Below are 57,671 nucleotides of genomic sequence, written 5' to 3'. Positions count from 1 at the left end.
ATCAATTCCTCATCGTCGTCCGGGCGCTCCATGGGGAGTCCTTCGGCGGAAAGAAGTTTCAATTCACCGCTTGCCTTACGATTCCAAATCGAAAGTTGACGTTCAAACGGGCGGTAGGCCGATTCAATGCGGAGTGCAAAGCCGGACTTTGCGAAAGTCTTTTTTAATTTGTTGTAATCGCCGAGAACCTGTTTGTCTACGATGTAGCCGTCGACCTCTACAAAATCGGCGGAATCAACCGGACGAAGGCCGTAACAAATCTTGGAGTCCATCAGACATGCCCTCCCATCTTTTCTATCAAGTCTAACCACTGCTTGGTCGTGGCCTTCTTTTTGCGCACGACTTTCTTTTTACCAAGAACCCTCGAGACAGCATCGCTTAACGGCGAAGGGTTGGCATGAGTCCAGGCAATTGCAAGAGCGTCAGAAGCATCGAGCGGAAGATCGCCGCCTTGAATGCCAAGACGCGCAAAAATCATGTTGGCCACCTGTTCCTTGGATGCACCGCCATCGCCTGTAACGGCTTGCTTGACCACACGTGGACTATATTCGCTATAAGTCATGCCACGCTTGCGGCAGGCTACAAGAACGGCCCCGCGAATGTGTCCAAGCACCAGAGCGCTCTTCGCATTCTTAGCAAAAAAGATTCCTTCCATCCCGAAAGACTCTGGCTTGTACTTGTCCAACAATTCTTCGAGCCCGGACACGATATGCAACAGGCGGTCTTCAAGCGCATGGCTTGCCGGAGCATGCAAAGTTCCGTATTCCAGAACCTTTACTTTCTGCCCGCTAGACTCGATAAATGCATATCCGGTCGTAATGGTGCCGGGATCTATTCCAAGGACAATCATACCCTAAAAATTAAAAAGATTTACTACCCTATCGCACTAGAAATAACTAGATTTCTAGTGTATAAAAGAGGACTCCTATGATTATTGACCAAGAACATGCAGGAATTGTCATGCGAGCCAAGACCCATCCGCGACAGTTGGGAATCCCTTTAAGTCGCTGGGGCCGAAACCTGATTGCATGCTGTCCGTTTCATTCTCCCGAAGAAACGTCATTGTTCTTTTATGACGCCCTGGGTTACTGGCGCTACCGCTGCCTGCAGTGCGGAAGCGAGGGCGATCTCGTTGAATTTGTTATGCGAAGCCGTTTTAACGGCATGGACGAGCCTGCTGCCCGAGCGGAAGCGGTTAACTTTTTAGGAAATCTCGAGCCGGAACACGACCTGCAAGAAGAACACCCGTGGATCAAGGAAATCGGTGGCGAAAAATCCAAGGTTCTTGAAAACTTTGTGCGCTACTGCCACTGGGCCGCTTGCAAGAGTCCGTCTTCTGCCGAATTCCTGGCCGCACGCGGATGGAGCATTGGACAGGCCCAGCTTTACGGTATTGGCTATTATAGCGGCGATCCGGAACCGTTCGTGAGTTTTTGCATGATGTCGGGCATCGAACGCCACCAGATCAGTTTCTATCTGGACAACCTGGATGCCTACCACGAACCCCGCATTACGATTCCCGCCCGAAATTCCAAGGGCCTGATTCATTCTGTTTACGGACGCCTGATTAACGAAAACGACAGTCCGCACACATACGTTTCTTACGCCTCGGGCCCGAGCGACATTCCGTTCAATATCCAGTCCGACGTAACAAAACCGATTGTCGTCGAAGGATTCTTTGACGCCTTGACCGCTGACCTCGCCGGCATTCCAGGCGTGGTTTCGACCATGTACCAGGAACTCACCCTGAGTCACTTGTACAAGCTTAAAGCCTGCGGCGCCGAATCGGTTACAGTAATCCTTAGGCGCGAGGCAGACCGTCGCGAACAGGAATACCGCATTCAGAAATACCTGAAGATGGCGGACCGTCTCAACCTGAAATTCAAATCGATTGTCCTCCCGAAAGAAGAAACGGTCGACCTGGTGGTACGCAAGAACGGTGCAGACCAGTTGCTTTCGCTTGTCGAGAAAACGGAAACAGACACCGTACACACCCACCGTCGTTCCATGCTGTTGCAGGACATCAAGGAGAACTTCGATACGGCCATGGGTTGCCCTCCCGATGTAAGCGTCGGCTATGCGCTCAACACCTTCCCGAAACTGACCCAGGAAATTGACGGCATCCAGTCCGGCTGTTTCTATGTGTCTTCGAAACCTTTCGGCCTCAAGACCACGCTCCTTTCGAGCCTCGCCTTGGACTTGATCCAAAGCAACCCCAATCTCAAGCTGATCTACATCGCCCTCGAAACGCCCCGCCGCCAGATTTTTGACAGGCTCGTAGCCATGCTCATTGGCGAATCGGTGCTGACCGTTCGCAAGCAGAGCGAAGACGAAGCCGTGAACCAGAAGATCCTAGAAGCGACTCGCGACTTGATGGCGTTCGTGCGCAACAACCGCCTTGAAATTTGGGACGACCAAAATGGCTTTGACAACATCGTACTTCTCCAGAACCTGAAAGAAGAAATCAGGGAACACCGGAACCTGGTCGTCATCATTGACGGTATCGACCACTTGAAGGTCGCTGACCATTTCGACCTTTCGGATATTCACGAAAGACGGTCCTCGGTAATTCTCGACCTGTACAAGGCACTGGACATTCCGATGTTCTTGGGCGGCGAACTCATCGATTCCGAAAAGGGACTCGTGGGCCCGCGCGCCTACCTGCGCGATTCCGACGCTATTTACTGGCTCGAATCCAAGGGTGGCAACATGTTCCTGACAGTCGATTCCAAGCGCCTCGGCAACAACCAGCTGTACCAAGGGACGCTTTCGATTGACCCGGCTTCGAACCGCATGCAAGAAGAAGCCGAGCTCGAATAATGTTCACGATTGTCGACTTTAACAATTTCTGGAGTCCCTCAGGCGGTGGTGTCCGTCGCTACCATTTGCAAAAGATGGCCTTCTACGAAAGTCAGGAAGACGTCTTGTCCGTTTTCGTGATGCCCGATTCCAAGACCTACACCGAACAAAAGAGCAAAGGGCTCATCATCGAGCACGTGGACGCGTACCGGTTCCCGGGCAAGTGGGAATACCGCTTTATGTGGCGGCCTTCGCAGATTAGGCCCGTACTTGAAAAATACAAGCCCCAAGTAATCGAAGTCGGTTCGCCCTATATTTTGCCCACAGTGGTGCGCCATGTGGCTAAGCAGGTGGTTCCCGAAGCGATCCTCTTGAGCTTTTGGCATGCAGACTTCCCTATTACCTATGTGCAGCGCCCTGTCACGAACAAGTTTGGCCGCACGTTAGGCATTCTGGCCAAGAAGGTTGCCTTCTGGTATGCGAGGCAAGAATTCAAGCATTTTGACGGCATCCAGGTTTCTTGCGACGAAGTCCTGAAGCGACTCGAAAAGAATCACCTGCCGAAATCCCACTGGATTCCGCTGGGTTGCGACATCCAGATGTTTTCGCCCGAAAAGCGCGACGAGAAACTGGTTCAGCAGCTAAAGGCCGGAAGACCTGAACGCCTCACCATATTTTTCCCGCACCGTTTTTGCGAAGAAAAGGGAATTGAACTTTTGCTGGGCGCCTACCCGCTGATTGCAGAAAAACTGGGCTGCGAGCCGGCACTTGTCTTTGCAGGCACAGGCCCGTACCTGCCGCAGGTAGAAGAAGCCGCCCAGAAGTACACGCATATTCAGTATGCAGGCTTTATTTCGTCTATCGATGAAATGGCAAGACATTATGCCAGCGTAGACCTGGGACTCGCCCTTTCGGGCTGGGAAACCTTCGGGCTTTCGATTCTGGAAAGCATGGCCTGCGGAAACGCCCTGATTGGCGCAAGCACCGGTGCCGCCGCCGAGCATGTGCAGAACTCCGGCGCAGGCGTCATCTTGAGAAAGCGCACGCCCGAAGCCTTGGCAAGCGCCATTGTAGAACTGTACCGTTCGGATTTAAGCCAGAAGAAGACGAACGCCCGAACCTACGCCGAAAAATTCAGCTGGAACGATTGCTTCAAGCGGCAATTGGACCTGTACAAACAAATTTATAACCAAAAGAGGAACGCATGATCCGTCACATTGTTTTTTGGAAATTGAAGAGCGAAGCCGAAGGTGCTTCTGCAAAAGAAAACGGCCAGAAGATGGTCGACGCATTCCACGCCTTGGCAGGCAAGATTCCAGGACTCTTGAGCATCGAATCGGGCTTGAACTTTAACAAGGCCGAACTGGGTAACGGGGACGTGGAATACGATATCGCACTCGACACGACATTCCATACAAAGGCAGCCCTCGACATTTACCAGAACCATCCGGAACATTTGGCAATCGTTTCCTTTGTCAAGAAGGTCGTGACCGAACGTCGCGCAGCCGATTTTGAATTTTAACGAAGTGCAACAAAAAGCGTATTTTATTTTTTTACGGCACTCCAACTGAAAATTCTTTTTGCTAAATTATTAGATATGGTTCAATACAGTCAAACTTCATGGCAGGAATATACTCTGGCGAATTTGCTGGAGACCATGCGCTATGCGCCCATGAACGTGACTATCGGAAAAGTTCCCGTTATTCATTACACTCTGCCCCAGGCTATCGAAGCTGGCGAAATCGTCCGTTACACAGTGATGGTCGGTTTCCACAAAATCAGCTGGACCGGTCGCATCAGCGCTATCAATAACGGGAAAATCATGGTCCGCCTCGACAAGGGGCCGTTCCGCGGTTTTAACGCGAGCCACATGTTTACTGACGAAGGCAACTTGACCGCCTGCTACGACGAATTCTCGTTCCAGGGTTTCAACGAATTTCCGGAAGAAACCTTCGCCAAAGTAATGGACAGCGCTTCGATTGTATATGCGATTGCTAGCCGCAAGGACACCCGCGATGCCCTCGCCGCTATCGAAAGCAAGAAACAGACCCAAGGGTTCAACGCCATCGACCAGTCCGCTACCGCCGGATAAAACGGGATTTCCATGTACAAAAACTTGGAACAGGCACTGCTGGATCTTGAACGAGCAGGCATGCTCAAACGCATTCAGCGTGAAGTGGATCCGTACCTGGAAATGCCCGAAATCGCGCGCCAAGCTTTTGAAAACAATGGCCCAGCCATTCTATTCGAACATGTCAAGGGAAGCCCCTTTAGGGCCGTCTGCAATATCTTCGGCACTCAAGAGCGGCTTGATTTTTTATTCCGCGACACCCTGAAAGGGACGCAGACCGCCGTAGTTTTCAAGTCGAATCCGGTAGAGTTCTTTAAGCACGCCTCGCCTGCCAAGCTTTTGAGGGCCGCCCGCACCGGCCTGCATTCGCTCCCGAAAAAGAGCGGAAGCATTCGCGATTTTAAGGAATGCAAACTTTCGGACCTGCCGCAAATTGTCTGCTGGCCTAATGACGGAGGCGCATTCCTGACTCTCCCGCAGGTGGCCTCGCGCCCCGCCGAGAACGCCTCGGTCATGACGACAAACGTGGGCATGTACCGCGTGCAGATTTCAGGCAATGAATACGCCCAAGACGAATGCGGGCTGCATTACCAAATCAAGCGAGACATCGCTAGACACCACCAGAAGGCCATTGAAGAAGGCCGCCCCCTCAAGGTGAGCATCTTTATCGGCGGTACGCCCGCGCAAACGGTCGCTGCCGTCATGCCCATGCCCGAGAACCTGAGCGAGCTCCTGTTTGCAGGCATGCTGGGCGGGCGCAGATTCCGGTATTTTGAACACGACGGTTACCTGGTTTCGAGCGACGCGGACTTTTGCATTCTGGGCGAGCTCCAGCCGGATTTGAAGCCCGAAGGCCCCTTCGGCGACCACATCGGTTACTATTCCGACAGGCATCCGTTCCCGTTCCTGAAAGTCAAGAAGGTCTTGTGCAAGAAGAACGCCATCTACCCCTTTACCGTCGTAGGGCGCCCGCCGCAAGAAGACACCCTATTCGGAAGCTTTATTCACCAGATTACAAGGCCCATGGTTCCGGCATCGATTCCGGGACTTGTGGCGCTCCATGCCGTCGATGACGCCGGAGTGCACCCGCTTTGCCTGGCGCTTGCCCACGAACGCTTTAGGCCCTTTGCCAAGCCCGAAGACCGCGAACCTCTTGAGCTTTTGAAAACCGCAAACGCGATTCTTGGATTCAATCAGGCGAGCCTAACTAAATACCTATTGATTGCCGCCGCCGAAGACGAAGAGGCAGGCCGTAAAATTGACGTCAACGATGTGGCCGGATTCTTCGGCCACGTGCTGGAGCGAATCGACTTTAGCCGCGACTTGCATTTTGAAACGAGTACGAGCATCGATACGCTCGACTATACGGGAAGCAAGCTGAATCACGGATCCAAGCTGACGCTTGCCGCCGCAGGCCTAAAGAAGCGCGAACTGCGTAACTCTCCCGAAGACTTGCAATCGCTCAAGATTCCGGGAATCACCGCAGCCAAAATCCCGATGCCAGGCGTGATTGTTTTGCAAGGTCCCGCTTATGAAAGCAGCGAGCGCGACGCCTTTATAGCCCAAATCGAAGAATCGCTTGCCCGCTGGGAATTCCGCGAGAATTATCCCTGGATTTCGATTGTCGATTCGGCGCCGATTCTTGACGGCTCGCTTGACATGAGCAACATTCGCGATTTCTTGTGGACGACGTTTACCCGTTCTGACCCGGCTAAGGACGTTTTCGGCTACCGCTCCCAAATTCGCGAAAAACACTGGGGTTGCGCAGCCCCGTTGATGGTGGACGCCCGTATCAAGCCACACCATCAAAAAGCGCTTACCGTTCCCGAAGAAATTCGCAAACGCGCGCATCAAGTTTTAGAGGAAGAAAAAGTTTTTGGGGGTTTTAAATGAATCGTTTGGGTTGGATAACCGTACTTTTTTTAAGTCTTGTTTCATTTGCCTATTCAGGCCATGTCTGCGGCACAGCCCAGATGATAGATTACCTTAAAAACAGGAACAAGGCAATCAAGCCGCTGCTTGCTCCCAAAACAAGCGCACTCACCGCAGGCACGGCGTGTACCGCCAGCAATCTGTACGATAGCGTCTATACCCGCACAACCAAACACTTCGAGATTTTCTATACGCTCGAAGGTCCGCACAAGACAACCAAAGCCTACATCGACTCCCTGGAAAAGGCCCTTGAATACGCCTGGAACTTTCATGTAAACAAGTCGGGAATGCGCCCCCCCAAGGGTTATTTCGAAACCTATCACTATGAAAGGCCTACCCACGACGACCTTTATCCGGTCGAAGTCATTGACTTGTCGACATTGCGCCATTACCGCTCGTTTTTTAGCGAGCCCTGCTATTACTGTTTCGGCCTCACGATTCCGATGGATGGTGAAGAAACCGAATTGCTTATCGAGAACGATTTCAAGCACGTCCCGAGCGGAGGCGCGATTATCGATTCCGTTACCTTTGGCGGCAAGACTTGCCCTTACTCCCGCGCTACCGAAGAATTCACGCATCCCATTTACAATTACTCCTACGCCAAAAACTTTATGGCAGCCCTCCGCGTAACGGCTGTCCACGAACTTTATCACGCTATCCAGTTCCGCTATCTGACCACTTCCGTGAATTTCTGGTTCGAGGCATCCGCTTCGGGCGTTGAAGAAATTGCCGCCCCCGACGTCGACGATTACTTTGAGCACCTTTCGTCTTTGGCCGAAAATACCGGAAAGCCCTACACCACTCTTTCGAAACCTTACGGCGCAGGAATCTTGTTCATGTACCTGCACAATCATGTGGGCCACGATGTGAACAGGCTTATTTGGGAAAACTTCAATAAGGAACCCAACAAGAATTTCCAATACCAGTTGACACAAGTCGCCAAGAAAAAGAACCTCTCGGCAGATTCCCTGTTCCACGATTTCGCCACAAGGCTTGCGTTTACAGGAAAGAGAAGCGAGTTGGTTGATTCTTCGTTCTTGATTGCAAGCGACCAATCAAGATGGCCGGAATTCAAGGCAGAGGCGCAGTCCAAATCCTTTGATGCCCCCACGCTCGACTACATCGCCTACGATTACAAATCCAACGGATCACCCGATATGTCTAAATTCAAGGGCAGGGCCTCCGCTGTCGCCATCTATTCGGATTCTTACGCCATTCGTTTCTTGCCGACAACGAACAGCATTGATTCCGCCAAAACCGAATTTTTCGGCAAGGGCACACCCGATTCCACCCTCTGGGTATTCAGTCGCTTTTACGAAGACGAGCCTGTTCCCACCGTATTCAAAGATTCCTCCATGCGCGCCTACCCCACCCCTTGGCGAGAGGGCCCGCTTTGCTTTACTCCGCTCCCGTACAACAAGGATTACATTGAAATCCGTAACCGTCGCGGCAACTTGATTACAAAAATCAAGTACAATTCCAGTACCCATTGCATAGACGAACGTGAAGTCAAATCGCTTCTTGTTCCGGGCGTCTACCGCTTTAGAATCGGTAATAGCGGCAAACTGAAAGACTTTATCGTTGTTTATTAAAGCCAGCTGAAGATATTGTTCGTTTCTTCGAGCTTTGGCAAAATGGAACCGGCTGCAGGCTTATCGGTATTACGCAAAATGGCCTTGCAGGCTTCCGCAAACAAATCATGACCATTTTTATAATGGTCGTCTAGACGGCGGCGGGCATACCCCTCTGCCGAATGGTTATGGATCATGAAAGCCCAGTCCGAAGCCTGGAACAACATGAGTTCTCGCTCCATTTGCTTGATATAGCGAGTGAGCAATTTCACGCGAGGAGCCCCCGCGCCCATCTTTTCGCGGATAGACATCAAATGGTCAATCATGGCGCGCATGCGGTAAGATTGCGGGTAATACTTATCAGTTTCGCCGTTAATCCAAACAGAGCCAAAACCGCCTTCGCCCCAGCTAGAGAAGGCCGGTTCATGGGCATCGGGGTCTGCAGAACTGGTCATCACCTGGTCTGCGCCCGCAAATTCAATCACCGACGATGACGCGGCGCGCATCAGCATTTCTTCGAGGAAGATTGGCCCCTCAAACCACCAATGTCCAAAGAGTTCGGCGTCATAAGGGCAAAGCATGGCGGCTTTATGGCCTTCCATGTTCACCAGTAATTCCGAAATGGTCGCTTCACGGTTCACCACGAAAAGTCGCGCATGGTCTTCGGCGAGTTTCATCGCGTTCCACGGGCGGTAAATTTCCTTATGTTCGCCACCGGTAATGCGGTTGTACTTGAAACCGGAATCAATGGGCGTATCGCCGGCAAAGAAGTATTCGCCCAAATAATCGCGCGGGCGGTTTTTCGAAATGTCGGTAAAGAATTCGCGGTACTCGGGGTGACCCGGATAACCTGTACGACGGCTCCAGACTTCCATGGAACTTTTCTGTTCGCGGCCCATGCAATAAAGCCCCTGCGTGGTACGCAGCGGCGTGAACACGCCGTACTTGGGCGTGGGCGAAGCAAGCAATACACCATGGGTTTCCAGGAAGAAGTAATGCAGGCCGAATTCGGCGAGGTACTTGTCGAGTCCCGGAAAGTAGCCGCATTCCGGGAGCCACACGCCCATGGGCTTACGGCCGAAAGCACGCTCGAACGCCCGCACAGTCACATCCAGCTGCATGCGAATAGATGCCGGATCGCTCTGGTACGCCGGCAAAAACGGGTGCGTACCCACGCAAGTGAGCAAGTTCAGCTTTCCGGCTTTTTCAAGCTCCAGGAATTCCGCCAGCAGATTGCGATGAATACGGTTTTCCCACAAATCAATCAGCGTATGCTGGCGAGACAGGTAAAAATGTGAAAGAGTTTCTAAGTCCGTCCCCGCATTGCGGGCCACTTCTTTTTCAATCAGCTTTAGCTGTTGTTTCAGGTGCTCCGAAAACTTATGAAGCAGGCTTTCGTCTGAAAGCATTTCGATAAGCGGGGGCGAAACACTCAAGTTAAGCGTCCCAGGCACGCCCTTTTCCAAGAGACGGCGCATGGCCTGCACCAAGGGCAGGTACGTTTCAGAAATAGCTTCGAAAAGCCAGTTCTCTTCGAAAAAGCGTTTATATTCCGGATGCCGCACAAAAGGTAAATGTGCGTGCATCAGGAAAATGATTTTTCCGGGAGCTCCCATTAAAACGGATTACTCCGTGCGCTTTACGACAATCGGAACGATCGTGGTCGGGAAATCGCCATCCTTGTCGGTCGCAAACACCGGAATGATCTTGGTAGAATCCGGCAGGTCTTCTTCAAAGCTGAAGGTGCCATCCGGATTCAGCGGGAACGGTTCGCCGCGCACCTGGAGGTGTGCATCCGGGCGAGTACCGCCGTAAACGATCAAGCGGGTCTTGACCCAGAGGAAGAAATCCTTACCGTAGTTCACGGAATCCTTGGCGACTTCGATGTTGTTAGACTGAAGTGCTGCGCTGGAAAGTGCACCGGAGAACATGGATTCAGAAGAACTGCCGAAGTTTCCGCCCAGGCTATTGAGCCAGGATTCAGCCGTCTGGCTCGAGAATCCGGAACTCATGAAGTTGCCGAGCGTGTTGCCACCGAGAGAGGCCTTGGCGAAGGCATCGTCTGCGGCAGGAGCGGCAGCGGACTTGTCAAAAGTCATGACCGGAGCCGATTCCACGATGGGCATGAAGTTCTTGCCGGACACGGCACCGAGAACGGCCACACAGGACTTGCCTGCGGTATTTTCGACATACCAGCTGCGGGCATTTGCGGGCACTTCGATGTCGCGGAACTTACGTTTCTTGCTACGCTGCACCGTGAGGTCATCGGCAATGTCGAACAGGCGAAGAACGATTTTTCCCTTTCCGTGCTTTGCTTCATTAATTCTGTTTTCGGATACTTCCCAGAAGGCATGCATCCAGTTCGGGTCCTTCTGCATGAGTACCAGGTATTCGGCATCGAACGACTGAGCGAGTTTGGCGACTTCCTTTTCAGAGGCCTTGGCCTTGGTAGCGGTCTTTGACGCCACCTTTTTGACTGCAGTCTTAGCGGCCGTCTTTACAGCCGTTTTTACAGCGGCGACCTTCGTTGCCGCTGCCTTAACAGCAGTTGCTTTCGCTGCAGATGATTTAGCAGCCGTCGTTTTAGTTGCAGCTGTTTTGGCGGTAGAAGTCTTAGCGGTCGTCTTCTTGGCGGCAACCTTCTTGACTTCGTCGGAGAGTTTGGAAACCTTCGTTGCAGCAGCCTTCTTTACCTTGGCCACAGCTTTCACGGCCTTTTCTTCGGCGTCTTTCATCGCCTTGAGGGTCGTGGACTTTGCAGCCTTAACCTTGGATTTTATTTCAGTCTCTTTTTTTATAGCCATATTAGGCCTCCTTCATTAAAAATCCTACCTGCGCTCCTGCCCCCAAGTCGCAATACCGGTCAAACCGATTCGCAGCCCGATGAACATTTCTTCCCATTCCGACTTGGCGTCGGAGAAGCGCTTGCCCCCCTGGAAAGCGACATCGATTGTAGTCCCCTTACGACCCAGCGGAAATCCGCCGCCAATCGAGCCACCTACTTCAAAGACATCCTTGATGTACCAGTTTCTGTACCAGGCACCTGCACGGTAGTTGATACGGTTCCAGTAAGATTCATAGAACAGCGGACTGCCGTCAAACTGGTAACCGAGCGAAACCATAAAGTCCGTTTGGGTATCTGTCACCTCGGGCATATTCCAACCGCCCGCAATATTTTCGATATCATCGTCCCACACGCGCCAAGTCAAGTCGACCATGACATTGTGGCGTTTGGCCAAACGGTAGTTGATACCGGTCGCAAGCATGGCGGGCACATCGATTTCTCGCTTTGAACGGGTCGATTCCAGCGTATCCAATTCGCTGAATCTAAAGTTATAGTCCAGCGTATTCAGCAAAGTGTAGCCCGTGGTAAACGAGAAGAAATAAGAGGCGTTTTTGCCACGGTACTGGACAGCACCCGTGTAGTACGCCGGATGGTCCTTGATTTCCCAAGCGCCTTCGACATAGTCCGAAAGAATGTAGTCACCGGTCGCCCAGGAATCGCTCTTGTCGATGTTTTCGTTATTGGCACCAAGAGTCAAGTTCCTGGAGTTATTGCCCATGACGACGTGAGCGGAAGCTCCCAACGAAAGCGAACGGAAGAACGGCAAGCGTACAGCGTAAGTCGGAACGAGTTCATACACGCTGCCCTTGTATTCCAGCTTTGCATTCGCAAGGGTTTCCTTGTTCTTGTATTCGTCTTCAAAAGACGCTGCATAATGCTGCCACAAAGAAAGACCCATCGCGCCGAACGAGCCCATGGGGAACGAAAGGTTGAAAGACGGCATCGATAAACTGGAATGGGAATAATGAGAGCCTCCGTTACGGGCGCCATCAAGTTCCATCGAGAAGTTCAGGTTAAAGACCACCTTCGCATCAAAAGCCAAGCGAGCCGGGTTCACGACCGAAAGCCCTTCGGCATCACCCGTCTTGGCATTGCCGGCAAAGCCGCGGCCAGCAGCTGAAGCGGTTCCGCCCATGACGTTTTCTTCGCCAAGGGCATCCAAACCGATCATCGAAGAAAAAGCAAAACTCGAAAAAACACCTAGTACAAGCAAAAACTTTTTCATTTTTCATCCTCCCGCTTGGAAGCAAGCCAGAGTTTGACGGTCATCGGATTCTCCATTGCCGTCGAGAAATCGTAGCGGGCATAGTCAAAGTAACCGAAATACTTGTAAAGGGTATCATTCTTCGTCTTGTAAGTCGTATCACCCTTAGCGGACACCACCTTCGTCTTTTTGGTAATGATCGTGTCCCTGTAAACAGTCATCTTTTCTTGCAAGAACGGCCAGCCAATACGCATGCTGAACTTCAGGCTGCGACCATCGCTAGCCTTATTGAGGAAATCGCGGAAACCATACGACAGCTGAAGAGTCAAGGAATCGCCCTCATGGAACACCAGGTTCTGGTGGCCCTCGCTCAAGATTACCGCGGTATCGAGGCGGTACCTTTCCATACGGCGGTATCTGAGATCCGCGGTATCCAAATAACGCATGTCGGCACTATCGACATAAGAGCCCGCCACAATCTGGATCGGAAGGCCCAGTTCATTGCTGCCCTTGGAGTCATCGCGGGCCATTGTAATTTGCGCATGGATTACCGTCTGGCGGACATCGTTACTGTCGCCCTTGATGAACGGAAATTCATCGCCATAGAATTCGGACAAGGCCTCAAGGATAGGTTCGGACGGAATTTCCACCACCAGGGAATCGAAAACTCCACCGCCATGCAGAATCGCACATTCCGGGCATTCCTCCTCGTTTTTCACGATATTTGCCATGCGGAACGGAGTCGGAGTCGGCTTCATGTAGGTCGTAGAATCGGAATAGAGCACCAAAGACGGCGGATAAGAAGTCGAAGCGTCACCATAGAAACGGTAGAGACGAGGTGCATTTGGAGCCGAAAGGCGCAACTGCAAATGAGCGGAGCCCTTCACCTTCTTGAGTTCCTTCACCAGGGCAGAGGGAAGATCCAGACGGACAGCGGCCGTCGTGTCGTTTTTAACACGCTTCATGTTGACCACGGTATCGGCCGAACCGTCGCTTTTCCATTCCTTCAGTTCCTTATACCAAGTCGAATCTGCAATCTTGGTAATCTTGTTGAAGTACGACTTGTAAGAATCCTTGTTGTTCGTTTCGAGTTTCCAGCTTACCGTCACTTCGAGTTCATCGTCAAACGGCAGGGAATCGCTAGGATACTGCTTTGCATTGTAGAACGGCTTAAGCCAAGAGAGAATGAGGAACGCACCCGCGGTATCGGACTTACTCATTTTCTTCATGAAACTCGTATCCGAATAGGCCAAATCAAAAACCAAGTCATGCGTGAGGTTCGAAACATGACCAAGCACAGCATTCACATCGGCGGACTTGGGACGCATATCGAAATTCACCTCGACCGATGACGGCTTGATGTTATCAATGCTCAAAGTCTGCACTTGATAGTTATTCGGAAGGCCTCGGTCAGAGAGCCAAGATTCCAAGCCATTATCGTCAGAATCAAACAAGCAGGACGTCAACGCCATAGAGCACAGCAACGTCACCACAATCAATTGTGTCGTTTTCAAATTATTAAACAATGTTTTCTTCACTCAGTACTCCGAGTCTAGTCTGTAATTCCGTGGAGAATATAGCAAATTAGATGTGAAAAGTTACCGATAACCAGCCATAAGTTTTACTATATTTACGCCCGAAAATACAAGAGGATATTATGTCTCAGTTTAATGCGCATTTCAGGAACATCAACGGTGACGATACCTACCCGCTGACCGACGTCATTTACCGTAGCAAGGTGGACGGAAGCCTGCTCGAAGTCGAACACGACCGTGCAGCCCTTGCCGAGAAGAGCCCCGAAGAATGGAAGAAGCTCTTTGCCGAACGCCGTATGAGCTTTGAACCGGCCGACATGAGCGGCATCTGGAGCAAGCGCGAAATGGTGCTTCCCGACATGCCCCTCGAAGACATCGTCACGATGCGCGAAGGCTGGAGCCCGCTCTTTGACGCAGCCCCGCTCGCCAAGGAAATGGGCATCAAGAGCCTGAAGGTCAAACTTTGCGGCAACTCCCACACGGGCAGCTTCAAGGACCTCGGCATGACGGTTCTCGTGAGCCAGGTGAACCACATCATCAAGAAAAAGATTCACGAAATTGACGCCGTGGCCTGCGCCTCTACCGGCGACACCTCCGCAGCTTTGAGCGCCTACTGCGCCAAGGCCGGCATTCCGAGCATCGTATTCCTCCCCGCCGGAAAGACGAGCGTTGCCCAGCTGATCCAGCCGATTTCTAACGGCAGCATCGTGCTCGCCCTCGACACCGACTTTGACGGTTGCATGAAGATCGTGCAGCAGGTCACTGCCGACAACCGCATTTACCTCGCGAACTCCATGAACAGCCTCCGCGTGGAAGGCCAGAAGACCATTTCTCCGGAAATCTGCCAGGAAATGGGCTGGAAGGTGCCCGACACTGTGATTATCCCAGGCGGAAACCTCGGCAACGTGAGCGCACTCGCCAAGGGTTTCGAAGACTGCAAGGCCATGGGTCTCATCGACCGCATTCCGCGCATCATCGTCGCCCAGGCCGAGAACGCGAACCCGTTCTACCAGGCTTACGAACGCGGCTTCGACAAGCTCGTCCCGATGCAGGCGAAGAAGACGCTCGCCTCTGCCATCCAGATCGGCAACCCGGTCAGCTACCCGAAGGCCGTGCGCGCCATCCAGAAGACGAACGGCATGGTGGTGAGCGTTACCGAAGAAGAACTGGCGAACGCCGCCCACCGCGGTGACCGCATCGGTCTCTACTGCTGCCCGCATACGGGCGTCGCCCTCGGCGCCCTCGAGAAGCTCGTGGCCGCAGGTAAGATTGACAAGGAAGAAAACGTGGTCGTCATCAGCACGGCACACGGCCTCAAGTTCACCGAATTCAAGGTCGGCTACCACGAAAAGAAACTCGAAAACATCTGCTCCAAGTTCGCGAACCCCGTGTTCAAGGCTCCGGCAGACCTCGGCGCCGTCATGGACATCTTGAAGAAAGAGATGGCCGAAAGAAGGCGCTAATGCGACAAATCGTCATTCCGGCCACCGCCGGAATCTAGAAAAGCTCCGCTGCAAACGCGGAGTTTTCTTTTTTATGAATTTTGAGCGGAATCCAGGCGTTCCCCGATGACCAGACTCAAGTAGGCAATTGCGGCCGACACCGATGCGACAACGCTGCCGGAACCGTAAAACATGACTCCAAATACGGCCGGAGCAAGCATCAGGAGCGTGGAAAACAGGATGTTGTTATTTGCAATGCTAAAGCGATTCATAATTTACCTCTCTTTTACGCTCCTAAAATTAGGTTTTAATCAATGACAAAAACTGTCATTTTTTAGAAAAATTGAAATCATGTAAATACAAAGCTATACACACGACTTAGAATGGACGAAAGGGGCTTATTTTTCTATATTTGCACCGAAATTTGAAAACGAGCATCATATGAGCGAAAACTACAAGTACGGATTTGTCACGGATATCGAAAACGAGGCCTTCGAGAAGGGCCTGAACGAAGATATCATCCGAAGAGCCTCCAAGCTCCGCGGCGAACCGCAGTTTATGCTCGATTTCCGACTGAAAGCGTATGAAAAACTCCAGACCATGGAGCAGCCGAACTGGGGCGAGCTGAGCTTTGCCCCCGTAGACTTGCAAGACATTGTCTACTACTCCGCCCCGAAGACCAAGAAGAGCCACGAAAAGATTGAAGACGTGGACCCAGAGTTGCTCGCCACCTTCGAAAAGCTCGGCATTCCGCTGGACGAACAGAAGCGTCTAGCCAACGTGGCCGTAGACGCGGTCTTTGACTCGGTGAGCATATACACCAGCCACAAGCGCAAGCTCATGGAAATGGGCATTTTGTTCTGCTCCATCAGCGACGCCATCAAGGAATACCCCGAACTCATCGAGGAGTACCTGGGCTCTGTGGTGCCCGCAGGCGACAACTATTTTGCGGCTTTGAACAGCGCGGTATTCGGCGACGGAAGTTTCGTCTATATTCCGCCCGGAGTCAAGTGCCCCATGGACCTTTCCACCTACTTCCGCATCAACAACAAGGAAGCAGGCCAGTTCGAACGCACTCTGATTATCGCCGACGAAGGCGCCAGCGTGAGCTACCTCGAAGGCTGCACCGCGCCGGAATACAGCAGCAAGCAGTTGCACAGCGCCATCGTGGAACTTGTGGCGAAAGATAACGCCAGCATCAAGTATTCCACCGTGCAGAACTGGTACGCGGGCGACCGCGAAACGGGCGCCGGCGGCGTGTACAACTTTGTCACGAAGCGCGGCAAATGCGCGGGCAAGAACAGCCGCATCAGCTGGACGCAGGTCGAAACGGGTTCTGCCATCACGTGGAAGTATCCGAGCTGCGTGCTGCTGGGAGACAACTCCGTCGGAGAGTTCTACAGCGTGGCCCTCACCAACGGGCACATGCAGGCCGACACCGGCACCAAGATGATCCACATCGGCAAGAACACCAAGAGCACTATCATTTCGAAGGGCATCAGCGCCGACTACTCGAGCAACGCCTACCGTGGCGAAGTGAGCATCCGCAAGTCGGCCGCGGGAGCCCGCAACTACACCCAATGCGACAGCATGCTGGTGGGCGACAAGAGTGCCGCACACACGTTCCCCTACATCACTGTCGCAAACGCGAGCTCCACCACCGAACACGAGGCGACCACCAGCCGCATCAGCGAAGACCAGCTCTTCTATTTCGAAAGCCGCGGCATCAAGCGCGAAGACGCCATCCAAGCGATGGTGGGCGGATTCTGCAAAGATGTATTTAAAGAGCTCCCGGGCGAATTCGCCACGGAAGCCCGTCAGTTACTGACACTCAAGCTCGAACACAGCGTCGGGTAATCGTTACTGAATGTCATCCTGAACGAAGCGTAGCGAAGTTGAAGGATCTAAAAGAGATTCTTCGACTACGAACCATTCGGTTCTCCGCTCAGAATGACAATCTACTAACGAAGCAGCTATTAACTACCTAGCTACAACTTGCTTTCTAATTTTCTCTGAAAGTTCGCGGCCACCGAGCTGCGCAATACATTCAAACGCAAATTCTTCGGCAGAGCCTGCGCCACGGCTCGTGACAACGTGACCATCTACGACCACGCGGTCTTCGACGAACTTTTTACAGACAAGTTCACTTTCGCAGCCCGGGAAACAAGTCGCAGTCTTATCGGCAAGGATTCCCGCCTTGCTGAGCACCAGCGGAGCCGCGCAAATCGCAAAAATCCACTTGCCTTTGTCGTTGAATTCGTGAATAACTTTTTCCACTTCGGCAGAAGCCTTCAGATTCTTGACGCCAATGCCGCCGCCGGGCAAAAGAACGCCGTCAAAAGCGGCTGTATCGGCACCCGAAAGAGCAAAATCCGTCTGAATTCTAAGGCCGCGCAACCCAATCACTTCGGCCCTGCCAGAAACGCTTGCGAGAGCGACCTCAAAACCCGCCCGCTGCAAGTAGTCGAAAGGAGTCACGAATTCGGTTTCTTCGAAACCATCAGCCAACAAAAATAAAATCTGCATTGTTTACCTCTTTTTTTAAAAGAAATTTAAATAAAATTTTTAAGAATCACATTCCAAGCTATAGTTTTACGGTTTATTCAGATTTAATACTGTCTACCGTCTACCGCCTACTGCCTACTATTTTTCTATCTTTGGGCCATGAATTTCAAGGACCGCATTATCCGCGCTACGGGCAAGAAGACGCCCTTCCGCCTGATTGTCGTCGACTTGACCGCGACGATGAACGAAATCGGCAAGAAGCATAACGCACAGGGTTTCGCCCTCAAGCTCTTGGCCGAAAACTCCATCGCAAGCATTTTCCTGAGCGCCTCGCTCAAGTTCCCGGGCACCGTGAGCTTTACCACCCGATTCTCGGGCGAAATCACGCTGGTGCAGTCGGATTCCACGCCGCAGGGCCTGGTGCGCGCCATGATTCCGCAGCCGGAACTCCAGGCTGTTGGCGGTAACGAACCCGCCCTGATTCCGCAAAGCGTGCGCGTCATCAAACTGAACGAACAGGGCAAGCGCGTCCACGAAAGCATTATCGAAGCTCCCGCCGTATCCATGGGCCAGAACCTCGCCACCTACCTTTTGCAGTCCGAACAGATCCGCTCGGCCGTGGGCATCGAAGCCGCCTTCAACAAAGAAGACCCAAGCAAGCTCGACTACGCCGCCGGTTTCTACATCGAAGCCTTCCCCGACCTCGAAGACAAGGACATCAACCTGATCGAAGTCATCATCCAGAACCTGCCGAAGTTCAAGGACATGTATACGCCCGAAGGCTTCAACCTCGACGAACTGCTGGACCAGCTACGCGGCCCCTACGAAATCGACATCGTCAAGGAAATCGACCCGAAGGCCTACTGCCCCTGCAGCCGCGAACGCACCGTGGCAACGCTCGCCACGCTCCCGCTCAAGGACTTGCAGGACCTCGAAAAAGAAGGCAAGGACCTCGAAGTGACTTGCGACTTCTGCCGCACCCCGTACCAGATTACGATTGCGGACCTGAGAGAAATCATTAAGGAAAGGACAAAATAATTCGGATTTCAGAATTCGGAATTCAAAATTATTCAAACTCCGAAATCTGAACTCTGAATTCTGAATTTTCGTAACCACTAACCACTGATTACTGATTATGTTTACCAAGCAATGTGTCGTTACCCTGGACCTTGAAGGTGTCCTCGCCCCTGAAATCTGGATCGCCGTCGCCGAGAAGACCGGCATCAAGGACCTGCGCCTGACTACGCGCGACATTCCCGACTACGACGTGCTCATGAAGGGCCGCATCAAGATTCTTGAACGCGAAAACATCAAGCTTTCGGACATCCAGAACGTGATTGCAAACCTCGGACTTCTCGACGGTGCCCGCGACTTTATGGACAAACTCCGCGACGAAGCCCAGGTGATTATTCTTTCGGACACGTTCCAGGAATTCGCCTACCCCATCATGAAGAATCTCGGATTCCCGACGATCTTCTGCCACAACCTGGAAGTCGAAAACGACATGATCAAGGGTTACCACCTGCGCCTCACCGACCAGAAGACAAAAGTCGTGAAGCACCTGCAAGACCTCAACTTCAAGGTGTTCGCCAGCGGCGATTCCTTCAACGACACGGGCATGCTCAAGCAGGCTAACAAGGGCTGCTTCTTCTGCGCGCCGGATTCCATCGTGGCCCAGTTTCCGCAGCTCGAAGCCACCAAGACCTACGACGAGCTCCTGGAAAAATTCCACCAGTTCCAGGCAACGCTGTAATTAGTAGACAGGGGTTCTGCCCCCTAAAACTCAATTTTTCAAGCAGCGGACACTGACGCCGGCGTCCTTGTAGTTTTCGAACAATGTCGCCGCATCGTTTTCGTAACGCAAAACCAAGGTGAGTGACTCGTCGTCATCGACTTCGGTGGCGCTCCAGAAGAAGGCTCCCGAATTGACGAATGACTGATGCGTCTTGCCCTTTTGCGGGAGGCGCACGCCGCCCGGCAATGCGGTAAAGCCGTAATCGTCGGTACCGTCTTTGTAATGTCCCTTATCACTCCACTTGATCGTGGCCTTGAGAATCTTCCCTGCCGTGGCAGAGTCTCCGACAAATTCAATCAAAGTATTCCATTCCGTCTGACTCGGCAAGTGCCAGCCGCCGGGGCACGCGGTCTTCGCTTCGTCCCATGAATAAAGGCAGCCGTACAAGGTAAGGTATTCCATTTCTCCGCAGATGCTGTTGGCCGTTTCATAGTCAAGGTTTTCGGCCATCCAGACTTGATTGCCAATTTTCACGGTCTTGTAAGTCTTGCCGTCGCGCGAGTCCTTGAGGGTATTCGAGGAAGCATCGAATTCGCTGCCGCCACTATTACCAGAATCATGACCGGAGCCACCATTTGCTCCGGTAGAAGAACCGTCACCGCTACAGGCAACAAGAAAAGCCAAAACAGTCAATGCACAAATTTTTTTCATATCGGCACAAAAGTAGATTTTCACGACCTAGCTCATATAATAAACGATAAAATGCACCCGTTTTCGGGCGCATGTTTTTTATTTAGAACAAACAAAAAGGATTTTTACTTTCCAGCGATTTCCCTGGCCTTCGCTTCGATTTCGGCGATGGCTTTTTTGCGTCCTTCGGCGGAGTCTTCGTTAGAGAGCACGAGGTTCACGAACACGGAGCCCGCCACCACGGCATATACATGCTTGCTAAGCACCTTGGACTGTTCACCGTTACGGATACCGAAGCCACCGAGCACCTTGGCGCCACCCTTACCGACGGTGTCGATAAAGTCGAGCGTCGCCTGGTCAATGGTGGTTTCGCTGCCGGTGGTACCCGCGCGGAGTGCAGCGTAGATGTACTTGAAGCCCTTGGAGGCCATTGCTTCGAGGCGCTCCTTGGTCATGCTAGGAGCCGCCACGGGGATGTTTTCGAGACCATGCTTCTTGCAAGCTTCAGTCAGGCCTTCGTCGCCGTCGAACGGCAAGTCCGGAATGATGCAAGCGGAAACGCCCGCATCCTTGCACATCTTGACGAAGTTTTCGACACCCGGCGTAAAGGCAAGCGAACCGTAAGTCATGATGTAGATGGGCGTTTCAGGGTGACGGTCGTGAATTTTTCTAACGATTTCAAGCCCCTGCTTGGTGGAGTAACCCTTATCGAGAGCGATGGTCGATGCCGTCTGGATGGCGGGACCGTCGGCACTCGGGTCACTGAAGGCAAGCTGGATTTCAAGGATGTTCGCGCCACCCTTCACAAGAGCGTCGGCGATGGCGATAGAAGTTTCTGCGTCCGGAAATCCGGCAATGAGATGAGACATTAAGTTCATAATTAATTCTCGCGGCTTTGCCGCTGTTGAAAGGTTTTAGTAGGAAGTAGGAAGTAGGAAGTTAGAAGTAGGAAGTGGAATACGGGACATCACTGTCTACTTCCTACTGTCTACTACTTATTCATTATCTCCGCGTCGTGGATGTCTTCGTTATTTTCGAGGCGCTTGAGTTCGGCCTTCAGGAATTCCTTCCACTTTTCGGGGCGGAACACGGGGCTCGTGATAAAGATGTCCTTGTCGCCGCGGCCACTCATGTTGATGACCAGCGCCTTGTCCTTCGGAAGTTCCTTCGCGATTTTCATAGCGGCGGCGCCAGCGTGAGCACTTTCGAGCGCGAACAGAATGCCTTCGTTACGGGCAAAGAACTTGACCGCTTCCAGGGCTTCCTTGTCGAGAATCGCGGTGAATTCCACGCGGCCCGATTCGCCGAGGGCGGCAAGCTGCGGGCCGATTCCCATGTAGTCAAGACCAGCAGAAATTGAGCGGGTCGGCAGCGACTGACCGTCTTCGTCGATGAGGAAGCGGCTCTTGTAACCCTGCAAAATACCTTCGCGGCTGGCGTTACCCGTCATGCGGGCGGCATTTTCACCCTTGTTCGGGCCGATGCCACCGGCTTCGGCACCGATCAGGCGCACGTTCGCATCGTTGATGAACGGAGTGAAAACGCCGATGGAATTGCTACCGCCACCCACACAGGCGACAACCGCCGCAATATCGATGTTGCGTTCGGCTGCCTGGCGCTTGACTTCTTCACCGATAACCGACTGGAAGGTACGAACAATATCCGGGAACGGAGCCGGGCCGAGAGCGGAACCCAGCACATAGTGGGTATTCTTGAAATTCGTAGCCCAGTCGCGCATCGCCTCGTTCACAGCATCTTTAAGGGTGCGGGCACCACTCGTGACCGGCACGACCTTGGCACCGTACATTTCCATGGTCGCCACGTTCGGCTGCTGACGGCGCACGTCCACCTCGCCCATGTACACCACACATTCGAGGCCAAGCTTGGCGCAAGCGGCAGCCGTCGCAAGGCCGTGCTGACCGGCACCAGTCTCTGCAATGATGCGGGTCTTGCCCATCTTCTTGGCCAAAAGGCACTGGCCGATAGCGTTGTTGATTTTGTGGGCACCCGTGTTGGCGAGGCCTTCGAGCTTGATGTAAATCTGCGCACCGCCCAAGAGCTTGGTTGCCGTCGGGGCAAAGTACAGCGGAGTTTCGCGGCCAATATAGTCGCGCTGGATGATGCGGAGTTCTTCGAGGAATTCCGGATCGTGGATATACTTGTTGAATGCCGCTTCGAGGTCGTCGAGCGGGCGACGGATGATTTCGGCAACGTACTTGCCGCCGAACTTGTCAAAGAAACCGTTGTCAGAGGTTATGGGGCGTGAGGTCGCGCCTACGGCGCTTTGAGGTGTGGAGGTTATAGTTGCGTGAGTCATTTTGAATGGAAGGGTTGGGGTTAAAATCGTGGTTGAGGGTAAAAAATTAAAGGCCTTCGGGAGTCCGAAAGCCTTTTACAAAACACTTGATGAAATCAGCAAAACGGACTCTATTTAGTAGAGCCCCACCACCAGCGGTTGAAACGGATTGCTGAATTCATCTTCATGTGCGCTAATTTAGGAATGTCTCTTTAATGTGGCAAGGGGTTGATCGAATAAAAATAAAGAAATCTCATGACCTTTCATAAAGTGTAATACCAAAGGAAATGCGTTCCAGATAAAAAAGGAAAGACTCTCGATCATCGAGAGTCTTCCGTTAAACACTTGATGAAATGGCAATGCCTAAATCCCTTCTTTGAGAACCTCGTCGATAGCGGCGCTAGCGTCAAAGCGGATTGCCAATTTCATCTTTATGTCTTCAATATATATACTAATTCGTTGTCTGTCAATAGGTTAGCGCAAGATTTTTGTAAAATTTCCTTCGTAATTTGTACAAAACGGCCTAAAATCGGCTATTTGGGGCAAACTCCAGACAAAAACCTCTGTGATTCATATCATTTCATGGTATTTGAATCCTCTAAAAATTTGAAATTCCACTACCATTTAATTATATTTACAAAGACATAGTTTAGAGTTCGCTCTTATTCGGACAGCTGGAAAACGACCAAAATTTCATCGTCTAAGAATAAGGCCGATTACTCACACCCCGTGGTGTGGGTCGTTTGTGCCTATTAGACGATAAGGTTTACTTGGTCGTTACCTCAGCTGTTTAGGGCACCTGCGATTCCACACTTTTTTGTTTGGATCGCATCCCTGAACAAGACGGACTCCGCAGTTGAATTTTTCAAAACGGAGACAATATGAAACCGAACCAATTTCTGGGCATTGCAAGCCTCCTCACCCTAGGCAGCCTCCCCTTCATCGCCGCCTGCAGCAACGATAGCAATTCTGCAACTTCAGCCGAAACGAGCTACGAGGAAAGTAGTTCAAGTCAAAAAAGCAGTTCAAGCGCTAAAAAAACAAGCGTGAAAACAACCTTTGAGCTGGGTAGTTGCACATACGAAAACATGGACGAACGAATCTATGTTTCTAATGAAAACGACTACTACACTTGTACCTACAGCTATACAAGCTATGACTACACCTGGATCGGAGAAAAGGTTAAAAGCTCCAGCAGTACAAAAAGTTCAAGTAGCATTACCGTTTCATCAAGTAGTTTCGACATCTGCGACATATACGAATGCTGGGATGAAACAGAATCTAGTAGCTCAACAAAATCCTCCAGCAGTGTCAGCGACTTCCTCAATGTCTCCGATGTTTGGAACGGTAAAATGACAAAGCCTTCGACCGAATATATCGACGGCAAGACCTACATGCTCATCTACACCGCCGAAGAACTCGCCTACTTCGCCGATCAGGTAACCAACAAGGGTGAAGAAAAACTCAACGCAAAGTTGATGAAGCACATCCGCCTCAATCCCGACAACATGGTCGACGAAAAAGGAAACCTCCTGATTTCGCAAAGCAAGCTTAACGAATGGACTCCGATTGGCGGCGGCACGAACAAAATCATGTATAAAGGAACTTTCGACGGTAATGGCTACATGGTTTCGGGCATTTACGTCAACAAGCCCGCCTTCGAACGCGCAGGCTTCATCGGCACCCTCGGCGGCACGAGCACTAGCGACAGCGGACATGTCAAGTTTCTCGGTATCGAAAACTCTTACATTGTCGGTGGCGAACAGGTCGGTGGCATTGTCGGCAGAATGAACTACTCGGAAGTCCAACAAGTATTCAATAGAAAGTCCTATGTGAAGGGCACCAAGTATGTCGGCGGCATTGTCGGCTACAAAAATAACGGATGGCTCTACTATTCCTACAATTCAGGTATGGTCGTTTCTTCGGAAGACCGCGCCTCGGGTATCGCCGGCTATAATGCAAACGTGTCCACATCAGTTATCGTCTCTTACAATGTGGGATTCCTCATCGCACCGAACAAGGGTACTACGGCAGGCATTTCCACAACGGCAAACAGTTCCAAGGACTGTTTCTATATTGATCAAGATGACCGCGAAATCGTTGCCAACGGCGCTGCTGAAAAAACGGAATATTTCTTGTCAAGCGAAGAATTCGTGAGCACCTTGAACGGACTTTCGTTCAGCAACATCTGGGCAACTGATGACGACGAAGTAAATGACGACTACCCCGTATTCAAATGGGAAAAGATCCGATACTAAGGTAACGAAAACCGTCATCATCGAAACAGAATCAGATGATGACGAATACGAAGTTCTATACTAGAATTAAGACTAGCGAAAATTTTTCTTAAGCGCGTCGAACAACGCGCTTATTTTTTCTGCATTTTTTATTCCCGGAGCGTCTTCGACGCCGCTGGAAACATCGACGAGTTCCGGGTGGAATTTGTCGGCAATCGCACCCACGTTTTCGGGAGTGATGCCGCCGGCAAGCCAGAGCGGCAACTCGCCTGCTTTTTCGCGGAGCAGGTTTTCAGGAATGGTCTTGCCCGTGCCGCCAGGGGTTCCTTCGACTTTGGCATCTAAGAGAATGCGTGGTTCACCATTCTTGCGGAGAGCGGCGACCTTGTCGAAATCCGATTCTTCGCCAACGCGGGCGGCACAATAGTAAGGAATTGCCGTCGCGGCTAAGTTCGACGGGTCAACGCCATGAAGCTGCACTGCATCAAGCACTCCTTCGCGAGCGAGCTTGATGGCGGTTTTGCCTTCGGGAGATTCCGGGTCGGTGATGACTCCGACGAGGAGAGGAGATCCTTCGACTCCGTTTGCACTGCGCTCAGGATGACACAAGCGAATCTTTTCGGCAAAACTGCGCACAAATTTCTCAGTGGTCAGGCGCTTGGTAGTGCTGAATACAAAGCCGAGCATGTCTGCCCCGAGTTCTGCGGCGAGCAAGCCGTCTTCTTCGCACGTGATGCCGCAGATTTTCACGAGGGGGCGATTTTCGGCGCGTTTTGCAGCCTTACGTTCGGCGTATTTTTTCCAGAACTTGCCGCGGGCATTTTCGGAGCCCGATTCAAACGCATGCACCACTTCTTTAGCAAGCGGTGGATTCTTGGCAACCGCCTCGCCCACCAGGATTCCCGTAAAGCCGAGGTTGCGCGCATAAGTCGCATCGGCCGGGCATAAAATCCCCGATTCAAAAACAGCCTTCGCCGGGAGCTTGCTACGCACCGACGCCGGCACCAGCGGGTCTGTATGGAAGGTTGCCAAATCGCGAGAATTCACGCCCGCGACAATCGTCTTGGCAGCGGCGTCACCCAAAGCATCGGTCACGACTTTCAGCTTGCGCAAGTCGTCAGTTTCGCGGACTTCCACAAAGGCCTGCATATCAAACGATGCAGCACGCTTCGCCATGCGCACGAGCTGTTCGTCATCAAGAATGCGAGCAATCAAAAGCACTGCATCGGCACCACAACGGTAAGCAATATCGATTTCATCTTCGAATAAAAGAAAATCTTTGCGAAGTACGGCGCAGGCATGCAAGCCCTGCTTGCGGCGGCTTTCCATCAGGTTCGCTACGGCAATCAAGTCACGCAGCGTTCCCTTGAAAAAATTCGTTTCAGTCAGTACCGAAACCGCCTGCGCATGAGCCTCGGCATAAGTCGTCGCAAGCCCTACCGGATCGAGATCCGGCGCGATATCGCCCTTCGAAGGCGATGCTCGCTTGACTTCGAGAATCGCACCGGCGTTCCCGAGGAATTCGGTATGGCCCACCTCGCGCTTTTCTGAAATTTCAATTCCAAAATTCAGGCCAAGCCGCTCGATATCCTCGCGGCGCATCCGTACGATTTTCGCTAAAATGTCTTCGCTCATTAATTTCCCTTAGGCTTCAAAGTCAAGGTTTTTGAGAAAAGATAGGAAATTATGGCCGATGCCAGGATAGAAAGAAGCGTAGGGCCAAGTATTACAGAATCCATGTGCGACGTGACTTGGTAAACGGCAAAGCCAACCAACCATGCGAACAAGTTCAAAATCCAGTACTTGTGGCCCACCTGGTGATTTTTCGCCAAGAAGAACGAAACCAGGAGTACGGCCGCCATGGGCGCAAACACCGAGGCAATCAGGTAAAGGAATCCGATGTAATGATCCATAATACCCGAAATGGCAAGGACCGCGCTGATACCGCTCACCACGACACCCGTGATTTTTGGGTTCAGCTTATGGACAATGGCCTTGGCCGATTCGCCGGCAGAGTTCGCCGCCAAGAAGTTGGTGGTCACGGTCGAAAGCACCACGATAATGATTCCCGGAATTCCAAGGCCCGCCAGCAGAATGGCGCGGGCGATATCGTTACCAACTCCGGCCGTTGCAATCTGAAGCCCGATAAAGTACATCCAGAAGCTTGCCACCGAGTACGCAATCGCAGAAACCGCCGTGGCACGCGTCGGCTTTTCGACATCTTTGGTGTAGTCCGAAATCACCGGCAACCAGGAAAGCGGAAGCGCCATCGAAATTTCAAAGATATTCCAGAAGCTCAGCGCATGTTCTGCGGCGGGCGCCCCCGAAATTCCGACACCGAACAATTTCGCCGTAAGCACAATCAAGAGCACCGTCAGAACAGCCATCACGGCCGTCGTCACTTTCGCAAAACGGCGGAGCCCAACAAAGACCCAAATGGCAATCAGCACCGCAAGAATCACGCAAGTCAGCGGGAACGAAATCGGGAGATTGAGGCCCGCCAACACCGAGGCCCCCTGCGCATTCAGCACGGCAATCCATGCAATCAACTGGAACAGGTTCAGCGAGGCAAAGAACTTGGAACCGTAAGAGCCGTAAACAGACGCTGTCGTTTCCATGGCATTCAGGCGGACACGGGCACCGATGAGACCCACGAAAAACAGCAAGATGCCGCCCAGGACATGGCCCAAAATCAGCGGGAGCCAAACGCAATCGTAAGAGGATGCCGCGCCGATTTCAATACCCGCCTCGATTTCAGAAACCGAGATTGCCACCCCAAACCAGATGACACCATTCGTTAAAAGATTCGTGCGTTTTTCCACAATGCGCCTCCTAAAATTCTAAGGACGTGCCAAAGATAAAAAAGCACACCCTAGAACACAAGGAATAGTTTAATACTTCTTTTTAATATTTTGTTATAGATTAAGACTATCACGAAGAGCAGGTCGCCAGGTAGCGTTGCAGCTCTTCGACATAGCGCTCGCCCACCAGACCAAGCAACATGTTGCGCTTGGCGATGTAGCCGATTTCCATGACGCGGCGGGATTCTTCGCTCTTGTCCTTGAAGGGTACGGCCAAGTAATCGGAACCGTTCAATTCTTCGCAGATAATGCCGGAGCAAAGCGTGTAACCGTTCAGGCCGATCATCAAGTTCAGCATGGTAGCACGGTCGTTCGCCTTGATGGTACGCTTGTATTCGTTCGTACTCAAGATTTCTTCGGCAAAATAGAACGAGCTGTTGTCGCCCTGTTCAAAGGAAAGGCACGGGTATTCAGCCAGTTCATCGAGCGTAATGAACTTGTTGTTGGCAAGCGGGTGGCCTTTCCACAAGTACACATAGGCCTTACAGTCAATGAGTTTATGGAATGCGAGATCGCGGGCATTCAGCAAGTTCATGATAACCTTGCGGTTAAAATCGCTCAGGTAAAGGATACCGATATCGCTCTTGAACGAGGCCACGTCTTCGATGACTTCTTTGGTGCGGGTTTCGCGAATGGCGAATTCGTACTTGTCGGTATCGAATAGCTTGACGGTTTCCACAAAGCTCTTGACCGCAAAGGAATAATGCTGCGTCGAGACACCGAATTTCTTTTTACGCTTGCCGATTTTGCCGTACTTGTCCAGCACCGTTTCGTAGTGATGGTAAAGTTCGCGGGCGTACGAAATGAATTCTTCGCCTTCGCTAGTGAGCTTGACTCCGCGGCTGGTACGATTGAAAATGAGGATATTAAGTTCATCTTCAAGATCCTTGATGGCGGCGGTCAGCGACGGCTGCGAGATATAAAGCTTTTCGGCGGCCTTATTGAAAGAGCCTGTTTCTGCAATGCCGATGGCATAACGTAATTGTTGTAGAGTCATGTTTTCGGCCTCCTGTTAAAAATCGTAGCTTTTCATTTTCCTAGTTATTTAGTAGGAATAAAAATATAGTTAAAAGCTATAAGGTTGGCAAGGGGTTATAAAACCCTTTGCCAACCTTACCTATTTACGAGTTGGTCGCCACCTTGACTTCTTCAATCTTTTTCAGGACCGAGCCGTCTTCCATCGCCTTCATGGCCTTGTCGAAGCCTTCCTTGATGCTGGCGGCCTTCTTGCTGATGTAAAGGGCGGCACCGGCGTTCAGGGCGCAAGCGTACTTGATGCCCGGGCGGCCCTTGCCGTTCAGCACGTCGAGAGCGAGGTTGAAGTTGTCGACACCCGTACCGCCGGCGAGGTCTTCGGGATCCACGGAGGGGATGCCGAAGTCCTTGGGGTCGATGCGGTAAGTCTTGTACTCGCCATCTTCCAGGATTTCGGCGATGGTCGTCGGCACGCAGGGCGAAATTTCGTCGTAGCCGTCGTCACTGATGGCGACCATCACGCGCTTCGCGCCGAGGGCCTTTGCCGCCTTGGTGAAGGGTTCCAGCACGGTCGTGCTATAGACGCCGAGCATGAGGTACTTGGCTTCGGCCGGGTTCGTGAGGGGGCCGAGCAGGTTCATGATGGTCTTCACGCCGAGAACGCCGCGAACCGGGCCGGCAAAGCGCATGGCACTGTGGTAAACCGGAGCCATCAGGAATACGAAGTTCGTCTTGTTGATGACGCTTGCAGCCTTGTCCGGAGTCATGTCGAGCTTGAAGCCTGCCGCGGTGTAGAAGTCGGCAGCGCCGGACTTGCTAGAAACCGCGCGGTTGCCATGCTTTGCAATCTTTGCGCCACAGCTTGCAGCAATCAGGCCGGAGAGCGAGCTCACGTTGAAGCTGCCCTTGCCGTCGCCACCGGTACCCACGATGTCGGTGAGTTCGTCGCCGCTGTAGGGGAACTTGCGCTTCTTGCTGCTCAAGACCTTCGCACAACCGGCGATTTCATCGGCAACAGGGCCCTTGCTGGAAAGTGCGGTCAGGATGGCGGCCATCTGGCGTTCGTCCATGATGCCGTCGGTCAAGTCTTCCATGAACATTTCGGCGGTTTCGCGGCTCAAGTCCTTGCCTTCGGTAAGCGTGTTCAAGATTCCACGCACGTCAAGCGGTTCGCGACGGTAATTGAGGAACGCCTTGAAGAATTCATCGGCACGGCCACTGGCGATAGATTCCGGGTGGAACTGCACGCCTTCAATCGGGAGCGTCTTGTGGCGAATGCCCATGATGTCGCCGTCGGTAGCGCGGGCGGTCACTTCGAAATCCGGAGAGAGCGTCGCTTCGTCAACAACCAGGCTGTGGTAACGCGTGAAGATGTTCTTCTTGCCGATGGTGCGGAAAAGTCCCTTGCCGTCCAAGTCAATTTCTTCGGCGATGCCGTGCTTGATGAACTTGGCCTGCACAATCTTTGCGCCGAAGGCGTAACCGATGGCCTGGTGACCGAGGCAAACGCCCAGAATCGGGAGCTTGCCCGCAAAGTGCTTGATGGCTTCCACGGAGATGCCGGCATCTTCGGGGCGGCCCGGGCCCGGGCTCACGATAAGACGGCTCGGGTTGAGTTTTTCGATGTCGGCGACGGTGCATTCGCGGCTACGGAGCACGCGGATTTCTTCGTTAGTGATCTTGGCAAGCGCCTGGTAGACGTTGTAAGTAAAAGAGTCGTAGTTGTCGATGATGATGATCATTTTTATTCGCTTTTTTAAAATTTGTGATCCAGGGTTGTTGTTAGGTGTCGGTTCTCAGTAGGAAGTTAGAAGTAGGAAGTCGGAAGTGATATAATCGCGGCGTAGCCGCCTAATTTTAAACTGTCTACTTCCTACTGCCTACTGTCTACTAATTTTCCCCCTCCAGTACAGCTCTGATTGCTCCGAGCTTTTCGTTCGTTTCTTCGAATTCGCGGTCGGCGTTGCTGGCTGCGACAATGCCGCCACCGGCCTGCAAGCTGATGGTCTTACCCTGCTTCAAGCAGCAACGGATAGCGATGCAGAAATCCAAATCGCCGTCGGATTCCATGTAACCTACCGCACCCGCATAGAAGCGACGCTTGACCTTTTCGAGGCCAGAAAGAATTTCAATCGCGCTGATTTTCGGAGCGCCACTCACCGTACCTGCCGGGAAGCTGGAGCGCAGCACTTCAATCGCCTTCTTGGTCTTGGAAACCTTGCCCTGCACGTCAGAGACCAGGTGAATCACGTGGCTGAACTTTTCGCATTCCATGTACTTGGTAGTTTCCACCGTACCCGCTTCGCAGACGCGGCCGAGGTCATTACGGGCCAGGTCCACGAGCATCAAGTGTTCGGCGCGTTCCTTCGGGTCGCCCTTCAGGTTCTTCATCAGGGCTTCGTCTTCCGCGTCATCCTTACCACGGCGGCGGGTGCCTGCAATCGGGTGAATCGTAGCGATACCGTCACGCACGCGCACGAGGCTCTCGGGCGATGCGCCAATAAACTGATGCGTGCCGTAATCCAGGAAGAACATGTACGGAGACGGGTTCACCGTGCGGAGGCGGCGGTAAATGTCAAGCGCTTCAATATCGCTTGCAAACTGGATGCGGCGAGATGGTACCGCCTGTACAATGTTGCCTGCGATGATATGCTTCTGCAGGGCTTCGACCTTTTCTACGTATTCCTTGCGGGACTGTTCCAGGTCGGTCATGGTAATGCCCTTGCCATACTGCTGTTCCGGGGCGAGGTAGCTAAAGTCCAGGTCAGCGAGGCGAGCCTTCACCTTTTCGATGGCAGCCTTCAGGTCAATCTGGTGTTCTTCGTAGTTCAAGGCGAACAGGTGAAGCTTTTCGGTAAAGTGGTCGAACACGATGTAGATGTGACCCACTAGGAATTCGGCTTCGGGAATGTTGAGTTCATCGACCTGCGGGGCAAGGCGAATGGTATCGCAGCGGGCGCAGAATTCGTAGCCTAGGTAGCCCACGCCCGAAGAGGGAATCGGGATCTGGTTGGGCGGCACCGTATTTTCGGCAGAAATCAGCGTCAGGGCATCGAGAATATCGCCCTCGCCTTCCTTCAAAAACACGCTTTCCTTGCCGTCGACAACGATGCTCACGTCTTTGTCGTTCTGGCGCAGACGAAAGCCTTCGTCCACCATCAGAGTCGAATAGCGGCTACGACCGTGAGAGAAGCTTGCGGATTCGAAAATAGCCTTCGCACCGAGCTTCTTGCCCAGCGAAAACGGGGTGTAACGTTCACCGGGCAGTGCCACGTAGATACTGTCGGTACGGGGTTCGAAGTTAGGGCTTTCAGTGATGTGCCTTATGTTCGTTGTCATTTTGATCCTCTGGTTTTAAAAAGGTTTGGGGTATGAGGTCGCTCGCAAGCTCGCTTTGAGGTTTAATGAATTGACATCTCAAGAGCAACGAGGGCTATATCCATTCTGTTTAAACTTTTGCGTTCCTTGGTTTAGGGTTCCACAAAGGCTTAGGTCCCGGAGGATTTCAACGATTTTGGTAAAAGAGAAAGGCCTCCGTGAGTCCGGAAGCCTTTGCTTTAAAATCTTGGGTGATTTGCGACAAATACCGGGCTCTATGTCAGAGTCCGCGCCACCAACGACGGTTCAGGGTTGTACATGTCACAAAGTTCATCATGGCACCAAAAATATCAATCTAGAATCACTTTGGCAAGTGGTTCCGTAGGAAATTCTGTAAAAAATTGAAAATATCAATCCAAAAAGGCAAAAACCACCCCCAGTTATCACATATTTTTGCCCCCAAGTTGCAAGGTTATAGTCATTTATATATATTCGTCTTTTAGATAAAGAAATTAAAAAGGAGAAATCCATGCTGTACAAACATTGGAGAAAAATTGCCCTTGCCTTGACTGGTTTCTTTTGGGCAAGTTGCGACAGCGATACCACCTCTGCAAACGGATCGGATGATCCCAGTTCCAGCAGCGTTGCCACACCCGAATCCAGCTCCAGCGTAGCAACCGGAAACGAAACGACATCCAGTTCTAGCGAAAAGCAGGCTCAGGTTTCAAGTTCTAGCGAAGCGACTGAAGCAAGTTCCAGCAGCTTCGAGCAGATTATGCCCGCTTATGGAGTTCCGGACGATCCCATTTTGAATTCCAGCAGCAGCGGCGACACACTAGTCGAAGCCCAACCTTTATACGGCGTTGTCATGGACAAATACATTTGCACCCAGGTAAAGGGCGAATCCACGATGACATGCGCTGACGGCGCCACCTGTACGCAAAAAACCGAAGAGCGTTGGGGTGGACTCCCCTGCAGCAACGACATCTGCCCTGATTACGGCGTGGTGCAGATTTCCGAAAACACCTACGAATGCGACGGCAAGGTTTACAGCGAAGCCGAATTCCATGCTCGCTACGAAAAGATGACCGTGGTCGAAGATCCCGAGCAGGACACGACGTTCAATGGAGAAATGCAACCCGCCCTTTACGGTCCGCCCAGCGTATTCAACGGCACCTGCGACGATGCAGAGAAATAAAAATTAGTCAGAAAACTTTTGGGGAAATTGAAGATGTTCTACAAACACTGGAAAAAAATTGCACTTACATTGACCGCCCTGTTCTGGGCAGGTTGCGACGATTCAGCATCTTCATCGGAAGTCGTTCTTTACGGCTGTCCCGACGATATTTGTGCGCCTGCACCCGAAAGCAGCAGCGATTCAAACACGCCAGAATCCAGTTCCTCTAAAGTGGTAACATCAAGTTCTTCCGAAGAAGTAAAATCGAGTTCCAGCATTGCCGAGGAATCAAGTTCTTCTGAACAGGAAAAATCAAGTTCCAGCATTGCCGAGGAATCGAGTTCTTCTGAACAGGAAAAGTCAAGTTCCAGCAGCGAATTCGTCGCCGGCCCTCTTTATGGTGTAGAGCCTCCCGATTCCATTGACGTCAAATGTTTCCCCACGGATTCCAGTGTATCCTATTTTTATGATGATTACAACGCAGATGTAAAAAAAATGTGGAGCGAGCAAGCGGCCAAGCGCGATGCAGCCGCAAAGATAGACTCCATCAAGACCACCCTGGTAGAAACGCCCATGTGCCTCGAAAACCTGCGCATGGAACTCGAAAGTCTCGTGGCCCTTTACGGAGCCCCGGTCACCATCCATAATGCGGTAGAAAAATGCATTGACGGCTCCATCAGGCCTAGCGAAGAATACGCCAAGTTCCTGAAGATGAAGGAAGAATGGGAGGCGAACAAGCCCGCCCTCGACGAAGAACTCCAGAAGGTCTACGAAGACAAGATGAAGGAAATCCAGGAACGGATTAACAAGTGCCTGGAGAAATAGACGAAAGAACGGCTCTATGAGCCTATAGACGAAAAATATGATAAAAAAGCATTGGAAAAAAATTCTATTGAGCCTGTGCTCCATACTCTGGGGCGGTTGTAGCGACGATTCCTCTAGCGATAGCAAGGATCTGATCGCCTGCGACCTTGAACAGATATGCCCCGAATATGGTATTTTCTACGATTGCGAAAACGAGGAAGATGCGATTGCCGGGAACTTCGAGAATTGCACCATGTCGTATCCGGCGTGCACGGACACGTACTATTGTGAAGACGACGTCACTTGTTTCCAATCAACCGACGACGAAACGAAAACTTTCGACTGTCGCGACGAAAAGGATAACAAGACTGTCTACACCGAAGACGAATTCAAATCAAAATACTACGTGGATGGACAACGCATCCATTAAATTTCACATTTCACCCCTCACATTTCACACCTCACATTTCACACCTCACATTTCACACCCCACATTTTTATGCAACTCTCTCTCAAAAAGAAACTCGCTCTCGAAGCTTACCGCCTTTACCGCCATAACGAAATCAAGGCGCATCCGCTGACTTACTTTTTCTGGGAATGCACGCTGCGCTGCAACTTGCACTGCCTGCACTGCGGTAGCGACTGTGTGAAGGACGCCATCCCCGACATGCCTCGCGAAGACTTCATGGGTGTGCTGGATAAACTCGCCCCGCACATCGACCCGAAGCACTTTATCGTGGTGATTACCGGTGGCGAACCCTTGATGCGCCAGGACCTTGAAGAATGCGGCATGGAAATCAAGAAGCGCGGTTACCCCTGGGGAATGGTCAGCAACGGACTTGCGATGACTCCCGAACGCTACACCAAGCTGCTGAACGCAGGGCTCCGTTCGCTCACCATCAGCCTGGACGGCCTCAAGGAAAGCCACAACCATTTCCGCGGTGCCCCCACGAGTTTCGACAACGCACTCCGCGCCATCGACATGGCCGCTCACACGCAAGGCCTCACTTTCGACGTGATGACCTGCGTGAACCGCCAGAACCTCAAGGAGCTCCCGAAGATTCTTGACATCCTCCTGAAAATCGGCGTGAAGCGTTGGCGCATCGCGACGGTATTCCCGAAGGGCCGCGCGAAGGACAACCCGTTGTTCCAGCTCACGAACCAGGAATTCCGCCAGGTGTTCGACTTCATCCGCGAAGTCAAGAAACTGAACGTGATTAACGTGAATTATGGCTGCGAAGGATTCCTCGGCAGCTACGAAAAAGATGCCCGCAACTACCCGTTCTTCTGCCGTGCCGGCGTGAACGTCAGTTCCGTGCTTTGCGACGGCAGCATTTCGGCATGCCCGAGCCTGCGCGGCGACTATATCCAGGGCAACATTTACAAGGACGACCTGTGGGAAGTCTGGCAGAAGCGTTACCAGGTGATGCGCGACCGCAGCTGGGCAAAAATCGGCGACTGCAAGACATGCAAGTACTGGCGCTACTGCGAAGGCTCCAGCCTGCACTTACGTGACGAGAAGACCAAGGAATTGGCTTATTGCCATGTGAAGCGCCTCGAAGACGCCGGCGCATAAGCCAAAAACATCTATCACCTAAAAAAAGCAAGAGCCGCACCTTTATGAGGTGCGGCTCTTTCTTGCAGCCGTTTTGTCTGCATTTTAGCTAGAGTTTTCAGTCTCCAAACCGGCCCTAGCCTTGTATTTTTTGTTTGAACGTAAGATAGGATTTTCACCCTGATTTACAATATCCCGACCAAATAAAGCGTTGTACGGAAAAACAACAGCGAAACGTTCAAAAACCCTTATTTTTCGCTTATTTCGCAAAATTCCACAAATCAAAGTGCGAATTTTTAGATATTATTTATACCGATGTTACAAGCGAGCCTCACATCGAACCAAACGCACATTGTAGACGTGCTTTTAAAGAAGAATCCCAAGCTTGACCGGGAGATTCTAGAGAAGGCTGTAGCTTTTATTGCAGAGGCTCACGAGGGGCAGTACCGTAAGAGCGGAATGCCCTATACCGAGCACCCCTACGAAGTGGCAAAAATCCTTGCCGACCTCAAACAGGACCAGTCGACGGTCTTGGCCGGGTTGCTCCATGACGTGGTCGAAGATACCGACCACTCCCTCGAAGAAATTGCCGAAAAATTTGGCGATGACACCGCATTCATGGTGGATGCCGTCACCAAGATTACAGCCGCTCAGGAATCGAGCAAAACTGCCCAAAAAGCGGAAACGTACCGAAAGCTGATTGTCGCCATGGCGAAAGACCCTCGGGTCATTATGATTAAAATCGCAGACCGCATCCACAACATGCGCACCATGCGGTACATGAAGCCCGAAAAACGCCAGGCGATCGCACAAGAAACTCTAGACATTTACATCCCGCTCACCCACCGTTTCGGCCTCTACAAGCTAAAAAACGAGCTAGAAGACCTAAGTTTCAAATATGTCAATCCCGACGAATACCAGAAACTGGTGGACTTGCTCATCGAGAACAAGGAATCCCGCGAGAAGTATATCCAGTCGGTGATCGGGCCTTTGCAAATCAAGATGGCACTCGAAGATTTCGACTGCACCATCCAGGGCCGAACCAAGAACATTTACAGTATCTACAACAAGATGATTAGCCGAGGGTGCCAGTTCGAAGACATCTTCGATATTTTCGCCATCCGCATCATTGTAGACACTATTCCCGAATGCTATCTGGCATTGGGCTACGTCCACAACCTGTGGACGCCCCTGCAGAGTCGCTTTAAAGACTACATCGCGACCCCGAAACCGAACCTTTACCAGAGCATTCACACCACCGTGATCGGCCCCGAAAACAAAATGGTCGAAGTCCAGATTCGAACCAAGGACATGGACCTGACCGCCGAAAAGGGATTCGCCGCGCACTGGGCCTACAAAATGGAAACCCAGCACGAAGGCGAAGAACTGGAATGGCTGAACCACATGGTAAAGCTCCAGTCCGAAATTTCGGACTCCAAGGAATACCTCGACTTTTTGAAGGTGGACTTGAAGCCCACGGGCATGACCGTATTCACGCCCAAGGGAACCTCCATCGAACTTCCGCAAGGATCAATTGTCCTCGACTTCGCGTTTGCAGTGCATACCGAGCTCGGCCTACACTGCATCGGTGCAAAAATCAACGACAAAGTGGTAAACCTCGATACAGTTGTGGAACATGGCGCCACTATCCAGGTGCTCAAGAGTCCGAACCAGGAACCGAGTCCCGAATGGCTGGATATGGTCAAAACCGTCAAGGCCAAGCAGGAACTGCGCCGCTGGATGAAAAGCAGCATCATGAAGCAGGCTCTGGACTTGGGCAAGGAAATCTGGGACCGCGAACTCAGACTCCAGAAAATCGAAAAGGACAAGCGCCCCTCCGAAGAAAGCATTTGCAAATACTTTGGCACGCCCACCATCGATGACTTTTACGAACGCATTGGCCAGGGCGAACTTCCACTCGCGGACATCCAGCGCTTTTTGAACGGTGGCGAAACCACGCAAAAGGAATCGACCGCACTCCGGTTCTTCCCCATGTTCAACAAAGACGCGAAGGCCGACCGCAAGGACGAAATGCCCCTGCAGATTGGGCAGGAAACCAGTTTGGTGGTGCATTTCGCCAAGTGCTGCAGTCCGATTCCCGGCGATCCGGTGGTTGGCGTCCTACGACCCAAGATCGGTATCGAAGTACACAATACGGACTGCCCGCAACTCAAGAACTTGCCGATGGAACAGCGCATTGCAGTGGAATGGAGCGAAGACATCAAGCATTCGTTCGAGACGCACCTCACGATCGAAACCGAGAACCGCAAGAACATTACATTCGACGTGTTGCAGGAACTCAAGCGTGCCAACGTATTCCTCGACCGCGTGACTGCGGCAAGCCAGCACTATTCGGGCAGAATCCGACTGGTATTCAAGGCCTTCCGTAAGGAACAAGTCGATTCCATCATCAATGCCATCAAGAGCATTCCTGGCGTAAAACAGGTGGTAAAATCATGATTTCGAAGCTCCACCACAGCGACTACACGCTCAAGAACCGCGCCTTCAACTGTCGTATGCGCAACCGCTACTACGAAGAAGTGTACTACGCGTTCAGGGCCATTTTCCCGAACGAAGTCGCCGAGCGGAGCGAAAAGAATCCGGTGGCAGACACCATCTGGTTCCAGAACCTGAGCAAAGAAATCAAGCGTTACGAAAGGCTAATCATGACCTGCCTGGAATACGCGCAGGCCGCCATCTTTTACGGCAAGGCCGAAAACAAGGCCATGTATTCCAAGGACAAGCGCTGGGGCATATTGCAAGAAGAAATCTTCTTGGTTCACTTTTTGCAAGAGCTACTATCTACCACACGCTACGTGATTGCCCGAATCGAAACCGACCAGATGCTACAGCGCTGGGCAGGCGAAATGCAGGACTTAAAGACCAAACCGGTCGCCTCGGGTTACGTGAACACCATTCAGGAAAAACTGAACGAAATGAACGCAGCCACGCTTGACGAATTCAAGGATTTGCTCAAACACGTGCTGGACCGATTCCAGATAGGAAACACGCTATTCGGGACGGTTCAAGAGCTACAGAACTTTTACTAAAGGAGAACTTAGAGCTTAGAACTTAGAACTTAGAACTCTGAACTTAGAGCTTAGATTATTCATCTAAGTTCTACCAACTAAGCTCTACCAACTAATTATGTCAGAGTACATCATCCTTTCAATCTTCCTTTTCCTGGGCGCGTTTATCGCGGCAGCGGCTACCGTTACGGGGCTTCTGCTCGGTTACCGCACCAAGAACACCAAAAACAAGATGGCGCCCTACGAATGCGGTATGGAAACCATCGGAAACGCTCGAATCCAGTTCAAGGTAGGCTACTACCTGTTCGCACTGCTCTTCCTCGTTTTCGACATCGAAGCGCTATTCCTGTTCCCCGTCATGGCGAACTTCAAGGAGATTATGGCCGGTAACACGCCGCTGCCCCCTCAAGTCGTTGTCATTGACCTCGTGATTTTCATGGCAATCCTCGTTTCGGGCCTTGCCTACGCATGGAAGAAAGGAATCCTTAAGTGGGAATAACCCTATGGGAATTATAAACCTAGCTCCTAAGATTTTAGATCCTATCCCGGGCGGCAAGTATGTCGTCAATGCGATAGACTACGTTGTAAACTGGGCCCGAGCAAATTCGATTTGGCCCCTCACCTACGGCACCAGCTGCTGCGCCATCGAAATGATGAGTAGCTCCATGGCCCGCTACGATATTGCCCGCTTTGGTTCCGAAGTGTTCCGCGCTTCGCCCCGCCAGGCGGACCTTTTCATTATCGCAGGAACCATTACCCGCCGTATGGCGCCCGCTCTCCAGATGCTTTGGGAACAAATGCCCGGCCCCAAGTACGTGCTCGCGATGGGCGCCTGCACCATCAGCGGTGGCCCGTTCATTTACGACAACTACGCTGTGGTGCGCGGGGCGCAGAACCTGATTCCGGTGGACGTTTTCGTTCCCGGTTGCCCGCCTCGCCCCGAAGCCCTGTTCCATGGACTTTTGACTCTGCGCGAAAAGATTTTGAAGGAAACCTGTCGCGATCCTTGGCACGAAGGCGAACCGAAGGACGTTTCGACCATGGATCGCTACCGCGAAGCCGCGAAGACCTGGGCCGCCCTTGAACGCATCAAGGACGAGGAAATGGCCGAAGCCCGCGCGAAATTCAAGGAAGAAAATCCGGATTACAAGTCGAGCTTCAAGCCCGTGCGCGTGAAAAAGGAAGACTTCCCCGAAGTCGAGCGTGTCGCCTGCAAGCGCTTTGGTTTAAGCCAGCTCGACATTTACAAGAAACTCAAGGCCAAGTTCCCGAACATCACCGTGCATACACACAGCGAAGACCCCATCGAAGATGTGGTGGCCGCCATGCCCGCCGACCGTCCGCTCGAAGTGATGATCAGCGTCGAAGACTACGTGCCCGCCGTGGAATACGTCAAGAACGATCCCGAATTCAAGATGAATTACCTGATCGACGTCACGGCAATCGACTACGACGATCACTTCGACATGGTGACCATGCTCCGCAGTATCGAAAAGGGCCACAAGGTCTTCTTCTGCGTGCAAATCAAGAAGAACTTCGACATCCCCGAAGAAGAACGCCCCACAGCGCTGCTCGGAAGCGTTCCGACCATCAGCCACCTGTACCCGGGCGCCGAAGTCAAGGAACGCGAAGTCTACGACATGTTCGGCATCAACTTTGAAGGTCACCCGGACCTGCGCCGCATTTTCCTGGACAAGGACTTTGTAGGTTACCCGCTGCGCAAGGACTTTACCCACCCGCAAATGATCAAGAGGCCCGTATGAGTATGACAAGACTCCCGCCGGGATTCAAGATTACCCGCGATACCAATACCGAAGAATTTTTCATCAACATGGGTCCGCAGCACCCGAGTACCCACGGTGCCCTCCGCCTTGCGCTGCGCATGGACGGCGAAACGATTGTAGAAATCGTACCGCATTTCGGCTACATCCACCGCGGCATGGAAAAGCAGGCCGAATCCATGAGCTACCTGCAGTACATCGCGATGTCCGACCGCCAGGATTACTTGACGGCCATCCAGAACAACCTGGGGGTCGTGATTGCCCTTGAAAAAGGCATGAACATTGGCGTTACCGAAAAGGCCGAATACATCCGCGTGATGCTTTCGGAGCTGGGACGTATCGCCAGCCACCTGGTGTTCTTCGGCTGCTTCGGCGGCGATTTGGGCGGCCAGACATGCTTGCTGTTCGGTTTCAAGGAACGCGAAATGATCCACGACATCCTTGAAGAAGTCACCGGGTCTCGCCTGACGACCAACTTCTTTAGACCGGGTGGAAGCCGCTTTGACGTTCCCGAAAACTTTATTGACCGCGTGAAGGCGTTCCTCAAGCACTTGGAAGGTGCGATGAAGGACTACGAAAGATTCCTTTCGAAGAATATCATCGTACTCGAACGTAGCAAGGGAATCGGCATTCTTTCCGCCGAAGACGCCATCGCTTACGGTTGTTCCGGTCCGGTGCTTCGCGCAAGCGGCGTCGACTTCGATGTGCGCAAGGCGAATCCCTATAGCATTTACGACCAATTGCAATTCGACGTGCCCGTGACCTACACCGGTGACTGCTACGACCGTTACACGGTCCGCATTGCCGAAATTCACGAATCCATGCGCATTCTGTACCAGTGCATCGAAAAGTTCCCTAAAGAAGGCCCGTGGCGCGCCAAGGAAAAGCCGGTGCGTCTTCCGGTCGGCCGCTACTACAGCGAAATCGAAACCGCAAAGGGACTGTACGCCACTTACGTGGTTGCAGCCACGACCGGTGAAAAGCCATACCGCATTCACACGCGGGGCCCAAGTTTCCCGCATATTGCCGCCCTCAACAAGATGGCGCAGGGCCACAAGATTTCGGACCTTGTGACCATTATGGCTACTCTTGACCCGGTGATTCCAGAGATTGACAGGTAATATATGTTTGTACCTTCCATTACACATCCTGTAGGCGACTTTATTCGCGAATGGGTTCCGAAGCTTTCGGCTTACTTGCCCGAACAGCTACAGTCCCAGACGCTCGACAGCATCGTCGCCTTCTTGATTAATGCGCTCCTCTGCGTTATCGCAGTCTGCGCCGTGAACATCGGTTCTGCCCCGATTCTGATTTACATGGAACGCAAGGTCTGCGCCCACGTGCAATGCCGCCTGGGCCCCATGCGCTTGGGCTGGCACGGTACGCTTCAGACCATCGCCGACGTGATCAAGATGCTCTTCAAGGAAGTCTATTCCCCGAGCGGCGCCGACAAGCTGATGTTCTACGTGGCACCGATGATTGTACTGATTGCCCCGTTCATTATCACAGCCCTGATTCCATTCGACCATAACCTGATTGTCGCCGACATCGATATGGGCATTCCGATGATTATCGCGGTAAACGGCTTTGGCGTGCTTGGCATTTTGCTTGGCGGCTGGAGCAGTAACAACAAGTATTCCTTGCTCGGAGCTCTCCGTAGCGGCGCCCAGATGATCAGTTACGAAATCTCTTTTGCGATGATTCTTCTGTTCGTCGTGATGATTTCGGGTTCCACGAGCCTCATGGATATCGCCCAGGCCCAGGACGGCACGGTGCTAGACTGGTTTATCTTCAAGATTCCGGTGCTCGGCTTTATCGCCTTTATTCTCTTCTTTATTTCGAGTACCGCCGAAATGAACCGCGCTCCCTTCGACATCGCCGAAGCGGAACAGGAACTCACCGGCGGTTACCACACCGAATACAACGGCACTCCGTTCGCCATGTTCTACCTGGCCGAATACATTGCCTTGGTCACGAACTCGGCTTTGGCCGCTACCTGCTTCTTGGGCGGATTCCATGCCCCCTGCATCGGTGTTGAAGCAATCGACACCTACCTGCAGATGGTGCCCGGAGTCGTGTGGCTCTTCGCGAAGATTTACTTTATGATTTGGTGCTACATGATGGTGCGCTGGACTTTTGTGCGCCCGCGTGTGGACCAGCTCATGGACTTTGAATGGAAATTCCTTTTGCCGGTGAACCTGGTGCTCCTCGCCGCCGGCGCCGTGTGGATGATTTTTGTAGGATAATATGCAAGAAAGACTTTCAACACGCAAGTACATCAAGCGTTACCTGAAGCGCTGCATCACGGGCCCGTGGAGCCTGATTTGCGGTCTGTCCGTTTCGCTCAAGTATTTCTTTGACCCCAGACGCATCGTGACCGAGCAGTATCCTGAAAACAGGAAGACGCTCAAGATGCACGAACGTTACCGCGGCCGCCTCGAAATGATCGAAGACGCCGAAGGCAACAACCACTGCACCGCTTGCGGCATGTGCGAACGCGCCTGCCCGAACGCCTCGATCAACGTACTTTCGACCAAGAATATCGCCGGCAAAAAGGTGCTCGGTCGCTATGTTTACCACTTTGCGAGCTGCACCCAGTGCGGGCTCTGCGTCGAAGCCTGCCCGTTTGGCGCTATCCGCATGAGCCAGGCCTTCGAAGTCGCCACCACCGACCCCGCCACGCTCGAAATGATTCTTAATAAAAAGGAGGGCCAAGGCTAATGCTTGCAACGCTTTCCAATTTAATCCCGCAAAATGTCGCCTTCCCCACTGGCGGAATGGATTTGGCATTTTACGTGGTCGCCTTCATTATTCTTGTAACGGCTGTTTGCACGGTCGCGGTCAAGAACATTTTGCAAAGCGCCGTATTCCTGATTTTCAGCTTCGTCGCGACAGCGATTCTTTACCTGCTCCTGCATGCGGAATTTACCGCACTCGCCCAGGTGATGGTCTATGTGGGCGGCGTCGTGATTTTCGTGGTGTTCACGATTCTACTCACAAGCCGCCTCGGCGAAGACGCATTCTCGGTGAAGATTCCGAGAATCTTTGCCGCATTCGCGCTCTCGATTATCTTTGTGCTCGTGATGGTCAAGTGCCTGCTTCCCATCGAAGGACTTTCAAACGGCGTCGTTGCCGCTCCCGAAGGTTACGCTTCGCTCAAGGCATTCGCTCTTAGACTGCTGGGCTACGGCGAAGACGGACTCGTGATTCCGTTCGAAGTCGTGAGTATCCTTCTCCTGATGACGCTGATTTGCGCCATCACCATCGCCCGCAAAGGCAAGGAGGAAGAAGAAAAATGACCCTGATGAATTGTCTCATTCTCGCATTCCTGCTTTTCGGCATTGGCGTGTGGGGCTTAATGCGCCGTCGTCACCTGATTGGCATGCTGATTTCGATTGAACTCATGCTGAATGCAGCAAACATTAACTTTATTTCGTTTGCCTACTTTAGCGCAAGCGACTCGACCGCAGGCGCCCTGTTCAGCATCTTCGTGATTGCCGTGACCGCCTGCGAAATGGCAATCGCCCTTGCCATTATCGTGTCGATGTACCGCCGCTATAAGAGTCTGGACGTAGAACAGTTGAGGGACCTCCATGATTAACGACGTTTCCATCAGCTATTTAATCTTCTTGATGCCGCTTTTGGTATTTGTGGTCAACGGGCTCTTCCTCGGCCGCAAATCGGATAAAGCAGCCGCCACATTTGCCGTCATCGGTAACGGTATTGCCATGATTTCGGCTTTGGTTGTCGCCGTACACTATTTCGGTTCGACCTTTGCCCCGCAAAAAGCGGTTCTCTTCAACATTCCGTTCCTCAAGTTTGCAGAACATTTCGCTGCAAACATCGGGCTTTTGATTGACCCGCTTTCGGTCATGATGCTTGTGGTGGTCACGGTGATTTCGTTCCTCGTGAATATCTACAGCATTGGCTACATGAAGGGCGACCGCAGTGCCGGCCGATTCTTTGCATTGCTTTCGCTGTTCAGCTTCAGCATGCTCGGACTCGTTGCTGCCACCAACATTTTCCAGATGTTCATCTTCTGGGAACTGGTGGGTGTATCCAGCTACCTGCTTATCGGTTTCTGGTACCACAAGCCCTCGGCCGTGAGCGCTTCGAAGCAGGCGTTCATTCTCACCCGCTTTGCCGACAGTTTCTTCTTACTCGGCATCGTGATCGTGAGCTATGTGGTGCAGAGTTTCGACTTTTTTGCCCTCAATGGCCTTACCTTGAGCGTTTTCAAGGAACAGACGATTGACCTCGGCCTGATGGTGGTCAGCAAGGCAGACGCTCTCATCATCGGTTCTATCCTTATCTTTACGGGTGGTTGGGGCAAGTCGGCCATGTTCCCCATGCATATCTGGCTTCCCAACGCCATGGAAGGTCCGACTCCGGTGTCTTCGATCATCCACAGTGCCACCATGGTGGTCGCTGGCGTTTACCTGGTCGCAAGACTCTTCCCGTTCTTCGCCATCTGTGGCAATTCGCTCACGCTCATTATGTGGGTGGGTGCATTCACCATGATTTTTGCCGCAGTCATCGCCTGCACGCAAAAAGACATCAAGCGCATTCTCGCCTACTCCACGCTTTCACAGCTAGGCTACATGATGTTTTCGCTTGGCGCCTGCAAGATTGGCGATGCCGTCATTACCACCGGCTGGACCGCCTCTACCTTCCACATCTTTACGCATGCCTTCTTCAAGTGCGCCTTGTTCTTGATTGCAGGTAGCCTGATTCACCAGGTGCATACGAATGATTTGGACGCCATGGGCGGACTCCGCAAGAAAATGCCGCTCACCTACTGGTGCAGCCTTATTTGCGTGCTTGCCATTGCAGGCATTCCGCCGTTCTCCGGATTCTTCTCAAAGGACGAAATCATTTTGGCGGCCTTCCAAGGTCAACATTACGTGGTATTCGGCTTGGCCATTCTCACCAGCGGCCTTACCACATTCTACATGTTCCGCCTGTTCTTCTTGGCCTTCCATGGCGCTCCGCGCTGCAAGTCCGTTGCCGAAGGCCATGTGCACGAAGACTTCTTCATGACTCTTCCGATTGTGATTCTTGCCGTGCCCGCCCTGTTGAGCGGCCTCCTCAGCAAGAACCTCTTCGAGCAGTACTTTGTGCCGGGTAGGCTCCGCGTGCCGCAGCTCGTGATGCTCCCCCATGCCGAATGGATTCCGTATGTGGCTGTCGCCGTTGCCGCCGTCGCCCTTTTGATAGCATGGTTCTTCTATGCAAGCCCGAGGGCAAAAATCGGACGCGCCCTCGACGCCACCAACCGAAGCGGGCTCTACAAGGTTATCTACCACAAGTTCTACTTTGACGAAATGTACTACGCCGTGGTTCGCCAGTTCGTGATTGGCGGTATTGCCCGCGTAGCACGCTTTATTCAAGACTACATTATCGAAGGAATCCTCGCGTTTGTCGTGTGGTTCACACACAAGCTCGGCGATCTCGTGCGCTACGCACAGGGCGGAAACCTGAGTTTTTACCTGGGCACGCTTATTGTCGGCGTAATCCTGTGGCGTTTCTTGGGGCAGCTTCCTATTTAAGCAGGTTTGACTATGGATACTTTGCTTTTTAACCTTATCTGGATCATACCACTTTTCACGGTCCTAGTCTGCGCACCGATTTCTTCGCAAAAGGAATCCCTGCTTAAGACAATTCATGCCGTTTCGGGCACCTTTGTGTTGCTGCTTGTCGGCTACCTCACCTACAGGCTCTACACGCTTGGCATTGACACAGCCGCCAAGGAATCAGCCCCGCTTTTACTCCATTACTACATGGACATCCCGTGGTTGCATGCCTTGAACGCCCATTACGCCGTCGGCGCCGATGGGCTCAACATGTTCCTGCTGTTCCTTACCGCAGTCATCGTCTGGGGCGGTATCCTGGTCAGCTGGAACATCAAGGGAAACCAGAAGGTGTTCTTCGCGCTCATCCAGCTGCTCGCTACAAGCGTTTACGGCGTGTTCATGAGCATGGACTTGGTGCTGTTCTTCGTATTCTACGAAATGGAAGCGCTCTGCATGTACCTGATGATTGCAGGCTACGGCTCGGGCCGCAAGGACTACGGCGGTAAAAAACTGACGCTAACGCTCGCCTTCGGTTCTTCCATGATTTTGGCAACGCTCTTCGGACTTTATTTCGAAAGTGGAATCAACAGCTTTAGCCTTGTGGAACTTTCCAAGGTCACACTCCCGATGGATTACCAGATGTGGGCTTTCCCGCTCATGTTCATGGGTTTCGCCGTTTCGAGTTCCCTGTTCCCGTTCCATTTCTGGAGCCCTGATGGTCACTCGGCGGCACCGACCGCCGTTTCGATGCTGGCTGCCGGCGTGATGATGAAGATGGGCGCTTACGGTTGCTTGCGCGTCGCCATGTTCCTGATGCCGGAAGCGGCCAAGATTTGGCTCCCGTACGTGGTGGCACTCTTGATCTTTAACGTAGTGCTTGGTCCCTTCATCGCACTTCGCCACAAAGACCTCAAGTACATTACGGCTTACAGTTCCATTAGTCACTTGGGTCTTATCTTCTTAGGACTTGCCGCCATGACTCCGGTGGGTCTTCGCGGAGCAAGCCTCCAGATGATTTCTCACGGATTCTTGACGGGACTCTTCTTCGCAACGATTGGTATGATTTACGAACGCACGCACACCCGCGACATTACCGAAATGGGCGGCATCATGCGCAAGCTCCCGTTCCTCGGCGTAGGCTTTGTGATTGCAGGCTTTGCGGGTCTTGGGCTCCCAGGCTTTAGCGGATTCATTGCCGAAAGCAACATCTTTATCGGAGCTTTCCAGCAAGATTCTACACTTACCCGCATTGTGACTGTACTCGCCATCCTTTCGATTACGACGACTGCCGTTTACATTTTGCAGACGGCAAACCGCATGTTGCACGGCAATATGCCGGCCAAGTACGAAACACTTACCGACGCCTGTTTCCGCGAAAAACTCGTAGTGGTTGTTCTTGTGGCGTGTTTACTTTTGATTGGCGTTTTCCCCGGATGGATTGCAGACATGCTTGACCAAAGCATCGCCCCCATCTTCACCAAGATAGGTTTATAATGTTCAGCATTCCCAATTTCGTCATTCCCGATTTACTGCTTCTGCTTTTCCCGTTTATCGTGATCGGGAGCAGACTGTTCTGTACTGACCGCTCCAAGGTTCCTTGGAGAATCGGAAACATCGGATTCATTCTGATTTTCATCTTGTTGAACCTGATTCCGCTTACAGGCGGAGCCGGCAGGTTCTTTATCACGAACTGGCATATCGATACCTTTGGCGTTTTAATGCGCGAGGTTTTGATGATGTCCGCTATTCTCGGCATTTGGCTTGCAAAAGACTACTTTGACCACAGTGGCGACGGTAAGCCCGCCATGCACCAGATTGCCGAATTTATCGGCACGGTTGCATTCGCCACCTTCGGCGGATTCACGGTGGTTTCGGCCTGCGACATGCTCACGTTCTTCCTGGGCCTCGAAATCGCGACCATTCCGATGTACGCTCTTGCAGCCTGGAACAAGCGCGACCAATACGGTTCTGAAGCGGCGACCAAGTACATTCTGATGGGTTCTGTCGCGACCGCGTTCGAACTGTTCGGATTCAGCTACCTTTACGGTTTTGCGGGTTCGATTCACTTTGAAGCCATTCAGCAAGCCGTCGCCGCAGGCACCTCTCCCCTGCTGTGGATTGCGGTGCTATTCCTGTTTGCAGGTATTGGCTTTAAACTGACTTTGTTCCCGTTCTACACCTGGGCTCCGGACGTTTACGAAGGTGCTCCGACTCCGGTAACAGCCATTCTCTCGGTCACATCGAAGGCAACCGCAATTGCATTCCTCGTGATGCTCGTTTACGGCCCGCTCGCCCCGATTCAGGAACAAATCGCCCCCTTTATCGCCCTCCTTGCCGGCACCACGCTCTTTGTCGGTAACCTCGGCGCCCTCAAGCAGAGCAGGCTTCGCCGCTTTATGGCTTACAGTTCGATTGCCCAGGCCGGCTACATTATGGTAGCACTCCTTGGCCCGGCTGCCACCGCAAAGACAGCTATCATTTACTACCTGTTCGTATACGCGGTTTCGAACTACCTCGCCTTCTTTATCTTCGGCATTATCGGGCATCACCGCGAAGAGACATTCAATTCTCTGCGTGGGCTTTCCAAGCAGAAGCCGATGCTTGCAATCGCCCTTGCTGTCGCCATGTTCAGCTTGGCTGGCATTCCGCCGCTTGCCGGTTTCTTCGGAAAGTTCCACTTGTTCTTCAGCGGAGCTTCTACCGGGCATTACGGCATCGTGACGTTTGCTGTCCTCAACAACGTACTTGCGCTGTATTACTACTTGCAGCTTATCAAGAGCGCTTGGATTGACGAGACCGACGACCACCTGAATCCGCTGCGCATGACCAAGCGCCAGCGCGGTGTGATTTGGCTCTTGACTGTTGCAGTGATTGTGCTCGGGGTGCTGCCATTCCTCAGCGACAACATCTTCGCCGGCTTTACGTTTTAAAAGAATAAAATAAAGACCGCTCGGCTCTATCGCTTCATCTAGAATGTGACTTCGCCTCGCTCTCGCGAACACGACCCGTCAATACGGGTCGTTTTTCGCTCACGGTAAGACCGCTCAGCTTTTTTGTTGGTGTTCATTTTGTGTACATATTTTGGCGGGAACGTTCGTTTTGTGGCCACTAGAATTTTTAATTTTATACTCGTAAAAATTTAACCCCAATTCATGGAATTGACTATGAGCATTAAAGAATACCTCGCCGGCGCAAAACAGGCCGGTTCCGTCCAGAAGCTGATGACCCCGGGCCTCGCCGTGGAATTTATCCAGCCCTGGTACACCCCGCTTTCTACGACCCCCTCTACCACGGGTATTGCTGTCGGCGGTATCGGCTCCACATTCACCGCAACGCCTGCGGGCACCACTCCCGTGATGAACGTGATGCCGGGCGTGCAGGTCCGCACCGAAAAGCCCGCTGACCTCCGCTTCAACAACTTCTTCTTCCGCGAATCCATAATCGACGCGAAGGCCGCCCTCGAAATCGTCGACTTCGCAGGCTTTACGCAGATGCTCGCCAAGTACCCGCTCGTAGACGCGAAGGGCGAAGCACTCTTTACCGCAGCAGAACTTGCAAACCAGAAGAAGGCCGAGGCCAAGCTCAACAAGGCCATCGCCGAAAAGGACTTTTTCAAGAACAACGCCGCCGCGTTTGAACGCTGGCACATCGAATGGAGCGACCGCACCGCGGCTCTCTTGAACAAGGCCGGTGCAGAACTCAACCGCAGCGCCGTCATCGACTTCTTCAACGGTGTCGTGGGCGAAAAGGCCGTGCGCCAGGGCGCCCTCACCGCCGCCTGGGCAAACGACACTGAATTCCTGGGCCAGGCCGGTTACGATGCCGCCAAGATGCAGTACGCCGCCCTCTACCCGGTGAGCGAAACCAAGTACGAAGGCAAGGGCGTGCAGATTACCAAAACCCAGTCCAGCTACGTGACTCCGGGTGACGAACGCCTCTCTAGCCTCCCGGTGAACGCCACCGTGTTCACTCTCGAAAATACCACCAAGGAAACCCGCGAAATCACGATTGTGCAGGTGCAGGACTGCATCGCCGGTTACATGGCCAAGAAGGACCGCCAGGGCGTTCAGGATTCGAGCTTTGTACTCGTTCCGTCTGCACGTTTCCCGAAGGGTGTCAAGTTTGAGAAGCAGGCCAAGGACGGTCGCGAAGTCCGCGGTCTCGAATTCTACAACGAAAAGCCGCTGGCCGAAAGCGACTTCAACGGCTGCATGGGCGTATCCGTCGCCTGGAACAAGAAGGATAACCTGAACGTTTCCGTGAAGCCGATGTTCTACCAGGATGACGCCGCCTCTGTTTTGAAGGGCGCTCTCCGCAGCGGTCGCGTTTGCGAAGCCTGGGTCAAGAACGTTTACAGCGGCCGCGAAACGATGGCCGGTGCCGTCGCCGTGACTGCCGTCTTGAAGCCGAAGCAGAAGGTCAACTTCCAGTTCAACCTGGTGCTCGACTTCCCCGAAATCAAGCTGAACAAGCTTACTTCCGCCAAGAAGTACACCGTTTTCTTCCCCGAAGCTTATGGCCGCGTGGGCGCCATTCTCGAAGAAGCCCTCGCCGCCGACAAGAACTTTGACGCTCGCCTCAAGGCATTCGAAGCGCTCGTCCCGAAGAAGGCTGTCGCCAAGCTCTACAAGACTGCCGCCAAGCAGGACGAATTCAAGAGCCTCGCCCTCAACACCCTCAGCTTCCTCGCCGAAGCCACCGTGTGGGACAAGGACGACCGTTTCCTGGTTCGCGAATGCGCAGACTATCCGTTCTTCAACTCTCTCGACGTTTACTTCTACGGTAGCTTCAGCCTGATGGCCCTGATGCCGCGCCTCGACGGTGTGGTCATGAAGCGCTTCGGTGATGCGATTCTCGCCGTGAACAACAATCGTCGCCGTCACCACGAATACGTGAACCACCCGTTTGCAGACCTCCCCGACCCGAAACTCGAAGGTCCGCGCGCCGTACGTGGTGCCGTGATTCACGACCTGGGAAGCCCCTTCGATGCCGAACCCGATGCCTACGACTGGCACAACGTGAAGGAATGGAAGGATCTCGCTCCGAAGTATGTGCTGATGGTGCTCCGTCATTACGTGAAGACGCAGGACAAGCAGAACTTGCAGGATTGCAAGGAAGCCGTCTACGCCGCCATGCAGTACCTCGAGAAGATGGTGAACGAAGGCGAAAACTTCCCGCTCACCCACGGTACCGACGACACGTTCGACAACCTCTCCAGCCACGGCATTTCCGTGTACTGCGGTAGCCTCTGGATTGCAGGCCTCCGCGCTGCGGCAAAGATTGCCGAAATCCTCGGCGACAAGCAGCAGGCCGACACTTGGAACGCCAAGGCCGACGCCGCCAACAAGGAATTCGACGAAGCCCTGTGGGACGAAGCCGAAGGCTACTACCACTTCTTCGTGACCCCGATGGAAGCGAAGGATGTGGTTGCAGACAAGCTCCCGCAACTCGCCGACGCCATCAAGGAAACGCTCACCATCGACGGTAGCGACGTGAAGGCCGCCCTCAAGACCATCAACGAATGGCTCAACTCCGGCGCAATCCCGAGCGACGTGGAACTTTCGAAGAACGAACTCCGCGGCCTCAAGAAGGCTTGGCTCACCGCCCAGTGCAAGGACGCCTTTACCGCCAGCTGGAACGCAAAGATTGCAAACGACTGCGACGACGTATTCGCCGACACGATGCTCGCCGACACGTACCTCCGCCTGCTGGGTCTCAAGCCCATCAGCGACGAGAAGAAGGCGAAGGCGAACCTGCTCCGCGTCTACAACACGAACTACAAGGCCAACAGCCCGCTCATCGGTGCCGCGAACCTTGTGCGTAAGGACGGCTCTCCGCTGGACGAATTCAACTTCCAGGCTCACGACGTGTGGATCGGCATCCAGTACAGCATCATGTGCGCCATGATGCACCACGGCCTCGAAAAGCAGGCTGCCGACATGGGCGATTCCATGATCCGCAACCTCTACGAAGAAGCCCGCATCCCGTTCGCCGCACCGGAAGGATTCAACGGTTCTTGCCGCCTGCACCCAGAAGCGCTCGTGAAGGCATTCGGACTTAGCGCCACCGCCGCCGACAAGATGCACAAGGAACTCCTGAAGAAGGGCGCCCTGCTTGCCGACAGCCGCATCAGCCCGAAGCTCCCCCGCAACCTGCCCGCCTTTACCAAGGCATTCGGCAGCATCGCGAAGGCAAACAAGGTTGAAGCAAGCGCCCTGTTCATGCTGCTCCACAGCACGGCTCTCAAGTACACCGCCGGCAAGTACTTCCGCCCCGGCATGGTGTTCGCTTTGCTTTATTAAGATTGCATTCGCAATACTAATAAGCTCCGTTTTTCAGGATATAGCAAAACAGGCGCTCCGCTGGAGCGCCTGTTTTTCGTGAGTAACAAGGAGTAATTACCCTTTCCAATTAGGGTCAACTTCGTACATAATCTCATTGATCCAGTACACAACATCTTTGAACTTGACGTATCGGGCCGCCGCATTTTCCGGTTCAATTAGGAATTCGATTTTATCAAAGTTGCAAATGCACTTGGTTACTCTGGTTGCATCGTAATAGTCAAGTATCAACGTATCACCGACCATCTTTTGAGAAACCTTCGCGTCTATTCCGCAATAGTCCATCACATTTTCCAAGGTCAAGACTGTCATACCGTTCATGTAAGTAATCTGCCTTGCTTCGGGAAGGTCAGAGACTGCACTTTTTGTAACAGGCTTTACGGCAAGGTCATCATTCATGCATTTACCTCTTTCAAACCCCTTCAATTCCAATTCCGTCTGATTCGATTCGGGAATGCTATCCTGCGCGACAGGAATAGAATCCCGCGGTTCCTGTTCATCAGGTGGAAACGCCTTAATAATTTCCATTCTGTTGCCATAATCTCCATCGATAACGGCAACTAACAGCTTGGCATTGATAAATGCAGGGTCCGCCTTCACCTTAAAAATCAGTCGGGAATCACACATGCAATCCGGTTCGACATTGACGGTATCAAGCGCAGCCTGTTCCATATAAAGGGTATCACCTGATGCCGAAAGCTGGAAGTTTCCGACATTCGGTTTCCTTATGATACTCACCGTTCCGCTGATAGACCTACAATTCATCGACACATTCTCGACAACGACCGTTGCCGAATCGTCTCCGTCTTCATAACCCATATAGGCTATAGGAGGCAAAGCCGCATCCATCATAGGGTCCACCTTTTTATCGAGACACGTTCCAAAGATATCGTTAATCTGCTGTACGGTTTCTTCTTGCGAAGAAGACGAACGATCGATACAACAAGTCTGGCTCGACATGTGAATATCAAAGCTCGAAGACGACGACACCGAAGACGAACTCTGTTCCTCGCTGGACGAAGAAACCGTCACCTTGCAGCAGGTCGTATCAGGAGGAAGTTCGCTAGAAGACGACTCCTCCACCGTGGAACTGTTTCCGCCAGTAACAGGCTCGGGCGCTGTCGAAGACGAATCGTCGCCGCAGGCAAGTAAGCCAAACGAAAGTGTCATCGCAGCCGCAACAGAGACAACTGTTGCAAAAATCGAATTCTTTTTCATGATTTCCTCCTTTAATTAATTTCCTAACGGAATCGCCCTTTGATTATCAAAGACTGCAGAATCTAAGCCAGGGTAGAACTGGTCCATTTTGAATCCGGCATCTGCCACGCAGAAACAGCCATAATCCAAGCCCTTGCTCCGACTAAAGGCTGCATACAGCGTACTCCCATCAAGGCCTACTATTGCGCCAGATTCGTTGACATCATTCAAGAATGAAGTCCGTTGTTCTTCGTCGCAAGGAACATCGAATTGGACATTTTCAAACAGAATCACTTCTGAATTTCCATCCATGTAGAAGCGTGCCGAAGCAGGTTCGATTTCGGGGTCGACAACGGGAATATCGTTTTTATTATAAAGTGAATAATCCTTGCACTGCAAACTGAAATCCTCTGTATGGACACGAAGATTATGGTATTCAGGCAAAGGTACATCAGAATCGCTTGCAGATGATTCCGGCTCCGGTTGCGGATCCGAGCCATTGCTTCCCTTAGAGTCGTCGCTGCTATTCGGCTCAGCATTTAGACTGGATGAACTGCCAACCGGAACAAAAGGCTGTACGTCCGTTCTTTTTTCACTCGACGAACTGGATTCTTCCAGCGGGACATCCGGAAGATTTCCTTTGTCTTCGGACGAACTGGATACCGCAATGGTATCAACATCGTTGGACGAACTGCTTACCTCGGCAATGGAATTGGGATCGATGGTTCCGCCCGCCAAAGAACCGCCCGCGGAATCGTCGGAGCAGGCCGCCATAAAAGCAATCGAAAATGCCGTTACAGAAAAAACAAACTTCTTAAGCATGGCGCACCTCTTTAATTTTGTCCGTTACCGGGAAAAACTGGAAATTGATTCTACAAACTTGATCCTGGTCGCTATATTCATTCGCAATCGCAAGCACCCTTCTGCAGCAGGCATCGAGCTCTTTTGCAATCCGTTCGCTTGCCTCTTGATTCACGCTGAGCGTGACACCCGTAAAATAACGTTCGTTCGGCGCATAGCGATCCACGGCACGGGCGGCCATATTCGCCATCTCTTTGTGCATGGCCCGTATTGCTATGGGCAAAGCCTCTTTCGAACCAATGACCGTCTGTTCCGTCTGCGAATAGACCTTTTCGCCATCCTTCTTCAGGAACCCGGCCTTCACCAAGAAATTTAGTACATCTCGCACTTCTTCGGCAGACACATGTTCCTTGCACGCATCGGCCAAATCGCGGGGAGAGGCCCCCGGCATCATCGGGGCGAGTTCACGAAGCACTGGGTACTTCCAGGATTCATAATACTGGAAGGCTTCGCCATCGACCACGCGCACCTTGTGTTCCAACGCAATCCTCTGCATTTCGAGGAGGGCCGCCTTCTTGGCTTCGTCCTTGTCGGCATTGCAGAACAGGACCATTTCGCGGAAGTAATCCGCCTCGTAGCCGCTAAGCCCCATGGCCTTCGCCACGTCGTCTATTTTGACCTTGCTGAGCTTGCTCTGGCCCATGCACACAAGCTTCAAGAAGTTCGGCGAGGTAAATCCGGCACTCTTGCAGAATTCACGCCACGAGAACGCACCCAGGCGTTTGCGTTCGTCGTAGTAATCCTGCATAAAGAGGTGGTAATCTTTGTATTCAAGTACCGATTTCATACTAAGGAATATATATTTTCCTCAGATTCCAGTCAACATGTTTATTATACAAAATCATAGAATTTTATTAAAAAATAACAAATATAACCACATTTTATCAAATACAATCACCCAAATTATACAAAGTGTATAATACACCCCCAAAACCGTATAATACGTTTTCAATCATTTTAAAAGAAACAATCTTTGAAAAATCGTACAAAATTTGTATATTGTTCGTTACAAATTAACATTTGGGAATTTATAAAGGAGAGAACAGGATGAAAAAAGCGTTCTTAGGCGCATCCATGATTTCCATGGCCATTTTGAGCGGTTGCGGCGATTCCGATTCCGGATCCGCAACCTCTTCTGCACCGATGCCCGATGGCGTCGTGAAGACCATTGCCGAATTGGGAAAATGCAGCTCTTCTACAAAGGGCGACGTCATGCAAGTGCTCGCCGACGGCAGCTTCTACCGTTGCGAAGACGGCGAATGGGTCTCCCTCGGCTGGGAAAAGGAAATCACGAAATCCTCCAGCAGTACTTCTACCAAGGATGTAAGCTCCAGCTCGAAAAAGCCAATCTTCGATGAAGACGATGTCATCGAAACGCCCAAGAGTTCTTCTTCCAAAGTTGTCGAATCCAGCTCCAGCGAAGAAGAAATTGAAAGTTCCTCTTCCGAAGCTGAAGAATCCAGCTCCAGCGAAGAAGAAATCGAAAGCTCCTCTTCCGAAACTGAAGAATCCAGCTCCAGCGAAGAAGAAATCGAAAGTTCCTCCTCCGAAGACGAAGAACTCTCCAGCTCCAGCGAAGAAGAAATCGAAAGCTCCTCTTCCGAAGACGAAGAACTCTCCAGTTCCAGCGAAGAAGAAATTGAAAGCTCTTCCTCCGAAGACGAAGAACTCTCCAGCTCCAGCGAAGAAGAAATTGAAAGCTCTTCCTCCGAAGACGAAGAACTCTCCAGCTCCAGCGAAGAAGATGAAGAAGTGAGTTCCTCTTCTGCAGAACCTGATGACATTTAATTTTATTCTCTAAGATTTTTCAAAATTACTTTCGTTATCTACGATGCAAAAAACCACCGGATTTACCCGGTGGTCTTCTTGTATCTAAATTTCTCAACAACCGATTACAGATCGTCGTCAGCGTCTTCGATATTGTACTTCACAGCCTTGGCACCTTCGATATCGGCTTCTACGCCATCGGAGTTGACCGGAAGAACGATAGCGTAAATTGTCGTTACACTTGTGGAGAAATCGTCAAGGTCAAACCTGTAACTCGTTCCGCTTGTATAGGTGCGATAAGCAAAGTCGTTATCGAGATTGGTCTTCACATAAATGTTGTAGCGGGTAACGTCACCTTTTTTGGGTTCATCCCAAGTCAGGACTGCGTAGTAAGAGTAGTCCGGATCGGTTGCGAACATGAGGCCTTCGACCTGGCCCGGCTTATCAGAGCTAGAATCACTGCCGCCAACCGTAAACGAAGAATTGACCGTAGAAGATGCGCCGTCGACAGAGTAAACCGTTCCACGCACGGTGTAAGAGGCATCCTCAGTCCACTTGCCAGAATACGGGGAAATAGAAACGGTACGCTTGTCCTTGCTCAGGGACACCGAGATAAGGACGTTGCTGCTGCCCTTGGACACGCTCCACTTGGTGGTATTCACGGAGTCGCTTTCCAGTTCCGTTGCATACGTGAAGGTAATGTCAGAAGACACATCGATGCTGTTCGTATTGTCATCGATCTTCACGATCTGAGCGGAGCTCTTCACGAGGCTGATGGAGGAAACGTTGATAATATCGCCAGCGCGCATCGAAGTGCCGCCCACGAGTTTGACATCGTTACCCATATAGGTCTTGGACTTGATCTGTTCCTGGCCCACGGAAATCGTCACTTCGACGCCTTCCGGAAGCTTATCGAACGAGTATTCGCCGTTTTCGCTGGTCTTCGTGGTCAGCTCGCACGGCACGAATTCCTTCGGCAGGTTGGCATAGACCGTCACGCCAGAAGCGCCGTTCGTCTTGCCCTTGTCGTCGGTGAACAGCACAATGCCCTTGGCCTGCACGCCGACCTTGTACATCGGGACAGTCTGGATGACATCGCCCACGCGCGGCACATCGCCGGCGCCCTGTTCTGCAAGATTCACGAGAGCATGGACCGTTGCGTAGCCATCCTTGGAGATCTGGTAGCTATGGTCGCCCAGAGCCTGATTCTTCCACACGGAAAGACCCAGGGAATCCGCAACGACGGCCTTGTCGTCAACTACGGAATAAACGGTCACGCCAGAAAGAGCTGCTCCAGAATGATTGTCTACGACCTTGATAGTGATAGTGCCTTCGGCCTTGGCATCGTCGTTGATGTTAGTGACAGTGCTATCGCAAGCCGCAAGGAAAGCCGCAACGGCGGCAAAAGAAAATGCATATTTAAGCTGCATTTGTCCTCCTCTATAAATATTAATGCAAACAAAATATAACAAACAAGACATATAATGTCAACAACGCTTTACAAGAAAAATATAAGCAGCCCATAAAAAAAACTGCCCCGTTCGGAGCAGTTTATCACATTCAAATAGAG

Annotated in this window: 49 protein-coding genes (1 of these 49 only partly in view); 29 read left to right on the top strand and 20 right to left on the bottom strand. The window is 52.2% G+C overall.

The features are described from left to right. Positions 1-272 carry the 5' end (the start) of a M15 family metallopeptidase gene (locus BUC02_RS06160; RefSeq protein WP_073320152.1) on the bottom strand. 403 nt of this gene lie to the left of the window's left edge, so only the first 272 of its 675 coding nucleotides appear in the window; the start codon lies at positions 270-272; its stop codon lies beyond the left edge, outside the window. Continuing rightward, complete coding sequence (gene ruvC, locus BUC02_RS06155) at positions 272-850, bottom strand: crossover junction endodeoxyribonuclease RuvC (RefSeq protein ID WP_073320149.1); 579 nt, start codon at positions 848-850, stop codon at positions 272-274. The genes BUC02_RS06160 and ruvC overlap by 1 nt, the downstream gene beginning before the upstream one ends. Positions 851-927: 77 nt before the next feature. Here ruvC and BUC02_RS06150 point away from each other — a divergent pair, with 77 nt between their 5' ends. The 6 genes from BUC02_RS06150 to BUC02_RS06125 all read left to right on the top strand — a co-directional run bounded on the left by BUC02_RS06150 (position 928) and on the right by BUC02_RS06125 (position 8,394). After that, positions 928-2,820: a CHC2 zinc finger domain-containing protein gene (locus tag BUC02_RS06150; protein ID WP_073320146.1), complete on the top strand. Its 1,893-nt coding sequence runs from the start codon at positions 928-930 to the stop codon at positions 2,818-2,820. Beyond that, on the top strand, positions 2,820-4,007 hold the full coding sequence (locus BUC02_RS06145; protein ID WP_073320143.1) for a glycosyltransferase: 1,188 nt from the start codon (positions 2,820-2,822) through the stop codon (positions 4,005-4,007). Before BUC02_RS06150 ends, BUC02_RS06145 begins: the two co-directional genes overlap by 1 nt. Beyond that, complete coding sequence (locus BUC02_RS06140) at positions 4,004-4,321, top strand: Dabb family protein (RefSeq protein ID WP_073320140.1); 318 nt, start codon at positions 4,004-4,006, stop codon at positions 4,319-4,321. The genes BUC02_RS06145 and BUC02_RS06140 overlap by 4 nt, the downstream gene beginning before the upstream one ends. Positions 4,322-4,396: 75 nt before the next feature. Beyond that, complete coding sequence (locus BUC02_RS06135; protein ID WP_139261043.1) at positions 4,397-4,891, top strand: SRPBCC family protein; 495 nt, start codon at positions 4,397-4,399, stop codon at positions 4,889-4,891. 12 nt (positions 4,892-4,903) lie between these two features. Further along, positions 4,904-6,763 carry a UbiD family decarboxylase gene (locus tag BUC02_RS06130; RefSeq protein WP_073320134.1) on the top strand — a complete coding sequence of 620 codons (1,860 nt, stop codon included), beginning with the start codon at positions 4,904-4,906 and terminating at the stop codon, positions 6,761-6,763. Continuing rightward, the gene (locus tag BUC02_RS06125) at positions 6,760-8,394 is read left to right on the top strand and encodes a hypothetical protein (protein WP_073320131.1); all 1,635 of its coding nucleotides are present in this window, start codon (positions 6,760-6,762) and stop codon (positions 8,392-8,394) included. Before BUC02_RS06130 ends, BUC02_RS06125 begins: the two co-directional genes overlap by 4 nt. On the opposite strand, the gene BUC02_RS06120 is transcribed toward BUC02_RS06125, so the two are convergent. Genes BUC02_RS06120 through BUC02_RS06105 form a run of 4 tightly spaced genes read right to left on the bottom strand, consistent with a single transcriptional unit; the run spans position 8,391 to position 13,960 of the window. Next, the gene (locus BUC02_RS06120) at positions 8,391-9,959 is read right to left on the bottom strand and encodes a glycoside hydrolase family 57 protein (protein ID WP_254794124.1); all 1,569 of its coding nucleotides are present in this window, start codon (positions 9,957-9,959) and stop codon (positions 8,391-8,393) included. The two genes, BUC02_RS06125 and BUC02_RS06120, sit on opposite strands and share 4 nt — an antisense overlap. A 39-nt stretch (positions 9,960-9,998) precedes the next feature. Beyond that, a complete protein-coding gene (locus tag BUC02_RS06115; RefSeq protein WP_073320123.1) occupies positions 9,999-11,177 on the bottom strand; it encodes a DUF4912 domain-containing protein in 1,179 nt (392 codons plus the stop codon). Between the two features lie 24 nt (positions 11,178-11,201). Next, complete coding sequence (locus BUC02_RS06110) at positions 11,202-12,443, bottom strand: hypothetical protein (RefSeq protein WP_073320120.1); 1,242 nt, start codon at positions 12,441-12,443, stop codon at positions 11,202-11,204. Continuing rightward, the gene (locus BUC02_RS06105) at positions 12,440-13,960 is read right to left on the bottom strand and encodes a hypothetical protein (RefSeq protein WP_139261042.1); all 1,521 of its coding nucleotides are present in this window, start codon (positions 13,958-13,960) and stop codon (positions 12,440-12,442) included. The genes BUC02_RS06110 and BUC02_RS06105 overlap by 4 nt, the downstream gene beginning before the upstream one ends. Positions 13,961-14,079: 119 nt before the next feature. Between BUC02_RS06105 and thrC the strand changes: the two genes are divergently transcribed. After that, positions 14,080-15,420: a threonine synthase gene (thrC, locus tag BUC02_RS06100; RefSeq protein ID WP_073320114.1), complete on the top strand. Its 1,341-nt coding sequence runs from the start codon at positions 14,080-14,082 to the stop codon at positions 15,418-15,420. A gap of 71 nt (positions 15,421-15,491) precedes the next feature. Here the strand turns inward: thrC and BUC02_RS06095 are convergent, their stop codons facing one another. Next, positions 15,492-15,671, bottom strand: coding sequence for a hypothetical protein (locus BUC02_RS06095; protein WP_073053680.1), 180 nt, complete (start codon positions 15,669-15,671; stop codon positions 15,492-15,494). A gap of 169 nt (positions 15,672-15,840) precedes the next feature. On the opposite strand from BUC02_RS06095, the gene sufB reads away from it, so the two are divergent. Then, positions 15,841-17,256 carry a Fe-S cluster assembly protein SufB gene (sufB, locus tag BUC02_RS06090; protein WP_073320111.1) on the top strand — a complete coding sequence of 472 codons (1,416 nt, stop codon included), beginning with the start codon at positions 15,841-15,843 and terminating at the stop codon, positions 17,254-17,256. Between the two features lie 123 nt (positions 17,257-17,379). On the opposite strand, the gene BUC02_RS06085 is transcribed toward sufB, so the two are convergent. Continuing rightward, positions 17,380-17,925 carry a DJ-1 family glyoxalase III gene (locus tag BUC02_RS06085; RefSeq protein WP_073320108.1) on the bottom strand — a complete coding sequence of 182 codons (546 nt, stop codon included), beginning with the start codon at positions 17,923-17,925 and terminating at the stop codon, positions 17,380-17,382. Positions 17,926-18,063: 138 nt separating this feature from the next. Between BUC02_RS06085 and BUC02_RS06080 the strand changes: the two genes are divergently transcribed. Both BUC02_RS06080 and thrH read left to right on the top strand, forming a co-directional pair. Beyond that, complete coding sequence (locus tag BUC02_RS06080; RefSeq protein WP_073320106.1) at positions 18,064-18,942, top strand: Hsp33 family molecular chaperone HslO; 879 nt, start codon at positions 18,064-18,066, stop codon at positions 18,940-18,942. A 97-nt stretch (positions 18,943-19,039) separates the two neighbouring features. Then, a complete protein-coding gene (gene thrH, locus BUC02_RS06075) occupies positions 19,040-19,657 on the top strand; it encodes a bifunctional phosphoserine phosphatase/homoserine phosphotransferase ThrH (RefSeq protein WP_073320103.1) in 618 nt (205 codons plus the stop codon). A 30-nt stretch (positions 19,658-19,687) separates the two neighbouring features. On the opposite strand, the gene BUC02_RS06070 is transcribed toward thrH, so the two are convergent. The 3 genes from BUC02_RS06070 to trpB form a co-directional block, all read right to left on the bottom strand. Then, the gene (locus BUC02_RS06070) at positions 19,688-20,350 is read right to left on the bottom strand and encodes a fibrobacter succinogenes major paralogous domain-containing protein (protein ID WP_073320100.1); all 663 of its coding nucleotides are present in this window, start codon (positions 20,348-20,350) and stop codon (positions 19,688-19,690) included. A 104-nt stretch (positions 20,351-20,454) separates the two neighbouring features. Beyond that, entirely contained in the window at positions 20,455-21,207 is a 753-nt protein-coding gene (gene trpA / locus BUC02_RS06065; protein WP_073320097.1) for a tryptophan synthase subunit alpha, read from the bottom strand. A gap of 113 nt (positions 21,208-21,320) precedes the next feature. After that, positions 21,321-22,646: a tryptophan synthase subunit beta gene (gene trpB, locus BUC02_RS06060; RefSeq protein ID WP_254794123.1), complete on the bottom strand. Its 1,326-nt coding sequence runs from the start codon at positions 22,644-22,646 to the stop codon at positions 21,321-21,323. Positions 22,647-23,506: 860 nt separating this feature from the next. Between trpB and BUC02_RS06055 the strand changes: the two genes are divergently transcribed. Continuing rightward, positions 23,507-24,883 (top strand): hypothetical protein, encoded by a 1,377-nt coding sequence (locus BUC02_RS06055; protein WP_073320094.1) that lies wholly within the window; start codon positions 23,507-23,509, stop codon positions 24,881-24,883. A 72-nt stretch (positions 24,884-24,955) separates the two neighbouring features. On the opposite strand, the gene BUC02_RS06050 is transcribed toward BUC02_RS06055, so the two are convergent. The 5 genes from BUC02_RS06050 to BUC02_RS06030 all read right to left on the bottom strand — a co-directional run bounded on the left by BUC02_RS06050 (position 24,956) and on the right by BUC02_RS06030 (position 32,037). Then, positions 24,956-26,497, bottom strand: a complete 1,542-nt coding sequence (locus BUC02_RS06050; protein ID WP_073320091.1) for a bifunctional indole-3-glycerol phosphate synthase/phosphoribosylanthranilate isomerase — start codon at positions 26,495-26,497, stop codon at positions 24,956-24,958. Continuing rightward, on the bottom strand, positions 26,497-27,684 hold the full coding sequence (locus BUC02_RS06045) for a cytosine permease (protein ID WP_073320089.1): 1,188 nt from the start codon (positions 27,682-27,684) through the stop codon (positions 26,497-26,499). Before BUC02_RS06045 ends, BUC02_RS06050 begins: the two co-directional genes overlap by 1 nt. Before the next feature lie 109 nt (positions 27,685-27,793). After that, on the bottom strand, positions 27,794-28,720 hold the full coding sequence (locus BUC02_RS06040; protein WP_073320087.1) for a LysR family transcriptional regulator: 927 nt from the start codon (positions 28,718-28,720) through the stop codon (positions 27,794-27,796). A gap of 124 nt (positions 28,721-28,844) precedes the next feature. Beyond that, positions 28,845-30,440 (bottom strand): bifunctional anthranilate synthase component II/anthranilate phosphoribosyltransferase, encoded by a 1,596-nt coding sequence (locus tag BUC02_RS06035; protein WP_073320084.1) that lies wholly within the window; start codon positions 30,438-30,440, stop codon positions 28,845-28,847. 148 nt (positions 30,441-30,588) lie between these two features. After that, positions 30,589-32,037: an anthranilate synthase component I family protein gene (locus BUC02_RS06030; protein ID WP_073320081.1), complete on the bottom strand. Its 1,449-nt coding sequence runs from the start codon at positions 32,035-32,037 to the stop codon at positions 30,589-30,591. Positions 32,038-32,545: 508 nt separating this feature from the next. Between BUC02_RS06030 and BUC02_RS06025 the strand changes: the two genes are divergently transcribed. From BUC02_RS06025 to BUC02_RS05945, 17 genes are all read left to right on the top strand, one after another. Continuing rightward, complete coding sequence (locus BUC02_RS06025) at positions 32,546-33,214, top strand: hypothetical protein (protein ID WP_073320078.1); 669 nt, start codon at positions 32,546-32,548, stop codon at positions 33,212-33,214. A gap of 33 nt (positions 33,215-33,247) precedes the next feature. Continuing rightward, positions 33,248-34,018, top strand: a complete 771-nt coding sequence (locus BUC02_RS06020) for a hypothetical protein (RefSeq protein WP_073320075.1) — start codon at positions 33,248-33,250, stop codon at positions 34,016-34,018. Between the two features lie 37 nt (positions 34,019-34,055). Further along, a complete protein-coding gene (locus tag BUC02_RS06015; protein ID WP_073320072.1) occupies positions 34,056-34,427 on the top strand; it encodes a hypothetical protein in 372 nt (123 codons plus the stop codon). Positions 34,428-34,496: 69 nt separating this feature from the next. Next, entirely contained in the window at positions 34,497-35,573 is a 1,077-nt protein-coding gene (locus BUC02_RS06010) for a TIGR04133 family radical SAM/SPASM protein (RefSeq protein WP_073320069.1), read from the top strand. A 339-nt stretch (positions 35,574-35,912) separates the two neighbouring features. Then, positions 35,913-38,012 carry a RelA/SpoT family protein gene (locus BUC02_RS06005; protein ID WP_254794122.1) on the top strand — a complete coding sequence of 700 codons (2,100 nt, stop codon included), beginning with the start codon at positions 35,913-35,915 and terminating at the stop codon, positions 38,010-38,012. Continuing rightward, a complete protein-coding gene (locus tag BUC02_RS06000) occupies positions 38,009-38,602 on the top strand; it encodes a hypothetical protein (protein WP_073320066.1) in 594 nt (197 codons plus the stop codon). Before BUC02_RS06005 ends, BUC02_RS06000 begins: the two co-directional genes overlap by 4 nt. 97 nt (positions 38,603-38,699) lie before the next feature. Then, positions 38,700-39,080: an NADH-quinone oxidoreductase subunit A gene (locus BUC02_RS05995; protein ID WP_072978267.1), complete on the top strand. Its 381-nt coding sequence runs from the start codon at positions 38,700-38,702 to the stop codon at positions 39,078-39,080. Between the two features lie 4 nt (positions 39,081-39,084). Continuing rightward, a complete protein-coding gene (gene nuoB / locus BUC02_RS05990) occupies positions 39,085-40,344 on the top strand; it encodes an NADH-quinone oxidoreductase subunit NuoB (RefSeq protein WP_073320060.1) in 1,260 nt (419 codons plus the stop codon). Continuing rightward, the gene (locus tag BUC02_RS05985; RefSeq protein WP_083564431.1) at positions 40,341-41,483 is read left to right on the top strand and encodes an NADH-quinone oxidoreductase subunit D; all 1,143 of its coding nucleotides are present in this window, start codon (positions 40,341-40,343) and stop codon (positions 41,481-41,483) included. The genes nuoB and BUC02_RS05985 overlap by 4 nt, the downstream gene beginning before the upstream one ends. A gap of 3 nt (positions 41,484-41,486) precedes the next feature. Continuing rightward, positions 41,487-42,608: a complex I subunit 1/NuoH family protein gene (locus tag BUC02_RS05980; RefSeq protein WP_073320053.1), complete on the top strand. Its 1,122-nt coding sequence runs from the start codon at positions 41,487-41,489 to the stop codon at positions 42,606-42,608. A gap of 1 nt (position 42,609) precedes the next feature. Beyond that, complete coding sequence (locus tag BUC02_RS05975) at positions 42,610-43,083, top strand: 4Fe-4S binding protein (protein ID WP_073320050.1); 474 nt, start codon at positions 42,610-42,612, stop codon at positions 43,081-43,083. Next, on the top strand, positions 43,083-43,661 hold the full coding sequence (locus BUC02_RS05970; RefSeq protein WP_073320047.1) for an NADH-quinone oxidoreductase subunit J family protein: 579 nt from the start codon (positions 43,083-43,085) through the stop codon (positions 43,659-43,661). The genes BUC02_RS05975 and BUC02_RS05970 overlap by 1 nt, the downstream gene beginning before the upstream one ends. After that, on the top strand, positions 43,658-43,963 hold the full coding sequence (gene nuoK, locus BUC02_RS05965; RefSeq protein WP_072978262.1) for an NADH-quinone oxidoreductase subunit NuoK: 306 nt from the start codon (positions 43,658-43,660) through the stop codon (positions 43,961-43,963). The genes BUC02_RS05970 and nuoK overlap by 4 nt, the downstream gene beginning before the upstream one ends. Next, entirely contained in the window at positions 43,956-45,911 is a 1,956-nt protein-coding gene (nuoL, locus tag BUC02_RS05960; RefSeq protein ID WP_073320044.1) for an NADH-quinone oxidoreductase subunit L, read from the top strand. The genes nuoK and nuoL overlap by 8 nt, the downstream gene beginning before the upstream one ends. Positions 45,912-45,923: 12 nt before the next feature. After that, the gene (locus tag BUC02_RS05955; RefSeq protein WP_073320041.1) at positions 45,924-47,429 is read left to right on the top strand and encodes a complex I subunit 4 family protein; all 1,506 of its coding nucleotides are present in this window, start codon (positions 45,924-45,926) and stop codon (positions 47,427-47,429) included. Then, on the top strand, positions 47,429-48,865 hold the full coding sequence (locus tag BUC02_RS05950; protein ID WP_073320038.1) for an NADH-quinone oxidoreductase subunit N: 1,437 nt from the start codon (positions 47,429-47,431) through the stop codon (positions 48,863-48,865). The genes BUC02_RS05955 and BUC02_RS05950 overlap by 1 nt, the downstream gene beginning before the upstream one ends. A gap of 234 nt (positions 48,866-49,099) precedes the next feature. Then, positions 49,100-52,237, top strand: coding sequence for a GH116 family glycosyl hydrolase (locus tag BUC02_RS05945; protein ID WP_073320631.1), 3,138 nt, complete (start codon positions 49,100-49,102; stop codon positions 52,235-52,237). 96 nt (positions 52,238-52,333) lie between these two features. On the opposite strand, the gene BUC02_RS05940 is transcribed toward BUC02_RS05945, so the two are convergent. Genes BUC02_RS05940 through BUC02_RS05930 form a run of 3 tightly spaced genes read right to left on the bottom strand, consistent with a single transcriptional unit; the run spans position 52,334 to position 55,121 of the window. Further along, on the bottom strand, positions 52,334-53,494 hold the full coding sequence (locus BUC02_RS05940; protein ID WP_073320034.1) for a hypothetical protein: 1,161 nt from the start codon (positions 53,492-53,494) through the stop codon (positions 52,334-52,336). A gap of 15 nt (positions 53,495-53,509) precedes the next feature. Then, positions 53,510-54,295 (bottom strand): hypothetical protein, encoded by a 786-nt coding sequence (locus BUC02_RS05935; RefSeq protein WP_073320031.1) that lies wholly within the window; start codon positions 54,293-54,295, stop codon positions 53,510-53,512. Next, positions 54,288-55,121 carry a TIGR02147 family protein gene (locus BUC02_RS05930; protein ID WP_073320029.1) on the bottom strand — a complete coding sequence of 278 codons (834 nt, stop codon included), beginning with the start codon at positions 55,119-55,121 and terminating at the stop codon, positions 54,288-54,290. Before BUC02_RS05930 ends, BUC02_RS05935 begins: the two co-directional genes overlap by 8 nt. A gap of 260 nt (positions 55,122-55,381) precedes the next feature. Here BUC02_RS05930 and BUC02_RS05925 point away from each other — a divergent pair, with 260 nt between their 5' ends. Then, positions 55,382-56,122 carry a hypothetical protein gene (locus BUC02_RS05925; protein ID WP_139261041.1) on the top strand — a complete coding sequence of 247 codons (741 nt, stop codon included), beginning with the start codon at positions 55,382-55,384 and terminating at the stop codon, positions 56,120-56,122. A 104-nt stretch (positions 56,123-56,226) separates the two neighbouring features. Here BUC02_RS05925 and BUC02_RS05920 read toward each other — a convergent pair whose 3' ends face one another. Continuing rightward, positions 56,227-57,531 carry a hypothetical protein gene (locus BUC02_RS05920; protein WP_073320023.1) on the bottom strand — a complete coding sequence of 435 codons (1,305 nt, stop codon included), beginning with the start codon at positions 57,529-57,531 and terminating at the stop codon, positions 56,227-56,229. Positions 57,532-57,671: the final 140 nt, after the last annotated feature.

This window comes from Fibrobacter sp. UWOV1, assembly GCF_900142495.1.
Lineage (GTDB): Bacteria > Fibrobacterota > Fibrobacteria > Fibrobacterales > Fibrobacteraceae > Fibrobacter.
This window is presented reverse-complemented; position numbering and strand designations above follow the sequence as displayed.

What these genes read in the sequence shown, in the direction of transcription:
- BUC02_RS06070 (WP_073320100.1), bottom strand. Translation starts at nt 20,350, where the DNA reads ATGAAAAAAATTTGTGCATTGACTGTTTTGGCTTTTCTTGTTGCCTGT.
- BUC02_RS06050 (WP_073320091.1), bottom strand. Translation starts at nt 26,497, where the DNA reads ATGAGCGAAGACATTTTAGCGAAAATCGTACGGATGCGCCGCGAGGAT.
- BUC02_RS05920 (WP_073320023.1), bottom strand. Translation starts at nt 57,531, where the DNA reads ATGCAGCTTAAATATGCATTTTCTTTTGCCGCCGTTGCGGCTTTCCTT.
- thrC (WP_073320114.1), top strand. Translation starts at nt 14,080, where the DNA reads ATGTCTCAGTTTAATGCGCATTTCAGGAACATCAACGGTGACGATACC.
- BUC02_RS05945 (WP_073320631.1), top strand. Translation starts at nt 49,100, where the DNA reads ATGAGCATTAAAGAATACCTCGCCGGCGCAAAACAGGCCGGTTCCGTC.
- nuoL (WP_073320044.1), top strand. Translation starts at nt 43,956, where the DNA reads ATGATTAACGACGTTTCCATCAGCTATTTAATCTTCTTGATGCCGCTT.
- BUC02_RS06110 (WP_073320120.1), bottom strand. Translation starts at nt 12,443, where the DNA reads ATGAAAAAGTTTTTGCTTGTACTAGGTGTTTTTTCGAGTTTTGCTTTT.
- BUC02_RS06085 (WP_073320108.1), bottom strand. Translation starts at nt 17,925, where the DNA reads ATGCAGATTTTATTTTTGTTGGCTGATGGTTTCGAAGAAACCGAATTC.
- BUC02_RS05925 (WP_139261041.1), top strand. Translation starts at nt 55,382, where the DNA reads ATGAAAAAAGCGTTCTTAGGCGCATCCATGATTTCCATGGCCATTTTG.
- BUC02_RS06015 (WP_073320072.1), top strand. Translation starts at nt 34,056, where the DNA reads ATGATAAAAAAGCATTGGAAAAAAATTCTATTGAGCCTGTGCTCCATA.
- BUC02_RS06040 (WP_073320087.1), bottom strand. Translation starts at nt 28,720, where the DNA reads ATGACTCTACAACAATTACGTTATGCCATCGGCATTGCAGAAACAGGC.
- trpB (WP_254794123.1), bottom strand. Translation starts at nt 22,646, where the DNA reads ATGACTCACGCAACTATAACCTCCACACCTCAAAGCGCCGTAGGCGCG.
- BUC02_RS05980 (WP_073320053.1), top strand. Translation starts at nt 41,487, where the DNA reads ATGTTTGTACCTTCCATTACACATCCTGTAGGCGACTTTATTCGCGAA.
- ruvC (WP_073320149.1), bottom strand. Translation starts at nt 850, where the DNA reads ATGATTGTCCTTGGAATAGATCCCGGCACCATTACGACCGGATATGCA.
- BUC02_RS05940 (WP_073320034.1), bottom strand. Translation starts at nt 53,494, where the DNA reads ATGAAAAAGAATTCGATTTTTGCAACAGTTGTCTCTGTTGCGGCTGCG.
- BUC02_RS06025 (WP_073320078.1), top strand. Translation starts at nt 32,546, where the DNA reads ATGCTGTACAAACATTGGAGAAAAATTGCCCTTGCCTTGACTGGTTTC.
- BUC02_RS06055 (WP_073320094.1), top strand. Translation starts at nt 23,507, where the DNA reads ATGAAACCGAACCAATTTCTGGGCATTGCAAGCCTCCTCACCCTAGGC.
- trpA (WP_073320097.1), bottom strand. Translation starts at nt 21,207, where the DNA reads ATGAACTTAATGTCTCATCTCATTGCCGGATTTCCGGACGCAGAAACT.
- BUC02_RS05970 (WP_073320047.1), top strand. Translation starts at nt 43,083, where the DNA reads ATGCTTGCAACGCTTTCCAATTTAATCCCGCAAAATGTCGCCTTCCCC.
- BUC02_RS06000 (WP_073320066.1), top strand. Translation starts at nt 38,009, where the DNA reads ATGATTTCGAAGCTCCACCACAGCGACTACACGCTCAAGAACCGCGCC.
- BUC02_RS06150 (WP_073320146.1), top strand. Translation starts at nt 928, where the DNA reads ATGATTATTGACCAAGAACATGCAGGAATTGTCATGCGAGCCAAGACC.
- BUC02_RS06035 (WP_073320084.1), bottom strand. Translation starts at nt 30,440, where the DNA reads ATGATCATCATCATCGACAACTACGACTCTTTTACTTACAACGTCTAC.
- BUC02_RS05930 (WP_073320029.1), bottom strand. Translation starts at nt 55,121, where the DNA reads ATGAAATCGGTACTTGAATACAAAGATTACCACCTCTTTATGCAGGAT.
- BUC02_RS06095 (WP_073053680.1), bottom strand. Translation starts at nt 15,671, where the DNA reads ATGAATCGCTTTAGCATTGCAAATAACAACATCCTGTTTTCCACGCTC.
- BUC02_RS05950 (WP_073320038.1), top strand. Translation starts at nt 47,429, where the DNA reads ATGTTCAGCATTCCCAATTTCGTCATTCCCGATTTACTGCTTCTGCTT.
- BUC02_RS06130 (WP_073320134.1), top strand. Translation starts at nt 4,904, where the DNA reads ATGTACAAAAACTTGGAACAGGCACTGCTGGATCTTGAACGAGCAGGC.
- thrH (WP_073320103.1), top strand. Translation starts at nt 19,040, where the DNA reads ATGTTTACCAAGCAATGTGTCGTTACCCTGGACCTTGAAGGTGTCCTC.
- BUC02_RS05935 (WP_073320031.1), bottom strand. Translation starts at nt 54,295, where the DNA reads ATGCTTAAGAAGTTTGTTTTTTCTGTAACGGCATTTTCGATTGCTTTT.
- BUC02_RS06135 (WP_139261043.1), top strand. Translation starts at nt 4,397, where the DNA reads ATGGTTCAATACAGTCAAACTTCATGGCAGGAATATACTCTGGCGAAT.
- BUC02_RS05975 (WP_073320050.1), top strand. Translation starts at nt 42,610, where the DNA reads ATGCAAGAAAGACTTTCAACACGCAAGTACATCAAGCGTTACCTGAAG.
- nuoB (WP_073320060.1), top strand. Translation starts at nt 39,085, where the DNA reads ATGGGAATTATAAACCTAGCTCCTAAGATTTTAGATCCTATCCCGGGC.
- BUC02_RS05955 (WP_073320041.1), top strand. Translation starts at nt 45,924, where the DNA reads ATGGATACTTTGCTTTTTAACCTTATCTGGATCATACCACTTTTCACG.
- BUC02_RS06115 (WP_073320123.1), bottom strand. Translation starts at nt 11,177, where the DNA reads ATGGCTATAAAAAAAGAGACTGAAATAAAATCCAAGGTTAAGGCTGCA.
- nuoK (WP_072978262.1), top strand. Translation starts at nt 43,658, where the DNA reads ATGACCCTGATGAATTGTCTCATTCTCGCATTCCTGCTTTTCGGCATT.
- BUC02_RS06140 (WP_073320140.1), top strand. Translation starts at nt 4,004, where the DNA reads ATGATCCGTCACATTGTTTTTTGGAAATTGAAGAGCGAAGCCGAAGGT.
- BUC02_RS05985 (WP_083564431.1), top strand. Translation starts at nt 40,341, where the DNA reads ATGAGTATGACAAGACTCCCGCCGGGATTCAAGATTACCCGCGATACC.
- BUC02_RS06145 (WP_073320143.1), top strand. Translation starts at nt 2,820, where the DNA reads ATGTTCACGATTGTCGACTTTAACAATTTCTGGAGTCCCTCAGGCGGT.
- BUC02_RS06080 (WP_073320106.1), top strand. Translation starts at nt 18,064, where the DNA reads ATGAATTTCAAGGACCGCATTATCCGCGCTACGGGCAAGAAGACGCCC.
- sufB (WP_073320111.1), top strand. Translation starts at nt 15,841, where the DNA reads ATGAGCGAAAACTACAAGTACGGATTTGTCACGGATATCGAAAACGAG.
- BUC02_RS06120 (WP_254794124.1), bottom strand. Translation starts at nt 9,959, where the DNA reads ATGCACGCACATTTACCTTTTGTGCGGCATCCGGAATATAAACGCTTT.
- BUC02_RS06125 (WP_073320131.1), top strand. Translation starts at nt 6,760, where the DNA reads ATGAATCGTTTGGGTTGGATAACCGTACTTTTTTTAAGTCTTGTTTCA.
- BUC02_RS05995 (WP_072978267.1), top strand. Translation starts at nt 38,700, where the DNA reads ATGTCAGAGTACATCATCCTTTCAATCTTCCTTTTCCTGGGCGCGTTT.
- BUC02_RS06020 (WP_073320075.1), top strand. Translation starts at nt 33,248, where the DNA reads ATGTTCTACAAACACTGGAAAAAAATTGCACTTACATTGACCGCCCTG.
- BUC02_RS06030 (WP_073320081.1), bottom strand. Translation starts at nt 32,037, where the DNA reads ATGACAACGAACATAAGGCACATCACTGAAAGCCCTAACTTCGAACCC.
- BUC02_RS06010 (WP_073320069.1), top strand. Translation starts at nt 34,497, where the DNA reads ATGCAACTCTCTCTCAAAAAGAAACTCGCTCTCGAAGCTTACCGCCTT.